Origin of the sequence: Kitasatospora sp. NPDC005751, assembly GCF_040630835.1 — a bacterium.
Classification (GTDB): Bacteria; Actinomycetota; Actinomycetes; order Streptomycetales; family Streptomycetaceae; genus Kitasatospora.
Map to the genome: position 1 here is coordinate 112,305 of NZ_JBEXYC010000008.1, position 55,604 is coordinate 167,908.

Genomic DNA, 55,604 nt, shown 5'->3' on the forward strand with positions numbered 1-55,604 from the left:
GGAGGTGCTCTGGTCGGACGGCCACCGGTCGCGCTACCCGCTGGAGTGGCTGGCGCGGGACGCCGACGGCGACGGGCGCACCGAGGCGGAGAAGCAGCTCTGGGTCGCGGCCGACTTCCGCCGCGGCATCCCGGAGGCGGCGTGGGAGGCCTACCTGGCCGACCCGGCCGAGCAGGCGGCGGTGCTCGGGGCCGTCCGACGCTCCGGGTTCGCGGTGCTGCGCGGGGTACCGGCGGTCGAACGGCAGGTACTCGCGGTGGCCCGCTCCTTCGGCCACGTCCGGGTCACCAACTACGGTGAGCTGTTCGACGTCCGGGTCGAGCCGGACCCGAACAACCTGGCCTTCACCAGCGCCGCGATCGCCCCGCACAGCGACAACCCGTACCGGGACCCGGTGCCCACCCTGCAGCTGCTGCACTGCCTAGAGAACTCCGCGGCCGGCGGCGACTCCGGGCTGGTGGACGGCTTCAAGGCGGCGGCGCTGCTGCGCGAGGAGTCCCCGGCGGACTTCGTGGTGCTGACCCGTACCCCGGTCCCCTTCGTGTTCCGCGACCGCGGCACCGAACTGCGCGCCGACCGCCCGCTGATCGAGGTGGACGCGCGCGGCCGGATCCGCGAGGTGCGGTTCAACAACCGGTCGATCAGCACCCTGCGCGGGTCCGCCGAGGAGCTGGACGCCTTCTACGCGGCCTACCGCCGGTTCGCCGCGATCACCCTGCGGCCCGAGCTCCGGCTGGACTTCCGGCTCGACCGGGGCGACTGCCTGATCTTCGACAACGTCCGTCTGCTGCACGCCCGGACGGCCTTCGAGCAGGACGGATCGCGCCACCTCCAGGGCTGCTACGCGGACCTCGACTCGCTGCACAGCACCCTCGCGGTGCTGCACCGGCGCACCGCCGCGCTGGACACGATCGCCGCGCTGTTCGCGGGCGAGGGCGCCGGCGAGTACCTGGGCGAGGCGGTCACCATGGCCGAGCACATGCTGCAGGCCGGGGCGCTGGCGCAGGCCGCCGGGGCCGCGCCGGAGCTGGTAGCGGCCGCGCTGCTGCACGACATCGGGCACTTCTTCGACGAGCACGGCCATGGAACGCCGCACGGGCGCGACCTGATGAACGGCCAGGACAACCGGCACGGCAACACCGGCGCCGCCTGGCTGGCCCAGTGGTTCGGCCCGGAGGTCACCGAGCCGGTCCGGCTGCACGTGGCCGCCAAGCGGTACCTGTGCACGGCAGAGCCCGGCTACCGCGAGCGGCTCTCCGAGGCCTCGGAGTACACGCTCCAGGTGCAGGGCGGCCCGATGGGCGCGGAGCAGGCCGCCGCCTTCGCCGCCCTGCCCGGCGCGGCCGACGCCGTCGCCGTGCGCCGCTGGGACGAGCAGGCCAAGGACCCGGACGCCGAGACCCCGGGGTTCGAGCACTTCCGCCCGCTGCTGGCCGCCCTCATGCGCTAGGGGGACTGGGGCGTCGGCCGGTCCGACTCCCCACGCCGGCGCCGGAGTTCAGTCACCCTCCCGGGCGTGCCGCGAGAGGGCGGAGGTGGCCAGCGAGTTGTGGATGCTGAAGGCCACCGTGCCGGGCAGGTAGCGGTCCTGGGACCACTCCACCGGCATCCCGGTCGGGTCGGTGGTCCGGCGCCGCTCACGCAGCAGCGGGCTGCCCCGGCGGCAGCCGAGCAGCCGGGCGTCCTCTGCGTTGGCGGCGACTATGTCGATGGTGTGGTCGGCGTCCGTGAACAGGATGCCGTGCTCGCGCAGGACTTCGGTGTGCGAGACCACGTCGGCCGGCAGCTGGGCGACGATCTCGCCGACCCGGGGCGGGTAGACCGTCCGCTCCACCATCACCGCCGCGCCGGAGAGCGTGCGCAGCCGGACGGTGACGTACACCTCGGAGCCGGCCTCCAGGCGCAGCTGCTCGCGCTCGGCGGCGTCGGCCGGCCGGCGCACCAGCGAGTCCAGGATGCCGCCGGGCTCCTCGCCCATCGAGTAGGCCCAGTGCGTGAAGCTCAGCAGTTCGGAGAAGCTCTGCACCCGGGCGGTGCCCAGCACCACCCGCCGGGTGCCGCGCCGGGAGGTGACCAGGCCGTCGGAGCGCAGCACGGCGAGCGCCTGGCGGACGGTGCCGCGGGAGACCCCGTACTGCTCGGCCAGCGTGCCCTCGGCGGGCAGCCGGCCGGCCTCGCCGAACGCGCCGGTGGTGATCGCCTCGCGCAGATCGGCGGCGACCTTGCGGTAGAGCGCACCGGCGGCGCGCTCCTGGCCCGGCGCGGCAGGGGCCACGGGGGCGGCGGGTGCCGCGGGTGCCGCAGGGACCGCGGGGCGGTCGGGCTCCAGTGCCACGTCAGTCAATGTCCCTCCTGGGGCGGTGTCCTGCGCAGCCGTACCGGCCCGGACAGCCCGACTTTATCCCGCTGCGCCTTCGAAGCATCGCATTCGGTCGATCACTGACCGAGGCCCTGATTCGACCGTTCCCGTAGCCGCCCCCGGTTCTGGGCCATCCGTTCACCTTCCCGTCACCGGACTCCGGCGTACTTACCTCCGTCAGGCGAAGTTGGCTAGTCAACTCGGACGGTTCCGAACGACTGATCGCCTGGCCCGCCCTTGTGAAGAAGCACCTCTCAGCGAGACGCACCCCCGCGAAACGCACCCCTCGCAGTACGCCCCTGATCAGGAGACTGACCCGTGACCGTGCACCGTGCCCGCGCCGCCGCCTTCGCGGCCGTACTGACCGCCGCCGCGCTCTCCCTCACCGCCTGCGGCTCCGCCGGTTCGACCGCCCCGAAGTCCGGTGACGCCGCCAAGGCCGGCGCGAAGGACGCCAAGGACGCCACCTCGCTCGCCGACTTCGGCGGTCTGGACGGCCTCGTCGCCGCCGCCAAGAAGGAGGGCAAGCTGCACGTCATCACGCTGCCCAGGGACTGGGCCAACTACGGCAAGATCATGGACTCGTTCAAGGCCAAGTACGGCATCGAGATCGAGGACGAGAACCCGGACGGCTCCAGCCAGGACGAGATCAACGCGATCACCTCCCGCAAGGGCCAGGACCGCGCCCCCGACGTCGTCGACCTCGGCAGCGCGTTCGCGCTCCAGGCGGTCAAGGACGGCCTGCTCGCCCCCTACAAGGTGGCCACCTTCGACAAGGTGCCGGACACCATGAAGGACGCGAACGGCGCCGCCGTCAACGACTACGGCGGCTACGTCTCCATCGGCTGCGACGCCAAGAAGATCCCGAACTGCCCGAAGACCTTCGCGGACCTGCTCAAGCCCGAGTACAAGGGCCAGGTCGCCTTGAACGGCAACCCGACCAAGTCCGGCTCCGCGTTCGGCGGCGTCTACGCGGCCGCGCTCGCCAACGGCGGTTCGCTGGACAACATCCAGCCCGGCATCGACTTCTTCGGCAAGCTGAAGGCCACGGGCAACTTCAACCCCGTCGAGTCCACCCCGGCCACCATCGAGAAGGGCGAGACCCCGATCTCGATCGACTGGTCGTACCTGAACGCCGGCTACACCGACGAGTTCAAGGAGAAGGGCGTCGACTGGAAGGTCTCCGTCCCCTCCGACGGCAGCTACGCCCAGTTCTACAACCAGGCCGTCAACAAGTGGGCCCCGCACCCGGCGGCCGCCCGCCTGTGGCAGGAGTACCTGTTCAGCGCCGAGGGCCAGAACCTCTTCCTCGGCGGCTACGCCACCCCCTCCACCTTCGAGGCCCTGAAGAAGGACGGCACCCTCGACACCGCGGCCGCCGCCAAGCTGCCCGCCGTCGAGAAGCCGTTCACCACCTTCCCGACCCAGGACCAGATCACGGCCGCCAAGAAGGTCGTCACCGAGAACTGGACCAAGGCCATCGCAGGCTGACACCCTGCCGCAGCAACCCGAAACGGGCTGATCCCACTCATGACCACGGCTCCCGCCCCGGTGCCGACCACCCCCGCCGCCACCGTTCACGGTGGCGGCGGGGGGGCGTCCGCCACCGCTCCCGCCCCCACCCCCGCCCGGCCCGCCCGCCGACGCCCGCGCGGCGGCTCCTGGCTCGCCACGGTGCCGCTCTTCCTCTTCTTCCTGATCGGCTTCGGCCTCCCCGCCGTCGCCATCGTGATCGGCGCGTTCACCACCTCCAGCGACGCGGAGGGCGGGGGCGGCCAGTTCACCCTCGACAACATCAGGGACTCCGTCCAGGGCGCGTACTGGACGGCGATGCTCAGCAGCCTCAAGCTGTCCGCGCTGACCGCGCTGCTCGCCACCCTGATCGGCCTGCCGATCGCGCAGGCCGTGGTGACCTCCCGGCAGACCTGGCTGCGCCAGGCGGTGCTGACCGCCTCCGGCGTGCTCGCCAACTTCGGCGGCCTGCCGCTCGCCTTCGCGTTCGTCGCCACCCTCGGCAACGCGGGCGAGGTCACCAAGCTGCTCCACCTGACGGACCACGGCTGGTCGCTCTACTCCTTCACCGGCCTGACCATCGTCTACCTGTACTTCCTCATCCCGCTGATGGTGCTCACCATCACCCCGGCCCTGGACGGCCTCCGGGTCCAGTGGCGCGAGGCGGCCCACAACAACCGGGCCACCACCGTCCAGTACTGGCTGCACGTCGCGCTGCCGATCCTGCTGCCCTCCCTGCTGGGCGGCTTCGTGCTGCTGTTCGGCAGCGCCTTCGCCGCGTACGCCACCGCCGCGGCCATGGTCGGCGCGACCGTGCCGCTGGTCAGCCGCTCGATCGCGGACGCGCTCTCCGGCAACGTGCTGGTCGGCCAGGGCAACCTCGCGCTCGCCCTCAGCCTCAACATGATCGTGGTGGCCGTCCTGGTGATGGCCGTGTACCTCCCCCTCCAGCGCCGGAGTGCCCGATGGCTCAGCTGACCTCCGCCCGCCCCTCCTCGCCGCGCCGCAAGGTGCGCTGGTGGCGCGGCACCGTCCTGCTGCTCGCGGGCGTCTACTTCGTCGTCCCGCTGGCCGCCGCCGGCTACTTCTCGATCGACGACCCGAAGGGCTACTCCTTCGAGGCGTACACCGGACTGCTCAGCGCCCCCGGCTTCCTGGACAGCCTCTGGCTCACCCTGGGCCTGGCCGTGGTCACCGTCCTGGTGCTGCTGCTCCTGCTGGTACCGGCGCTGATCGCGGTGCGGCTCGGCTCGCCGAGGCTGCGCCCGGTGATCGACGTGCTCTGCACCCTGCCGCTGGTCGTCCCGCCGGTCGCGCTGACCGCCGGCCTGATCGGCGTGCTGCGCTGGGGCCCGGACTACCTGATGGACACGCCGTTCTTCCAGACCTTCGTGTTCATCCAGGACCCGGACTTCCCGCTGGTGCTGGTCATCGCCTACGTGCTGATGTCGCTCCCGCTCGCCTACCGGGCGCTGGACGCCGGTCTGCGCGCGGTGGACCTGCGCACCCTGGTCGAGGCCGCCCGCAACTGCGGCGCGAGCTGGCCGCGCGCGGTGTTCACCGTGGTGCTGCCCAACCTGCGCGGCGCGCTGCTGAACGCCTCCTTCCTCACCCTGGCCCTGGTCCTCGGCGAGTTCACCGCCGCCTCGATCCTCGGCTACCAGCCCTTCCCGGTGTGGATCTACTCGGTCGGCAACAGCCAGGCCCACATGTCGGTCGCGGTCTCCATCCTGAGCCTGCTGATCACCTGGCTGCTGCTGCTCCTGCTGGCCACCGTCGGCCGCGAGCGCCGCCACAAGACCACCACTTCCTGAAGCCCCCGGAGCGATCCCCATCATGACCACGGTTACCGCCCCCGTCGCCGGCACCCACCTCGCACCCGGCGGCGCGACCGTCGAATTCCTCGGCCTGCGCCGCTCGTTCGGTGCCACCACCGCGCTGGACGGCCTCGACCTGACCGTCCGGCCCGGCGAGCTCCTCGCCCTGCTCGGCCCGTCCGGCTGCGGCAAGACGACCGCGCTGCGCATCCTGGCCGGCTTCGAGCAGCACGACTCCGGCCAGGTGCTGGTGGACGGCGAGGACATCACCCGCATCCCCGCGCACCGGCGCGACGCGGGCATGGTGTTCCAGTCCTACAGCCTGTTCCCGCACCTGACCGCCGCGGACAACGTGGCCTTCGGCATGCGGATGCGCGGCACCGGCAAGGCCGAACGCCGCAGGCGCGCCCAGGAGCTGCTGGAGCTGGTCGGTCTGCCGCAGCACGCCGACCGCTACCCGCACCAGATGTCCGGCGGCCAGCAGCAGCGCATCGCGCTCGCCCGCGCGCTCGCCCTGCGGCCGCGCGTGCTGCTGCTCGACGAGCCGCTCTCCGCCCTGGACGCCAAGGTCCGCCTCTCGCTGCGCGAGGAGATCCGCCGCCTCCAGCAGGAGCTGGGGATCACCACCCTGTTCGTCACCCACGACCAGGAGGAGGCGCTCTCGATGGCCGACCGGGTCGCGGTGCTGCGCGCGGGCCGGCTGGAGCAGTGCGCCACACCGTCCGAGCTGTACGCCCGCCCGGCCACCGCCTTCGTCGCCGAGTTCGTCGGCACCATGAGCCGCATCCCCTGCACCCGCACCGCCGACGGCGTCGAGGTGCTCGGCCGCCGCCACGCGGTGGACGGGGCCGCGCCGGCGGACGGCTCGCTCGACGTGCTGGTCCGGCCGGAGAACGTGTCGCTGGTCCCGGCCCCGAACGGCCAGGCGCTGGTGGTCTCCGCGTCCTTCCTGGGCGCCGTCACCCGCCTCACCGTCCGGCTCGACGACGGCACCGAGGTCAAGGCCGACCTGCCGACCGACGCCGCCGCCCTCCTGCCGGTCGGCTCGCGCGCCGCGCTGTCGCTGCCGGAGCGCCCGGTCCTGGTCGACCGTCGTACGGTCTGACCTGTCCGCTCGTCCGACGAACCACCGAAGGTACCGCCATGCCTGATACCGCTCAGCCCGATTCCGCACAGCCGGGTTCCGCACAGCCGGGTTCCGCACAGCCCGATTCCGCACAGCCCGACCCGGCGAAGGCCGACCCCACGAAGCCCGGGTCCGCCGCGCCCGCCGCCGTCCTGTTCGACATGGACGGCACCCTCGTCGACACCGAGCACCTCTGGTGGCAGGCCGCCGCCGAACTCGCCGACGAGCTGCGCCATCCGCTCACCGACCAGGACGCGCCCGAGGTGCTCGGCCAGGCCATCGAGCACACCGCGGCCCATCTGCACCGGGTCAGCGGCACCAGCCTCAGCGAGGCCGAACTCGCCGACCGCCTCGGCGAGTCCTTCGCCGGCAAGGTCGCCGCGCAGACCGTCCCGCGGCCGGGGGCGCTCGCCCTGCTCGCCGAGCTCCGGGACGCCCGGGTGCCCACCGCGCTGGTGTCGGCCTCCCCGCGCCGGGTGGTCGACCTCGTGCTGTCCACCATCGGCCGCGACTGGTTCGCCGTGACGCTGGCCGCCGAGGACACCCCGCGCACCAAGCCCGCGCCCGACCCCTACCTCGCCGCCGCCGAGCGGCTGGGCCTCGACCCGGCGGACTGCGTGGCCGTCGAGGACACCCCGACCGGCGTCGCCTCGGCCGCCGCCGCGGGCTGCGCGGTGCTCGCCGTCCCCTCGACCGCCGCGCCCATCCCCCGGGGATCGCGCGTCACCCTGCTGGACAGCCTGGTGAACGCCGACCTCGCGCTGCTGGGGAAGCTCGGCGCCGCACCCGCGGTGTGACCGGCCATGCCCTATCTCCTGCTCGCCCTCGCCATCGTCAGTGAGGTCTGCGCCACCAGCGCCCTCAAGCTCACCGAGGGCTTCACCCGCCTCTGGCCGAGCCTCGGCGTCGCCGTCGGCTACGTGCTCTCCTTCGCCCTGCTCGGCAGGGCCCTGAAGCACATACCGGTCTCGGTCGCCTACGCCGTCTGGTCCGGCGCCGGTACGGCCGCCGTGGCGGGCATCGGCGTGATCGCCTTCGGCGAGTCGCTGGGCCGGCTCCAGTGGCTCGGCCTGGCCCTGATCATCGTCGGCGTGGTGGTGCTCAACCTGAAGGGCACCCACTGAGCCGCCCGCCCGCCCCGCGCGCACGGCGGCGGGGCGGGCGCCGTGGCTCTTCGCCGTAGCCGCGACGCGTGTGCCGGGCGCGCCGGATGCGACTCCCCCGCTCGTCAACGGCCGGCAATCAAGGGCGAGTTGTTCCCCTTCCCGACAGCGTCCACCCCGACACCGTGGACGCCTTCGCCGGCCCGCCCTCCACCGTCGCCCCCGGCGCCACCCGTCCCCGCACCTGGGGCGCCGCCACCACCGACGGCCGGTACGACTTCACCGTCCACGGCCCCGACGGCTTCGTCCGCCGCTTCGTCGGCGCCGTCACCGCACCCACCGGCACCCGCTCCACCCAGCGCTACGCGGCACCCTGCACTGACCCGCCCCGGCGAGCGAAGGCGCCCCCTATCCTGCGGTGATGATCAAGCCGATAGAACTGGTGATCTTCGACTGCGACGGCGTGCTGGTCGACAGCGAGCGCATCGCGGCCCGCGTCCAGGTCGCCCTGGGCGCGGAGCTGGGCTGGCCGCTCACCGAGGCGGAGGTGGTCGAGCGGTTCATCGGGCGCTCCCACGCCTCGATCGGCGAGCAGGTCGCCGCCCGGCTCGGGGAGGCCACCGCGGCGCTCTGGAGCAGTCGTTTCGAGCAGCTCCACCGCGAGCAGGTGGACGTCGGGCTGGCCCCGGTCGACGGGCTCCCCGAGGCGCTGGCCGCCCTCACCCTGCCGACCTGCGTCGCCTCCAGCGGCTCGCACGAGAAGATGCGTCACACCCTGGGCCGCACCGGCCTCTACGAGCACTTCGCGGGCCGGATCTTCAGTGCCACCGAGGTCGCCCGCGGCAAGCCCGCGCCGGACCTCTTCCTGCACGCCGCCCGGCGGTCGGGCGTCGACCCGGCCGCCTGCGCGGTGGTCGAGGACAGCCGCCCCGGTGTCGAGGCCGCCCGCGCCGCCGGCATGCGCGCCTTCGGCTACGCCGGCGGCCTGACCCCCGCCGAGCGGCTCGCGGGCCCCGGCACCGTCGTCTTCCACGACATGCGCGAACTGCCCGGCCTGCTCGCCGCCCACTGAGCCCGGGCCCACCGCGGGATCACCCCGAGGAGAAGCCGGCCGGGCGGGTCGGCGCACCCCGCCCGGCCGTCGCATGCTCAGCCCGCGAGGACGCCCGGCAGGTCGGCGATCGACTTCAGGACGTGCGTCGCGCCGTCGGCCCGCAGCCGGGCCTCGTCGTGGGCCCCGGTCAGCACACCGGCCACCACCGAGGCGCCGGCCCGGGTGCCGGTCAGCATGTCGTAGCCGGTGTCCCCGGCGACGGCCATCTGGCGGACGGAGTCGGTGGAGGTCCGCAGCAGGGCGGTGAGCGCCAGGTCCGGGTACGGGCGGCCGCGGCCGGCCTCGGCCGGGCAGAGGGTGAGGTCGGCGATCGACTCCCAGCCGAGTGCCCGCAGGATCCGGTCCTGGGTGGCCCGGGAGAAGCCGGTGGTGAGGACCACCTTGCGGCCCTGGCCCCGGAGTTCGGCGATGGCCTCGGCCGCGCCCGGCAGCGCGGCGCAGTGCCCCGCGTCGACGAGGTCGTGGTAGGCGGCCTCGAAGGCGGTGTTGGCGGCCTGCGCGTTCTCCTCCGCGCCGAACAGGTGGCGGAAGACGGAGATCTTGGACTCGCCCATGGTGAGCCGGACGTGCTGCAGCATGCGGGCGTGCTCGGGGCTGCCGGCCTCGACGCCGAGCGAACCGGCGGCGGCCCGGAAGGCCTGCTCGACCAGGCCGTCGTCGGCGACGGTGGTGCCGGCCATGTCGAGGACGACCAGGCGGATGTCAGCGGGCATGTTCAGTTTCCTTACAGGTTGGCGAGTTCGGCGGTGGTCTCGGCGATGGCCGGCGAGCAGGTCATGCCGCGGCCACCGGGACCGGTGACCAGCCAGACGGCGTCCCGGACCCGCTCCCGGTGGACCACCCGGGTGGTGTCCACGCACTGCGCGTACACCCCGGCCCAGCGGCGGCGCACCCGGGGCAGCGGCCGGCCGAGCAGCTCCTCGGCCACGCCGACCAGGTGGTCGTACGGGTCCTCGACGACGTCGAAGCCGAACGGGTGGTCGTACTCGTGGGTGTCGCCGATGGTGAGGCCGCCGTCCTTGCGCTGGACCATCAGCAGCTGCATCTTGTGCTCGGCGGCGACCGGCGGCTGCGGCTGCGCGGCCTTCAGCCGCTCCAGCGCGTCACCGGCGAAGGCGGGGTAGTAGCGGAAGCTGTCGCCGTCGGCGACCGAGGTGGTGAGCTCCTCGCCGAGCGGGTCGGTCTGCATCATCTGCAGCCGCACCCTGCGGACGGGCAGCTCGGGCGCCAGCTCGCGCACCAGCCCGCCCAGCCAGGCGCCGGTGCAGAGGATCACCAGGTCACCGGTGTGGACGTCGCCGTGGTCGTCGCGGACGGCGTTCTCACCGATCACCTCGCGGACCTCCCGCCCGGGGAGGAAGGTGTACCGGCCGCCGGCCAGCAGTGCGGCGCGCAGCGCGGGCTGGGCGGTGCGCGGCTCGACGGCGGCGTCCCGGTCGCACCGCAGCGCGCCGAGCAGCTTGCCGCGCAGGGCCGGGTTGGCGGCTCTGGTCTCGGCCGCGTCGAGCAGCCGGTAGCCGCGCGCGGCGGCGTCCGCCCGGGTCAGCGCCTGTTCGGCGACGGCGAGTTCGGCCTCGGTGCGGATCGCGGTGAGCGAGCCGTTGGCCCGGAAGCCGAGCTCGGGCACCCTCGCGCCGATCTCCTCCCACAGTTCGCGGGCCCGCAGCGCGGTGTCCAGTTCCTCACCGCCCGACCGGCCGCTGACCCAGACCAGCCCGAAGTTGCGCACCGAGGCGCCGCGCGCCTCGGACTCGCGCTCCAGGTGGACGACCTCGTGGCCGCGCTCGACGGCCTGCCAGGCGTGCATGCTGCCGAGCACGCCTGCTCCTACGACGATGACTCTCATGCGGCCAGGCTGGTGCCGCGAGGTGGCCGAGGGGAGTCCGAACGGCGGCGCGCAGGTGAACCGACCGAAAAGTTGTACAGCCAACACCGCTCAGGCGGGCCGGGCCGGGCCCGCCCCGGCCGGGCCCGCCGGGGGGAGGCCGGGTCAGCGCACCACGGTCGCCCGCAGGCGGGTGCCCGTCCGAAGGGCCCGCGCCCGGCTCGCCTGCTCTCCCCGCCACCCCGGCCGCACAGGGACCGGGCAGGTCACGGAACCCGGCGCCGCTGGGTCGCCGGTGACGGCCTGCCGCCGGCCGCCGGCGCGACGTCGCCCGCGCCCAGCAGCGGCCGCAGCGCGCCCCGGCGGGCCCGGTCGACCAGCGGTGCGGCCCGGCCGGCGGCCAGCGCGAGCGCGGCCGCCGTCAGGACGCCGACCAGCGCACCGACCAGTACGTCGTGCGGGTAGTGGACGCCGACCCAGACCCGGGAGGCACCCATCAGTGCGGCGGCGGCCACCGCGAACGCGCCCAGCCGCCGGTCCGCGAACCAGAGCGCGGTCGCGGCGGCGAAGGCGATCACGGTGTGGTTGCTCGGGAAGGACCAGTCACCGGCGCCGGGACAGGTCTCCAGCGTGCCGGACACACCCAGCTGGGCGCACGGACGCACCTCCTCGACCACGCTCTTGAACCCGGAGTTGAGGACGAAGGCGACGACCACGATCAGCGGCGAGGCCAGCACCCGCGCCATCACCGCCGGGCCGGCATCGCGCGCCCGCCACCACGCCCGGAGCATGACGACGGCGAACAGCCCCAGCCCCAGCGCGGACCAGATCCGGATCACCTGGTCCAGCCAGGCGGGCGCGGCGTCCGCCCACCCGATCACCCGGCTGTAGAGGCCGCCGTCGATGCCGCTGCCGTCGTAGACGGCCAGCGCACGGGAGGGCGTCACCGGGTGTCACCGCCACGGCGCCGGGCCCTCCGGGCGCGGAACATTTCCAGAACGATCGGGATCACGGAGACAACTACTACCAGACCGATGATGGGGAGGAGGTAACGGTCGATATCAGGCACCGAGGAGCCGAGCGCGTACCCGGCCAGCACCACGCCGACGGTCCAGACCACGCCGCCCACCACCTGCCAGAGGGTGAACGTGCGCACCGGCACCTCCAGCACGCCGCAGAGCGGGTTGAGCACCGTCCGGACCACCGGGATGAAGCGGCCGAGCACGATCGCCTTGCCGTACCCGTACCTGACGAGCAGTTCCTCGGCCCGCTCGGCCCCGCGCCGCAGGCTCTTCCGCTCGGTCCGCCGCAGCAGCGCGCGGCCACCGCGCCGGCCGATCAGGAAACCGACCTGGGCGCCGATCAGCGCACCGGCCAGGGCGGCCGGCAGGACCTGGGAGAGCTCCAGCCGCGGGCCGTCGGCGCCGCCGGGGGCGCAGAGCAGACCGGCGGTGAACAGCAGCGAGTCGCCGGGCAGGAAGAACCCGACGAGCAGCCCGGTCTCGGCGAAGAGCACGACGGCGATCCCGAGCGCCCCGAAGGCGGCGAGCAGCGACGAGGCGTCCAGCGGGTTCACCGCGAGGGCGTGAACGGCCGGAGTGGCGGACGACTGGAACAAGGCCGGCGGACCTCCCGTACGGGAGGGCGGCGCGGCCGCCCTCGATCGTCTACAGTGCCGTAGACGGTCTACATGACTGTAGACGAATCGGGGAGGAACCGCCGCCATGTCCGACGTACCGCCGGCCCGCCGGCCCGCCGGGGAGCTGGAGGCCGAGGTGCTGGCCGCCCTCTGGGCCGCCCGCGAGCCGCTGACGCCGCAGGACGTCCAGGCGGCCCTCGGCCGCGGCCTCGCGCGGACCACCGTCGCCACGATCCTGGCCCGGCTGCACGACAAGGGCACCGTGGAACGCACCCGGGCGGGGCGCGCCTACGCGTACACCCCGACCGTCCAGGACCGGGCCGGGCTCGCCGCCCGCCGGATGCACACCGAGCTGGGGCGGGAGGCGGACCGGTCCACCGTGCTGGCCCGCTTCGTCTCCGATCTCTCCGGCGAGGACGAGCGGCTGCTGCGCGAGCTCCTCGGCGGCGGCGACGGTACCGGCGCCGGGGCCGCCACCGGCGGGGGCGGACCCCCGGACGGGAGCGCGGGCCCGAGGGGCGCCACCGGGCCGGTCACCCCGTGATCCTGACCGTCCGGGTGCCGCTGCCGCTGCCCTTCCTCGCCGTCCGGCCGCCCCGCCGCCCCGCCGACCCGCCGACCAGCATGTGGACATGCGCCCCCCGCGCGCCTCCATGCGCCGAGCGCGCACCGAGGCTGCCCGGGAGACCCGCCGCCCGCACGCCCTCGCGCACCACCTCCGCGCCCCCACCTCCGAGCCCTCCGCGTCCGGGCCCGCGCCCTGCCCCACTCCCCCGGACCGCACCGCCCCGGTGGTCGATTTTCGGCCGCGCGGCACTCATAACTTGTTGGCATGTCCACTCTGATACCGGTGACCGGCCCTAGTTGGCCGACCCCGTCCCCAGGACCGGGCGGCCCCCGTACGCTTTCGTCAGCGCGTCGGCCCCGACGCGCCCTCGATCGGCGGCGAGGAGCAAACCGAGTGCGGCAGACCGGACGGCAGAACCGACGGCCAGAGCCCCGAAGTCCGTCGAGCCCGGCGGAGCTCGCCAGGCTGCACGACCGCGCCCTGGCCGAACCCGTCACCCACGGACCGGCCCGGGAGGCCGGCCCGGGAGGCACCGACCCGCTGCCCGGGCCCCGCCCGGAGATCGGCGACTCCTGGGCCCGGCTGCGCCGCCTCGGCCTGGACCCGGACGCCGGCGCCGCCACCGTCCACCTGGGGCCGGCCGAGGTCGAGCACCGCCGCCGCGCCAGCGGCCTCGACATCCTGCTGCCGGTGCTGCGTGACACCCTGCTCGCCCCGGCCGACCACGTCCCGCTGATCCTCGCCATCGCCGACGCCGAGGGCCACATCCTCTGGCAGGAGGGCGAGCGCAGCCTGCGCCGCAGCGCCGACCGGATCGGGTTCCTCACCGGCGCCCGCTGGATCGAGGAGAGCGTCGGCACCAACGGCATCGCCTCCGCCCTGCGCGCCCAGCGGCCGATGCAGGTCCACTCCGCCGAGCACTACCTGCGCAGCCACCACTCCTGGACCTGCGTCGCCGCCCCCGTGCACGACCCGGGCACCGGCCGGCTGGTCGGCGCCATCAACCTCAGCGGCCCGGCCGGCAACGTCCGCCCGTACCTGCTGCAGCTGACCGCCACCGCCGCCCGGCTCGCCGAGACCGAACTGCGCGCCCGCCGCCTGGAGTCGCTGCACCACCTGCGCACCCTGGCCGCCCCGCTCCTGGCCCGGGTGGACGGCCCGGCCCTGGTGGTCGACGCGGCCGGCTGGATCGCCTGCGCGGCCGGCCTGCCGCCACCGGTCCGGCTGCGGCTGCCCACCGAGGGCTGGAGCCCGGCCGCGGTGCACTGGCTGCCCGGCATCGGCGAGTGCTCCGTCGAGCCGCTCGCCGACGGCTGGCTGGTCCGGCCGCTGGGAGACGAACGGACGGCCGACGGCGCCGCCGCGGTGACCGCCGAACAGGCCGAGGGCGCCCGGCTCCGGCTCGACCTGCGCCGGCCGGACCGCCCCGAGCTGTCGGTGCGCGGCGCCGCCGGCAGCTGGTCGCACGCGCTCAGCCCGCGCCACGCCGAACTGCTGCTGCTGCTCGCCACCGAGCGCTCCGGGCACAGCGCGGCGCAGCTCGCCGACGCGCTCTTCGGCGACCCGGCGCGGACGGTGACGGTCCGCGCCGAACTCTCCCGGCTGCGGCGCTACTTGGGCGGCCTGCTGGCCCACCGGCCGTACCGGTTCGCCGATTCGGTCCTGGTCACCGTGGACGGACCGGACGACCCGTACGACCTGCTGCCGGTGTCCTCCGCGCCGGCCGTGCGCCGGTTGCGGGCGGCTCTGGCCGCGGGCGCCGTCCGGCTGCCGGGCGGTCCCCCGCTGCCGGCCCCGCGCACCCCGGGCGACGACGTCGCCCCGGCGTCCCGGCCTCAGCCGCCGGCCAGCAACGCGGACAACTGGGCGTCGGTCGGGCCGTAGGCCTGCTCGGCCTCCTCGGAGACCAGCGCGTACGTCCGGTCCAGCCACGCCTGAACCCTGGGCTTGGAGACCTCCAACAGGGCACTGCCGTGGGGGGATTCGAGGGCCAGGTGCAACGTCGAGCCGTGGCACGGACAGTAGGCCGGCCACAGCTTGACGTCGCCCTGGCCGCTCAGCGAGCGCAGGCCGTCGCGCAGCAGATCACGCGAGAACACCCAATCGGCCTCGTCCGGCCGCCCCAGATGGAACGTCAGCAGTACCTCGTACGGACGCTCGGCATCGAACCGGAATCGCGTCCGCACCTCGCCGACGACTTCCTCGCCCAGCGAGATCCGCAGTGTCAGCACCTCCTCCACCGCCGCCGGAGCGGCGGTGGAGCCTGCCTCATCGCCGCCCGTGGGGGTGGCGGCGAGAGGGGCACTGGAGGGTGCTGACAACGGGTCGGACGGCATGACGGGCTCTCCGGGACGGCGTGGGATTCCCCCACCTTGCGCCACCGGAGCCCGGACCGGCAAGGGTTGCAAGGAGGTTGCAATAATCCGCGCACCGACGGCCCGGGCCGCGCGGGCCTTGTCAGACGGACCGTCAACTTCCGTTCGGGGAAAGGCCGTCCACGGAGTTGATCGATCCCGCACGAGGGCTGGCCAGGGCCCGGGCGGCCGCTGGTACGCTCGTCCCCCTGCCGGCGCGGGCTCCTGCGCGTCCACCGGCGGACCCGCACGAGCGACCCCGGACGAACCCGGGTGAACCGGCGGCAGTCCGCCCATGACGGCGATTCGGGCCTGTCGGCAGCGCATGGGAGAATGCGGCGACTCAGCGACGGCTTCGGGGAGGGAGGGTCGGGTGGCTCTGCGCGAGGAGATCGGGCCGGACGCGCGGCACGAGCGCGACCTGCCGCGCGAGCGGCACGGCCGGCACGGCCGGCCCAAGCCGTTCGGGGGCCGGCTCCGGCTGCCCACCCTGCGGTTCTCCGGCGCCGCGATGGCGATGTCCACCGTGGTCGGCATCAGCATCGCCACCACCTGGCTGCTCCACGAGCAGCAGGGCGTCGGACGCCGCGCCGGAGTGGCCCAGGTCGGGTCGAGCCCGCCGCCCACCCCCGGCGCCGACCGGGCCGACGCCGCCTCCGCGCCCGACTCCTCGCAGGCGCCGGCCGCGCCGCTGCCGTCCGGGCGGCCCTCCGTCCGCCCCGCCGGCCCCGCCACGTCCGAGTCGCACGCCTCGCACCCGCCCGTCTCCGGCGTCCCGGCACCCCGCTCGCCCGCGCCGGGCTCGGCCGTGCCGCTCGCCGAGGGCCGGACCGGCGGCCGGAGCGCCTCCGACACCCCGTCGTCCCAGGCCCTCGGCCCCTCCCCGCGGCAGGACGGCCCGACCGCCGCCACCGCGCCGCCGCCCACCGACGGGCCGTCCTACCAGCGGCCCGAGCCCGTGGAGTCCGGCCAACCGCTCGCGGCCCGATCGCCCGAGCCGCCCAAGCCGCTCGCCCCCGCGCCCGCGCCCGGCGCGCCCGGCGTCCGGCCGCCCACCGACGGCTGGACCGGCCTGCCGCCCGGCGCGCAGGACCCGACCACCGTCCCCAAGGACCCGACCGGCGGTACCGCCCCGGACCCGGGCGACCCCGACGACACGGTCGACCACGCGCTCACCGGCGCCGCACTGGTCCAGTCGCTCGGCCGCGACGGCACCCGGCACGTCCTCACCCTGACCGTCACCGAGCCGCTCACCGCGCTGCAGGCCGAACTCCGGCTCGCGCCGGACGCGGCGGCCCCGGGCGGTCCGGCACCGGACGCCACCGCCCCCTCCGGCACCGCCTGGACCGACCTGGCCGGCGCCGTGGTCACCACCCACCACGAACGCGGCACCCTGGTCTACCGCTTCACCACCCCGCCCGGCACCGACGTCCCGCCCGGCCGCTACACCTTCGGTGTCCGGCACACCCGCCCGGCCGCGACGCCGGCCACCGAGGCGCCCACCACCGGCGTCCCCGGTGCCGCGCCCGCACCGGCCGCACCGGGGCGCGGGGAGAGCGTGCCCACCGGCCCCGGCAAGGCCGCCCCGGCCGAGAGCTGGAGCGCCTCGGCGTTCGGCATCCACCACCCGCGGGCCGTCGCCGCGCTGGGAGCGTTCGCCGTCGGACCGAGCTGACCGACCGTCCGACAACCCGACAGGTCACCGCCTTGATCGGGCTCGTCTCGACAACCCCGTTCGTTACTGTGGGTACCACTCGGCACGGCGCCCCGACTCGGGTCCCGCACGCCGTGCCCCCGCATCCGAGGAGGAGTTCGTGTCCACGGTCCTGACCCAAGGCGGCAACGCCCCGCTGACCGCCGCGCGGGTGACCGTCGAGGTCACCGCACCCAAGGCGCTGGACGTCTCCGGCCTGCTGCTGACCGAGGCCGGAAAGGTCCGCTCGGACGCCGACTTCGTGTTCTTCAACGCCCCGCACGGCCCCGGTGTCACCCACCGCCCGGCCTCCGGCGCGACCCCGGACGCGATCACCATCGACACCGCCGCCGTCCCGGCCGGCATCACCAAGATCGTCGTCACGGCGAGCCCCGACGAGGCCGGCGCCACCTTCGCCGGCATCGAGCCGACCGCGACGGTCCGGGACGCCGACTCAGGCCAGGTCCTGGTCACCTTCACCGCTCCCCAGCTGGGCCGCGAGACCGCGCTGATCGTGGTCGAGGTCTACCAGCGCGGCGGCGCCTGGAAGGTCCGGGCGGTCGGCCAGGGCTACGCCAACGGCCTGGCCGGCATCGCCACCGACTTCGGCGTCACCGTGGAGGACGAGCCCGCCCCGGCGGCCGCCACCGCCACCCCGGTCGCCCCGCCGGTCACCGCCCCGGCCCCGGCTCCCGCCCCGGCCCCGGTCGCCCCGGTCGCCCCGCCGCTGCCGCAGAGCGCTCCCCCGATGCCGCCGGCCCCGCCCGCGGCGCCCGCCGCCCCGCCGGCCCTCACCAAGATCACCCTGGACAAGGGCCGGGTGAGCCTCACCAAGGGCGGCTCGGTCTCCCTGGAGAAGAACGGCAAGCCCTTCCTCTCCTCCGTCCGGATGGGACTCGGCTGGGAGCCCGCCGGCCGCGGCCGCAACATCGACCTGGACGCCTCCTGCATCGCCTTCGACGCCAAGCGGGAGAAGCTGGACACCGCCTGGTTCATGAAGCTGGGGATCTTCAACGGCGCCGTCGCCCACTCCGGCGACAACCTCACGGGCGCGGGCGGCGGTGACGACGAGTCGATCACCGTCCACCTGGACGGCCTGCCGCCCGAGGTCTGCGGCCTGGTCTTCGTGGTCAACTCCTTCTCCGGCCAGAAGTTCACCGACGTCAAGAACGCCTACTGCCGCCTGGTGGACGCCGGTTCGGACCAGGAGCTGGTCCGCTTCGACCTCACCCAGTCCGAGCCGCACACCGGCGTGGTGATGTGCAAGCTGGTCCGCCAGTACTCCGGCGAGTGGGTGATGACCGCGATCGGCGAGTACGTGGACGCCAAGACCGCCCGCGCCATGGTCAAGCCCGCCGCCTCGATGCTCTGACCCCCCGGGTGCCCGGGCCCACCGCCCGGGCACCCGAAAACCGCTGGCCGGAGGCCGGTCGGCGTGCCATCCTGTCCGGATGTTGATCAGGGAAGCCACCCCCGAGGACTGGCCGTCCATCTGGCCGTTCTTCCACGTCATCGCCGCCGCGGGCGAGACGTTCACCTACCCGCTCGACCTGACCTTCGAGCAGGGCCGTGAGTGGTGGCTCCTCCCCGCCCCGAGCCGCACCGTGGTCGCGGTCGCCGAGGACGGCACCGTCCTCGGCAGCGCCAAGATGAACCGCAACCACCAGGGCAACGGCTCGCACATCGCGAGCGCCAGCTACATGGTCGACCCGGCGCACTCCGGCCGGGGCGTCGGGCGCGCGCTCACCGAGTACACCCTGGAATGGGCGCGTGCGGCGGGCTACCGCGCCATGCAGTTCAACGCCGTGGTGGCGAGCAACGAGCCCGCGGTGGGGCTGTACCGGTCGCTCGGATTCGAGATCCTGGGCACCCTCCCCGAGGGCTTCCGCCACCCCGTCCACGGGTACGTCGGCCTGCACGTCATGCACCGCGCGCTCTGAACTCCGGCCCGCCGCCCGCTACTCCTCGATCGCGCCGCCGACCCGCCGCAGGTGCTGCCGGAAGCTGTACGACGGATCGGCGGCCCGCCGCACCAGGTAGTCGTCGAACGCGGTCTGCCGGCGCAGCGTGTCGCCCGAGCGGATCCGCTCGGCCTGCGCGCGCTCCGTCCGCGCGATCCCGCCCGCCACCTCCAGCACCTCGTCGACCCGGGCGGCCGGCACGAACAGCACGCCGTCGGCGTCCCCGAACACCACGTCCCCGGCGCTCACCAGGTGCGTCCCGAACCGGGCGGTGACCAGCGCCTCCGGCTCCCGCTCGTCGAGCCGCAACGGGCCCAGCGGCAGCGCGCCGTAGCTGAACAGCGGCAGCCCGATCTCCACCAGCTCCGGCGTGTCCCGGTGCAGGCCCCACACCACCACCCCGGCCACCCCGGCGGCCTTCGCCTCCAGCACCGCGAGGTCCCCGACGCATGCCTCGTCGACCCTCCCGCCGTTGTCGACGACCAGCACGTCCCCGGGCTCGGCCGCGCCGAACGCCTCCAGGAACACGTCCACGCTCCCGTAGTGCCGCACCGGCAGCACCCGCCCCGCGACCCGCCGCCCCGCCACCACCGGCCCGACCCCCGCCGGCGCCACCCGCAACCCCACCCCCGCCCGCACACACGCATCCGCCACCAACGGCGTCGACAACTCCGCGAAGGCCTTCAGCACCTCAGCCACCTGCCCAACTCGACGCGACCCGACCACACTTCACCACCCCTGATCCTAGGCCGCCCCGCCGCCCCCGACGACGGACGGCCCGCACCCCCCTTCCACAAGGGGTGCGGGCCGTCCGTACAGCAGGGGCCTCAGCCGCGGGTCGCCATGGCCCGCAGGAAGAAGGTCAGGTTGGCCGGGCGCTCGGCGAGGCGGCGCATGAAGTAGCCGTACCACTCCTCGCCGTATGGCAGGTACACCCGCATGGTGTTGCCCTCGCCGGCCAGGCGCAGCTGCTCCTCGGGGCGGATGCCGAACAGCATCTGGTACTCGAAGGAGTCGCGCTCGCGGCCGTTCCACTGGGCGAGCTGGCCGGCGATCTTGATCATGTTGGGGTCGTGCGAGGCGATCATCGGGTAGCCCTCGCCGGCCATCAGGATCTTCAGCGCGCGGACGTAGGCGAGGTCCACCTCGTGCTTGCCCTGGAAGGCCACCGACTCGGGCTCCTTGTAGGCGCCCTTGCAGAGCCGCACGCGGGAGCCGGGGCCGGAGAACTCGCGGCAGTCGGCCTCGGTGCGGCGCAGGTAGGCCTGGAGCACGACGCCCAGCCAGGGGAAGTCGGCCCGCAGCTCCCGCGCGATGGCGAGGGTGGAGTCCGTGGTGGTGTGGTCCTCCATGTCGAGGGTCACCGTGGTGCCCGCGTCGGCGGCCGCCTCGCAGATCCGGCGGGCGTTCTCCAGCGCGATCTTCTCGCCGTCCACCGGCAGGAACTGGCCGACGGCCGACAGCTTCACCGAGACCTCGGCGCCGGCCGCCAGGCCGGTGTCCTTGAGCGCGGTGAGCAGGTGCTCGTACGCCTCGGCGGTCCCGGCGGCCTGGGCGGCGTCCTTGGTGTCCTCACCGAGGTGGTCCAGGGTGACCTTGCGGCCGGTGGCGACCAGGTCGTCGCAGGCGGTGACGGCGTCGTCGAGGGCCTCGCCGGCGACGAACCGCTCGACTATCGCGTGGGTCGGCGGGAACTTCTCGACGACGGTGCGGACCTGCGGGGAGCGGGAGGCCGCGAGAAGGGCGGAACGGAGCATCGTGACTCCTGGAGCTGGTGCTTCTAAGGGTGGCAGAAGGGGGTGGCGGGGGCGGGCGGCCAGGGGGTGGGGCCGTCCGCCCCCGCGGGGACACCCGGCTGCGGGACCGGGCGTCGGCGGGGCACTCAGCCCATGTGCGGGTAGCGGTAGTCGGTCGGCGGGACGAAGGTCTCCTTGACCGAACGGGTCGAGGTCCAGCGCGCCAGGTTCTGCTTGGCGCCGGCCTTGTCGTTGGTCCCGGACGCCCGGCCGCCGCCGAAGGGCTGCTGGCCGACGACCGCGCCGGTCGGCTTGTCGTTGATGTAGAAGTTGCCGGCCGCGAACCGCAGCTTGTGCATCGCGTCCTGGGCGGCCGCGCGGTCCTGGGAGATGATCGAGCCGGTCAGGCCGTAGGGCGACACCGACTCCATCTGGGCCAGCATCTCCTCGTACTTCTCGTCCTCGTAGACGTGGACGGCGAGGATCGGGCCGAAGTACTCGTCCTTGAAGTACTCGCTCGCCGGGTCCGCGCAGACCAGCACGGTCGGGCGGACGAAGTAGCCCACCGAGTCGTCGTACGTGCCGCCGGCCAGCACCTCGACGGAGTCGTCCGCCCGGGCCCGGTCGATCGCGGCCTTGTTCTTGGCGAAAGCGCGGTCGTCGATGACGGCCGACATGAAGTTCGACAGGTCGTTGACGTCGCCCATGGTGAGGCCCTCGACCTCGTCGCGGAAGGCGTCCTTGAGGCCGGCCCAGAGCGAGGCCGGGACGTAGGCGCGGGAGAGCGCCGAGCACTTCTGGCCCTGGAACTCGAAGGCGCCGCGGGTCATCGCGGTCTTCAGCACGGCCGGGTCGGCGGACGGGTGGGCGACCAGGAAGTCCTTGCCGCCGGTCTCGCCGACGATCCGCGGGTAGGTGCGGTAGCCGGAGATGTTCTCGCCGACCGTGCGCCACAGGTGCTGGAAGGTCGGGGTGGAGCCGGTGAAGTGGATGCCGGCCAGCGCCGGGTGCTTCAGCGCGACGGCGGAGACGTCCAGGCCGTCGCCGGTCACCATGTTGATGACGCCCTTGGGCAGCCCGGCCTCCTCCAGCAGCTGCATCAGCAGGTGCGCGGAGAACTGCTGGGTCGGGGAGGGCTTCCAGAGCACCACGTTGCCCATCAGCGCCGGCGCGGTCGGCAGGTTGCCGGCGATGGCGGTGAAGTTGAACGGGGTGATCGCGTAGACGAAGCCCTCCAGCGGGCGGTGGTCGCTGCGGTTCCAGACCCCGTCCGAGGAGATCGGCTGCTCAGCCAGGATCTGCCGGGCGAAGTGCACGTTGAAGCGCAGGAAGTCGACCAGCTCGCAGGGGGTGTCGATCTCGGCCTGCTGCGCGGTCTTGGACTGGCCGAGCATGGTGGCCGCGGCCAGCGTCTCGCGCCAGGGGCCGGCCAGCAGGTCGGCGGCCCGGAGGAAGATCGCGGCGCGCGAGTCGAAGGAGAGCGCCTGCCAGGCCGGAGCGGCGGCCAGGGCAGCGTCGATGGCGTCCTGCGCGTCGGCCTGGGTGGCGTTGCGCAGCGTTCCGAGCCTCGCCGCGTGGTTGTGCGGCTGGACGACGTGGATCTCGGTGCCGCCGCCGAGGCGGCGCTCACCGTTGATCGTCATGGTCAGCTGGACCGGCTCCTGGCCGCCCAGCTCCTTCAGCTTGGCCTCCAGGCGGGCCCGTTCGGGGCTGCCGGGGGCGTAGCTGTGGACCGGCTCGTTCACCGGCGCGGGGACCTGGGTCACAGCATCCATGAGCGCACGCTCTCCTTCGGTTCATGCGGGGGATGCCGACGCGGGTCGCACGTCGGCCACAGGACGAACGCTATTCCTGCACCGGGCTCCACTTGATTGGCCGGGCGGCTAAAGTCCCCCGTACGGCGTTGTCCGGCCCGACGAAGGGATCACGGCGCGGTCACGGCCACCGCCGGGCGGGCCACCGGACCCGCCGGCCGCCGGCCGGGCCGCTCGCCCACTCCCGAGGCCTGTCCGCCCCGCTAAAATCGGCGGTACGCGATGGTCCGTTCGCACGATGCTCGACGGTCCGTTCGCACCACTCGCACTGATCCGCCCCGGTTCGCACGAGCGTGAAGGAGCCTCCGGTGTCGCAGCCCGCCGGCCTCCCGCTCCGTCAGCTGCTGATGTCCCTCGGCGAACCGCTGGTCGAGCTCCAGGCCGCCCCGCTGGGCCTGGACGTCGCGGTGCGCGACGTCGCGATCCTCGACCCGGAGGACCCTCCCACCGCCGCTCCGGGCGAACTCGTGCTCGCCATCGGCGCCCGGGGCCGGGCCGCCCTCCCCGCGCTGCGCGCGGCCGGCCGGGCGGGCGCCGCCGCGGTCGCGGTGAAGCTGGACGGCCCCGGCCAGGCCGACGCGCTGCGGGAGGCGGCCACCGAGGCGGGGGTGGCGCTGCTCTCGGTCCGCCGGGAGACCCGGTGGGAGCACCTGGACTCGCTCGCCCGGGCGATCATCGCCGGCCCGGACACCGCGGACGCCGCGGGCGCCCCCGAGCACAACGCGGGCGACCTCTTCTCGCTCGCCCAGACCGTCGCCGTGCTCACCCACGGCATCGTCTCGATCGAGGACACCTCCAGCCGGGTGCTGGCCTACTCCCGCTCCTCGGACTCCGACGAGGTGGACGACCTGCGCCGGCTCTCCATCCTCGGCTGGCAGGGCCCCGAGCCCTACCTCTCCAAGCTGCGCGAGTGGGGCATCTTCCAGCACCTGCGCACCTCGGACTCGGCCATCGCGGTGGACCCGCACCCGGAGCTGGGCCTGCGCCGGCGCCTGGCGATCGGCATCCGGACCGGCGCCCAGCCGCTCGGGACGATCTGGGTGCAGGAGGGCGCCCAGCCGCTGGCGCCGCTCGCCGAGCAGGCGTTGGTCGGCGCGGCCCGGGTGGCGGCGGCGCAGCTGGTCCGGCGGCGGCGGGAGCTGTCGGCGGACGTCCGGCTGACCCGCACCCTGCTCACCGGCCTGCTGGAGGGCTCGACCGGGCCGCAGTCGCTCGCCACCCACCTGGGCCTGGGCCTGCGCCGGCCCGCCACCGTGCTGGCGTACAGCGCGCCGACCACCGAGGCGCTGACCCGCGCCGAGGTGACCGGCCTGATCTCGGTGCACACCGCCGCCCGCCACCGCAGCGCGCTGCTCGCCCCGATCGAGTCCCGGGTCTACGTGCTGCTGCCCGAGCTGCCGGCCGGCCTGCCGATGACGACGGTCCGCGACTGGGCGCAGGAGGTGGTGGAGGCGGCCCGGGACCACCTGGGCGTCCCGCTGCGGGCGGCGATCGGCTCCACGGTGGACGGCCTGGCCCAGGTGCCCGACTCCCGGGCGCAGGCGGACCGGATCCTGGACGCCATGGGCCGGGGCGGGGTGGACCTGGAGGTCGCCGCACTGATCGACGTCCAGGCGGAGGTCCTGGTCAGCGAGATGCTGGCCCTGCTGCAGGAGCGCTCGGGCCTGCGCGACCCGCGGCTGACCGCCCTGACCGCGTACGACCGCCGGCACGGCACCCGGCTCGCGGAGTCGGTGCTGGCCTGGCTGGACGCGCTGGGCGAGGTCCGGGTCGCGGCGGACGCCCTGCACATCCACCCCAACACCCTGCGGTACCGGGTGCGCCGGGCCGAGCAGCTCACCGGTGTCGACCTCGCGCAGCCGCAGCAGCGCCTGCTGGCCATGCTCCAGCTGCGCCTGCCGGAGGAGTGACGCCCGCGTCCGGGGGCTCGGGAAAGCCGGACCGCGAAAACACGATCGGGAAAGCACGACCGGGAAAGCCGGGAGGGGCCCGCCGGAGCGGGCCCCTCCCGGCCTCAGCCTGATCAGGCGCCGTAGCCCTGACCGCGCTTGTGCTCGTTCAGGCGGTGCCACGGGCCGGTGATGGCCAGCTGGATGCCCGGGGTCTGGATGTTGGCGAACAGCGTCTTGCCGTCGTCCGAGAAGGTGACGCCGGTGAACTCGCTGAACTCCGGCTTCTCGGCGGAGCCGATGTTGAGCTCGTTGCGGGCGATCGGGTAGGTCAGCCCGTCCTCGGTGGCACCGAACAGGTGCGAGACGCCCTCGCCGTCCTCGGCGATCACGATGCCGCCGTACGGCGAGACGGTGATGTTGTCCGGGCCGTCGAAGTTGTCGTGGTCGCCCCAGACGTCGGTGTTGACGCCGAGCAGCACCTTCAGGGTGATGGTGCGGCGGACGGGGTTGAAGAACCAGACCTGGCCGTCGTGCTGGAGCGGGCTCTCCGAGCGGGCGAAGCTGGAGACGAAGTAGAAGCCGCCGTCACCCCACCACATGCCCTCCAGCTTGCGGGCGCGGGTGACCTCGCCGTCCTTGAACTGCTTGCGGACGGAGACGGTCCTGGCGTCGCGGTCCTGGACCTTGACCCAGTCCACGCCGTAGGTGGTGCCGACCTTGGTGGCGCGCGACAGGTCGTCGATGAACTTGCCCTGCGCGTCGAAGACCTTGAAGGCCTCCAGCGTGCCGGCGTCGTCGGCGAGCTTGCGCAGCTGGTAGCGGCCGTGCTTGAAGCCGGCCGGCGGGGTCCAGCGGAACAGCAGCCCGTTGGGGTTCGAGGCGTCCTCGGTCAGGTAGACGTGGCCGCGCTTCGGGTCCACCACGACGGCCTCGTGCGCGTAACGGCCGAAGGCCTTCACGGGCTTGGGGTCGAGGTTGTACTCGTCGTCGAACGGGTCGACCTCGAAGATGTAGCCGTGGTCCTTGGTGAAGCCGTTCTTGCCGGCCTTGTCCTCGGTCTCCTCGCCGGACAGCCAGGTGCCCCACGGGCTCACGCCACCGGCGCAGTTGGTGGAGGTGCCGGCGATGCCGACCCACTGCTCGACCGTGCCGTTGCGCTTGGCGTGCACGATGGTGCAGCCGCCGGCGGCGCCCGGGTCGTAGACGTGGCCCTCGGTCAACGGCACCGGGTACGCCCAGCCGGAGCGGGCGCCGCTCAGCTCGTGGTTGACGACCAGCAGGTTGCCGCCGCGCTCGTCCTCGAAGGCGGAGGTGCCGTCGTGGTTGCTGGGCGTGAACTCGCCGGTGCGCAGCTTGGTGACGCCCGCGCGGTTCACCACCTTGTAGCTGAAGCCCTTGGGCAGCGCGAGCAGGTTCTCCGGGTCCTTGACCAGCGCGCCGTAGCCGACCGCGGCACGCTCGGCGTCGGCGGTCGCGGCGTCCCGCACCTCGCCGCCGACCGGGGCGGCGATCGCGCCCGGGGCACTGGCCAGCGCCTCGGCGCTACCGGCGATCAGCACGCCGGCCCCGACGAGGGTGGAACGGTTGACGAAGTCCCGACGGGACAGCGACATGTGAGTCACTCCTGAGAGGTGGGGCGCCGACCGGAGCGGAGCCCGGTACGTGGCGTGCGAGGTGTCGAGGTAGCTCGTCGACGCCTGCAGACTCCGCCGGTGTGATGAACGCCCGGTGAAGCGGACACCGCGTCAGGGTGTTCATTTGCCGACCGTATCCGAATCCATGACCCGTTCTTTGCCCCGTGCACCGCAGGTCACGGCCGCGCCGCAGAACAGAACCGCGGAGCAGTGCCACGGAACAGCGCCACCGAACAGCCGCGGAACGGAGCCGGAGAACAGCGCCACCGAACAGCCGCGGAACGGCGCGGCACCCGGCGCGGTGGTCCGTCGGCGGCCCTCACCGCCCCGCGCGGGCCGCCCGCCACTGCTCCCAGGCCGCGAGCCAGAGCTGCTCGCCGATCCGCTCCTCCTCCCAGCCGTCGCCGGCCGCGCCGGCACCGTCCGCCCGGTCCCGCCAGAGCTGCTCCCAGGCACGCTGCGCGGGCAGGCTCGCCACCTCGCTGGCGAAGACCGTGTAGCGGATGACCTCCTCGACCGCGGCCGCCCCCTCCACCGTGCCGACCACCCACTGGGTCTGCCGGGACAGCCGGTTGAGGTGGTTGACCATCGCGGTGACCGCCGCGACCGCCTCCTCCCGGCTCTCCGAGCCGAGCCGCATCTGCTGGCGGACCGCGGCCTCCCAGCGCAGCGCGCCGGTCTCGCCGCGCAGCCCGCGCGGCAGCCGCGGCGTGCGCCCGGCCCGGACCTGCGCCTCGATCGCCGCGGACTCGGCGATGCCGTGCTCGATCACCGCCCGGTGCGCCTCCAGCCCGACCGTCGGCGGGAGTTCGCGCTCCTCGACCGGGACGTACCGGGCCCGGCGGGCGGCGAGGCCGCGCAGCAGCGCCGTCCGGCCGCGCAGATGCCGCTCGACGTCCTCGATCGGGGCCAGTTCGAGGCTGCCCGGCCCCACGCCGCGCCCGCAGACCGTGACGGTCAGCCCGTCCACCCGGAACCGGCCCGCCCAGACCGGGCCGGCACCGGGGGTGGCGCCGAGGCCGGGCAGCGGGGCGTCCGGCCGGTCCCAGGGGTCGCGGAGGTCCTCGTGGACCTCCACCGCGCACGGCTCGCCGTCCACGGTGATCCACTCGCGCAGCGCCCGGACCCGGCCGGGGCAGTCGCCCTCGTCGACGCCGAGCTGCTCGTAGACCCGGTCGCGCTCGTCCTCGACCACGTCCTCCAGCTCGGGCAGCGCGCCCGGCCGGTCGGCCCCGGGACGGTAGGTGCGCACGGTGACGTACGGGCCGTCGGCGGAGGTCCAGTCGCCGGAGCAGACCTCGACCCAGGACAGCCGGCCGTCACAGGTCTCGAACGCGGTCAGCGCGTCACCGCCCGGGTCGGCGCCGCGCACGACGCCGTACACCGGGAAGCCGGCCGCGGCCAGGGTGCGGCGGGAGAACTCCTCCTGGTCGGTGAAGCGGTCCTCCCGTCCGCACGGGTCCATCCACCGCGCGCCGTCCCCCCGGAGACCGTCCTGCCTGCCACCGCTCTCCCGCGTCATCCCGCGCCGCACCCCCGTGTCCTCGCCGCCCGCACACCGCCTGCGGGACACGATACGTGGCCCGACCTGCCGGGTCATCAGCTCCTTTGCCCCGCCGGACGGATCGCCACCCGCGCCGTCGTGTCAGGACGCGCGTTTGTCAGTGCCGCTTCCTACGCTGTCGGGCATGACAGCAACCCAGGACTTTCCCGCCCGCATCAGCATCGTCACCCTCGGGGTGACCGATCTCGACCGCAGCGCCCGGTTCTACGAGGACCTCGGGTGGCGCCGTTCGTCGGTCTCCAGCCCGGAGATCGTCTGGTTCCGCACCGCCGACTCGGTGCTCGGCCTCTTCCCGACCGACGAGCTGGCCGCCGACGCCGGGGTCCCCGCCCTCGGCGAGCCGTCGTTCCGGGGCGTCACCCTCGCGGTGAACCTGGAGTCGACCGAGCGCGTGGACGCCGCCCTGCGGACGGCCGTCGAGGCGGGCGCCACGGTGGTCAAGCCCCCGACCGCGACCAGCTGGGGCGGTTACTCGGGCTACTTCGAGGACCCGGACGGCCACCTGTGGGAGCTGGCCCACAACCCGTTCTTCCCGTTCACCGCGGAGGGCTCACTGGACCTGCCGTGACCGGCCGGGCGCCCCGCCCCGGCCGGTCCGGCCCCGCGCGCTCCCTGGGCCCTCAGCTCTTCGAACGCGCCTTGAAGGCCGCCTTGCGGGCCTCCTTGGCCACCGTCCGGTCGAGGTGCAGCTCGCCGACCGCCTCCAGCACGTCCGCCGTGTAGGGGTGGTCGACCCGCCAGAGCTCGCCGAAGTAGCTCGCCGGGTTGCCGGTCACCGGCAGGTCGGCGATCAGCTCGCGAAGCAGTTCGGCGTCGCCGCCGGTGTCGAGCAGCTGGGCGGCGAAGGTGTCGATCACCGTCCACAGCGCCATCCCCCGCTCCGGCGCGGGCACATCGGTGGCGCCGAGATCCACCAGCCAGGCCCGCGCGGCCCCGCCCAGCTCCGGGTCGTCCAGCACCTCCCGGACGGCGGGCTCGGCGGGCCGGCCGATCATGCCCAGCGCCAGCCGGCTGAGCATCCGGCGCATCGGGGCGTACGCGTCGTTGCCGCGCGACGCCGCGAGCAGCTCGCGGGCCGCGTCCACCGGCTCCCGGCCGGTCACCCAGACCTGCAGCTCCTCCTCGGGCAGCACGTTGGCGGCCTCGCAGATCCCGCGCAGCAGCTCGGCGGCATCCCCCTGGGCCAGCTCGCCGACCAGCGGCGCGTCGTAGCCGTCCTCCAGCAGCCACTGCCGGATGCCGTACTGGCCGAGCGGGGTGAGCCGGACCAGGCCGAAGCGGGCCGACTCCTCCTCGTCCAGCGGCTCGTCGCCGACCCCGCCGCCGAGGGGCTCCTGCCCCTCCTCCTCGTCGAACAGTTCCGGGTCGATCGGGCGGTAGTCCAGCACGCCGAGTTCGGCGAGGTCGTTCAGCATCGGGTCCAGCGCGACCATCACATCGGTGATGTCGCCGAGCAGCTCCTCGCTCGGCTCCTCGCCCTCCGGGACGACCAGCAGCGCGGCCAGCACGCCCAGCGGCACGGTCTCGGTGCCCGGGTCGGCGAAGGCGGTCGTCTCGTAGAGCACCTGGAGCGCCTCGTCGAGCAGCTCGGCGGCCTCCTCCCGGGCCTCCTCGACCCGCGCCAGCCGCTCCTCGTCGTCGTCATCCTCCGACTCCGGCTCCGCCGCGGCCCCGGCGCGCTCGGCCGCCTCCTCGGCGGCCTCCTCCTCCGGCAGCGAGTCGGCCTCCACGGCCAGCTCCCGGACGATCCCGGCGGCGGTCAGCCAGAGCTCCAGGACGGTCTCCGCGTCCCCCCGCTCGGCCGGCTCCAGGTCCGGCCCGGGAATGGCCACGTGCTCACCGGCGGCGGTGGTGCCGATCTCGATGAGGTCCAGGTCGCAGGCCAGCGACCAGGCCCGCATCGTCTCGACCACGGCCTCCTCCGGCGCCTCCCCCTGCTCGGGCGCGAGGCCGAGCAGCCGGGCGGCGGGCGCCCGGTCCGGACCGGTGAGGTCGCCGAACTCGTCCACCTCCCGGTGCGGGGCCGTCCAGCGGGCCAGCTTCAGCGCGTACCCGAACATCGGCACGGCCTTCGCCTGGTCGGCCAGCTCGGACTCGGCCGGCAGCCGCACCGGCGGCACCAGCACGGCGGCGTCGTCCAGGTCTTCGTCGTCCAGCCCGTGCGCGGCGAACGCCCCATAGAGGTCCTGCAGCTCCAGGTCGGCGGGCAGCACAGCGCCGACCGCCCCCTCGTCCGGCGCACCCGCCGACGAAGCCCCAGCGTTCTTACGACGTCGTCCGGCCATTGTCGCGCGTTCTCCCTACAGCCAGCGGCCGGCCGATCCGTTCCGGCCGCAGTGGATCAGCTCCCTGTGCCGGTCCACCACCTCAGCGTATAGGCCGGGCACCCCCGATGCCCGGCCTCCAGGGGCGCGCGCCGCAACCGTGCGCCCACCCCTTATCCTTCGAATCGGCACCGTGCACACCCCGCGCGGGCCACCGGGCAACGAAGCCCCTCCACCCTCCTCGCCCGGCTCCGGGACGGAGGGTCCCATGCTCACCCGCTCCACCAGGAAGTCCCCGCACCGAGGCCACCACCACAGCGCCACCGGACGGGCGCGCCGGCACACCCCGCCGACCTTGGTGGTGCCCGGCCACAGGAGACCCCTGCCATGGCGGACCTCTCCCCTGCCGGCTCCGGCCTGCGCACCGCGCAGTTCGACGGACGCCGACTGTCGGAGGCCCTGCTTCCCCTGGAGCTCGCCCCGCGCGCCCAGCTCCAGCTCGCCGCGATCAGCCGATGGAACGCGCTCCGCGGCGTCCGTGTCGGCCTCGTCGCCGGCGCCCTCCTCCTCATGCTGATCGGTGCCAACCTGGCCACGCCGATCTACCCGCTGCTCCAGCAGCGGCTCTCGCTGACCGCGCTCGACACCACGATCCTCTTCACGGTGTACGTGTTCGCGCTGGTCCCGGTGCTCGCCGCGGTCGGCCACTGGTCCGACCACCTCGGCCGGCGCGCGCTGATCCTGCCCGCCGTGGCCCTGGCCGCCGCCGGGGACGTCGTCTTCGCCACCTCGGGCAGCTTCTGGCAGCTCGCCCTCGGCCGCGCCGTCCAGGGCGTCGCGGTGGGCCTGTCCACCGGCGCCGCCGGAGCCGCCCTCGGCGACCTGCTGCCCGACCACCCCACGCTGGCGGCCAAGCTCACCCTGGCCTGTTCGGCGGGCGGCGTGGCGATCGGCCCGGTGGTCGGCGCCCTGCTGGCCGACGGCTCCGACCCGCTGATGACGCCCTTCCTGCTGCACGCCGTCGCCCTGCTCGCGCTCTGTGTGCCGCTCGCCCTGGTCCACCCCCGGATGCCCGGCCGCAGCCGCCCGCCGGCCTCCCCGCCGCGCATCACCACCCCGGCGCACCTGCGCCCGCAGCGCCTCGCCCTGCCGTCCACCGGCCGCCGGGCGTTCCTGCTGGCCTCGGCCGCCGGATTCATCTCCTACGCGGTCTTCGGCGTCTACCTCAGCCTGGCCCCGGCCTTCTCCGCCAAGCTGCTGCACACCGACTCCCGGCTGACCGGCGCCGTGGTGGCCGCGCTGCTGCTCGGCTCCTCCGCCGTGGCCCAGCTGCTCGTCCCGCCGACCGCCGACCGGCTGGTCATCGCCCTCGGCATGACCGGTCTGGCGACCGGCCTCGGCCTGGTCGTCACCGCCCAGTACACCGGCACACCGGCGCTGCTGTTCATCGGCAGCGTCCTCGGCGGCTCCTGCCAGGGGGTCGCCTTCCGCTCGCTGTTCACCGGCGCGGTGGCCGCGATGAACCCGGAACGCCGGGGCTCCGAGCTCAGCTCCCTCTGGGTCATCGTCTACCTCGGCAGCTCGCTGCCGATCGTCGGCGTCGGCGCCCTCGTCCAGCGCTACGGCCTGCTCCCGGCCACCAGCGGCTTCGTCGGCCTCGCCGCCGTCCTCTGCGTCGCCCTGGCCGTCGCCGTCGCCCGCCGGCCCCGCACCGCCTGACCGACGGGAAGGCCGCTGCCCGGTACGGATCCCGTACCGGGCAGCGGCGTTCTCGAGCCCTACTCCGCCCAGGGCTTCCAGGTCTCCGTGGAGACCTCGAACCCGACCGGCTCCGGGAGCCGAAGCGGCTCACCGAACTTCCACTCGCCGAGCACCCGGTAGCTCCCCTCGCCCCGGCCCGGCCCGGCTCACCGAACAGCCCTTCGCGGTCGCGGCACCAGCGTGGCCGCCCGCTCGCGGATATACCACTGCCGCGCGAATGATTCCCCCGAAGGGGAGACTCGCGCGGCAGTGGGTTGACGCAGGACGTCCGTCAGACGTTGAAGCCGAGGGCGCGGAGCTGCTCGCGGCCGTCGTCGGTGATCTTGTCCGGGCCCCACGGCGGCATCCAGACCCAGTTGATGCGCAGGTCCTGGACGAGGCCGTCGGTGGCGGTCCTCGCCTGGTCCTCGATGACGTCGGTCAGCGGGCAGGCCGCCGAGGTGAGCGTCATGTCGATGGTGGCCACGTCGGACTCGTCGATGTGGATGCCGTAGATCAGGCCCAGGTTGACGACGTCGATGCCCAGCTCGGGGTCGACGACGTCCATCAGGGCCTCGGTCAGGTCCTCGACGGAGACGGTGCCGGCGGTGGTGCCGACGATGACGGTCGGACCCTCCTCAGCGGAAGGGGCGGGCGTCTCGGTGTCACTCATGTGTCTGTCCTCCTCTTCTGCTTCAGTCGTTCAGGTCGTGCACGGCGGGCTGCTCGGCCAGGGCCTTGGCGGTGGCGTCCTTCCAGGCCATCCAGCTGAGCAGCGCGCACTTGACCCGGGCCGGGTACTTGGAGACGCCGGCGAACGCCACCGCGTCCTCCAGCACCTCCTCGTCCCCCTCGCCCTGGCCCTTGCTCTGCATCAGCTCCAGGAAGGCCTCCTGGACGGCCTGCGCCTCGCCGACGGTCTTGCCGACCACCAGGTCGTTCAGCACCGAGGCACTGGCCTGGCTGATGGAACAGCCCTGCGACTCGTACGAGACGTCCACGACCGTGGCCCCGTCGAGCCGCACCCGCAGGGTGATCTCGTCCCCGCAGGTCGGGTTGACGTGGTGCACCTCGGCGTCGCCGTCCCGCAGCCCCTTGCCGTGCGGGTTGCGGTAGTGGTCCAGGATGATGTCCTGGTACATCGAGTCGAGCTTCATGTCGTGGGCCGTCCCGTCAGCCGAAGAAGTTCCGGACGTGGTGCAGGCCGTCGATCAGGGCGTCGACCTCGCCCGGCGTCGAGTACAGGTAGAACGACGCCCGCGTGGTCGCGGGAATTCCGTACCGCAGGCAGACCGGCCGCGCGCAGTGGTGGCCGACGCGCACGGCGATGCCCTGCTCGTCCAGCACCTGGCCCACGTCGTGCGGGTGGATGTCGCCCAGCGTGAAGGAGATCGCGGCGCCCCGGTCCACGGCCGTGCGCGGACCGATGATCCGCAGGTCCGGGACCTCCAGCAGCCGTTCCACCGCGTACGCGGTGATGGCGTGCTCGTGCGCGGCGATCCGGTCCATGCCGATGTTCGACAGGTAGTCGATGGCCGCGCCGAGCCCGACCGCCTGGGCGATCGGCGGGGTGCCGGCCTCGAACTTGTGCGGCGCCGGGGCGTAGGTGGACGAGCCCATGGTGACGGTCTCGATCATCTCGCCGCCGCCGAGGAACGGCGGGAGGTCCTCCAGCAGCTCCTGGCGGCCCCAGAGCACGCCGATGCCGGTCGGGGCGAGCATCTTGTGGCCGGTGAAGGCGACGAAGTCGGCCTCCAGCGCCTGCACGTCCAGCACCATGTGCGGCGCGGCCTGCGAGGCGTCGATGACGACCAGCGCACCGACGTCCTGGGCCTTGCGCACGATGGCCTCGACCGGGTTCACCGTGCCGAGCAGGTTGGAGACCAGGGTGAAGGAGACGACCTTGGTCTTCTCGGTGATCAGCTCGTCGATGTTGGACAGGTCGAGCCGGCCCTCGTCGGTCAGCCCGAACCACTTCAGCTTCGCGCCGGTGCGCTGCGAGAGCAGCTGCCACGGGACGATGTTGGAGTGGTGCTCCATCTCCGTGATGACGATCTCGGAGTCGGCGTCCACCCGGTACGGCTCGTCCGCCCAGGTCAGCATGTTGGCGACCAGGTTGAGCGACTCCGAGGCGTTCTTGGTGAAGACCACCTCGTTGCGGCTCGGCGCGTTGACGAAGGCCGCGACCTTGTCACGGGCGCCCTCGTACAGCGCCGTGGCCTCCTCGGCGAGCACGTGGACGCCGCGGTGCACGTTGGCGTTGTGCCGCTCGTAGTAGGCGTTCAGCGCCTCCAGCACCTGGCGCGGCTTCTGCGAGGTGGCGGCGTTGTCCAGGTAGACCAGGGGCTTGTCGTCGTGCAGCAGGCGCTGCAGGACGGGGAAGTCCTTGCGGATCGCGTCGGTGTCGAGCAGACCCGGCAGGCCCGTGGCGGGGCCACTCGTCTCGGGGGTATGGATCACTCGGAAGCGCCACCCTTCACGTAGGACTCGTAGCCCTCTTCCTCCAGCTTGTCGGCGAGCTCGGCGCCGCCGGACTCGACGATGCGGCCGGCCGAGAAGACGTGGACGTGGTCGGGCTTGATGTAACGCAGGATGCGGGTGTAGTGGGTCACCAGCAGGGTGCCGACCTCGCCGGTCGAGCGGACCCGGTTGATGCCCTCGGAGACGACCCGCAGCGCGTCGACGTCCAGACCGGAGTCGGTCTCGTCGAGGATCGCGATCTTCGGCTTGAGGAGCTCCAGCTGGAGGATCTCGTGGCGCTTCTTCTCACCGCCGGAGAAGCCCTCGTTGACGTTGCGCTCGGCGAAGGCCGGGTCCATCTGGAGGGCCGCCATCGCCGCCTTGACCTCCTTGACCCAGAGCCGCAGCTTCGGGGCCTCGCCGCGGACGGCGGTGGCGGCGGTGCGCAGGAAGTTGGAGACCGAGACGCCGGGGACCTCGACCGGGTACTGCATGGCCAGGAAGACACCGGCCCGGGCCCGCTCGTCGACGGACATCTCCAGGACGTCCTCGCCGTCCAGCAGCACCGAGCCGCTGGTGACGGTGTACTTGGGGTGTCCCGCCAGCGAGTACGCCAGGGTCGACTTGCCGGAGCCGTTCGGACCCATGATCGCGTGGGTCTCGCCCTGCTTCACGGTCAGGTCGACGCCCTTCAGGATCTCCCGGGGGCCGGTCTCCGCCTCGACGGAGACGTGCAGGTCGCGGATTTCAAGGGTTGCCATATGTACTCAGGACTCCTGGTTGACGGAGACGAGCACATCGTCCCCTTCGATCTTTACGGGGTAGACAGCGACCGGCTTGGTGGCGGGCAGTCCGGAGGGCTTGCCGGTGCGCAGGTCGAAGCTGGAGCCGTGCAGCCAGCACTCGATCATGCAGTCCTCGACCTCGCCCTCGGACAGCGAGACGTTCGCGTGCGAGCAGGTGTCGTTGATCGCGAACACCCCCTCGTCGGTGCGGACGACGGAGACGGGCACGCCGTTGAGGTCGACGCGCCGGGGCACGTCCTCCTGGAGCTCGCTCAGCGCGCAGGCACGGAGAAAACTCATCGGCCTCAGACCGCCGCTTCCAGCTCGGCCTCGATCTTCTCCATGAGCTGCTCCTGGATCTCGGCGACGCCGATCTGCTGGACCAGTTCGGCGAAGAAGCCGCGCACCACCAGGCGGCGGGCCTCGTCGGCCGGGATGCCGCGGGCCCGCAGGTAGAACAGCTGCTCGTCGTCGAAGCGGCCGGTCGCGGAGGCGTGGCCGGCCCCGACGATCTCGCCGGTCTCGATCTCCAGGTTGGGGATCGAGTCGACCCGGGCACCGTCGGTGAGCACCAGGTTGCGGTTGAGCTCGTAGGTGTCGGTGCCCTCGGCGGCGGCGCGGATCAGCACGTCGCCGACCCAGACGGCGTGCGCGTCCTGGCCCTGCAGCGCGCCCTTGTAGACGACGTTGGAGCGGCAGTGCGGGGTGTCGTGGTCGATGACCAGACGGTGCTCCAGGTGCTGGCCGGCGTCGGCGAAGTACAGGCCGAACAGCTCGGCCTCGCCGCCGGGAGCGGAGTAGGAGACCCGCGGGTGGATGCGGACCACGTCGCCGCCGAAGGTGACCACGACGGACTTCAGCGAGGCGTCCCGGCCGACCAGGGCGGTCTGCTGGGCGGTGTGCACCGCGTCGCGGTCCCAGTCCTGGACGGAGACGAAGGTCAGCTTGGCGCCGTCGCCGAGCAGCAGCTCGACGTTGGCCGCGCGGGTGCCCGTCCCGGTGTGGTTGATCACCACGACGGCCTCGGCGAACGGCTTGACGTCGATCACCACGTGGGCGAAGCGGGTGCCGCCCTCGCCGTGCACGTCGATCTTCACCGGCTCGGTGAGCACCGTCTCCTTGGGCACGGTGACCACGAGTGCCTGCTCGAAGGCGCTGAACGCCTGGGCGGCGACCCGGTCGACCGGCTTGCCGGCCTTGCCCAGGCGGGCGTCGTCGCGGCCGACGGTCTCGGCGGTGACGCCGTCCGGCAGGCTCAGCTCGACCTTGTCCGCGCCCTTCTCCGCCTCGGCGGCGCTGCCGTCGTGCAGGCCCTTCAGGCGGTGCAGCGGGGTGAACCGCCAGTCCTCCTCGCGGCCGGTCGGCACCGGGAAGTCGCCGACCTCGAAGGAGGGCTTGACGGCGACGCGGGCGTCGATCGGCTGCTGGACGGTCGCGCGGCCGGTGCCGGGGCCGGCGAGCTGCGCGCCCGCCCCGGCGGTGCCGACCTCGATCGAACCGGCGGTGGTGGAACCGGCGGTGGTCCCAGCGACATTCAAAGGCGTGTCAGCCATGGCTGTCGTAGTGCTCTCTTCCTCAAAGTTGGTGGCTGGACTGCGTGCGGCTGTGCGTCAGCCGACGGAGCCCTCCATCTGCAGCTCGATCAGCCGGTTCAGCTCCAGCGCGTACTCCATCGGCAGCTCGCGCGCGATCGGCTCGACGAAGCCGCGGACGATCATGGCCATCGCCTCGAACTCGGTCATGCCCCGGCTCATCAGGTAGAAGAGCTGGTCCTCGCTGACCTTGGAGACGGTCGCCTCGTGGCCCATCGACACGTCGTCCTCGCGGACGTCCACGTACGGGTAGGTGTCCGAGCGGGAGATGGTGTCGACCAGCAGGGCGTCGCAGAGCACGTTGGACTTCGCGCCCTTGGAGCCCTCGCCGATCTCGATCAGACCGCGGTAGGAGGTGCGGCCGCCGCCTCGCGCCACCGACTTGGAGACGATGTTGGAGGAGGTGTTCGGCGCCATGTGGACCATCTTGGCGCCGGCGTCCTGGTGCTGGCCCTCACCGGCGAAGGCGATCGACAGGGTCTCGCCCTTGGCGTGCTCGCCCATCAGGTAGACGGCCGGGTACTTCATGGTGACCTTGGACCCGATGTTGCCGTCGATCCACTCCATGGTCGCGCCCTCGTACGCCACGGCGCGCTTGGTGACCAGGTTGTAGACGTTGTTCGACCAGTTCTGGATCGTCGTGTAGCGGCAGCGGCCGCCCTTCTTGACGATGATCTCCACGACCGCGGAGTGCAGCGAGTCCGAGGAGTAGATCGGCGCGGTGCAGCCCTCGACGTAGTGGACGTAGGCGTCCTCGTCGACGATGATCAGCGTCCGCTCGAACTGGCCCATGTTCTCGGTGTTGATCCGGAAGTAGGCCTGCAGCGGGATGTCGACGTGGACACCCTTCGGCACGTAGATGAAGGAGCCGCCCGACCACACCGCCGTGTTCAGCGCGGCGAACTTGTTGTCGCCGGCCGGGATGACGGTGCCGAAGTACTCCTCGAAGATCTCCGGGTGCTGCTTCAGCGCGGTGTCGGTGTCCAGGAAGATGACACCCTGCTCCTCCAGGTCCTCACGGATCTGGTGGTAGACCACCTCGGACTCGTACTGCGCGGCCACACCGGCCACCAGCCGCTGCTTCTCCGCCTCCGGGATGCCGAGCCGGTCGTACGTCGCCTTGATGTCGGCGGGCAGGTCCTCCCAGGACTCGGCCTGCTTCTCGGTCGAGCGCACGAAGTACTTGATGTTGTCGAAGTCGATGCCGGTGAGGTCCGAGCCCCAGGTGGGCATGGGCTTCTTGCCGAACAGCTTGAGGCCCTTGAGCCGCAGGTTCAGCATCCACTCGGACTCGCTCTTCTTCGCCGAGATGTCGCGGACGACGTCCTCGCTGAGCCCGCGCTTGGCGACGGAGCCGGCGGCATCCGGGTCGGCCCAGCCGTACTCGTAGGTGCCCAGGCCTTCGAGCTCCGGGTGCGAAACGGTGTCAGTCATGCGAGCTTCCTAACGCGCGGACGCTGAATCTTCGGTGGACGTACCGGCAGTCGGCACTGCACCGGAACCCGGACCCGCGCTGCGCAGGGAGGGCGACGATGCGGCACCGGGTGCCGGCACATAGGTGGTGCAGACCCCGTCGCCGTGGGCGATGGTGGCCAGCCGTTGCACATGGGTGCCCAGCAGTTGGGAGAAGACCTCGGTCTCCGCCTCGCAGAGCTGCGGGAACTGCTCGGCGATGTGCGCGACCGGGCAGTGGTGCTGGCAGAGCTGGGCGCCCGCCGGGGCTTTCGCCGCGGCCGACGGAACCCGCCGCACCGTGGCAGCGTACCCGTCGGCGCTGAGCGCCCGGGCGAGTGCCTCGGTCCGCTCACCGGCCTCGGCCTGGCGCAGGGCGTCCAGGTACTTCTCACCCTGCTTGCCGAACCGGGCGCGGGCAAAGGCGGCGACCGCCTCCTCGCCCGCCGCGCCGCCGCCCACCGCGTCGGAGATCCAGCGCAGCGCGTCGGCCGCGAGCTGGTCGTACGCCTGGTAGAAGGCGTCCCGACCGGACTCGGTGAGGGCGAAGACCTTGGCCGGGCGACCCCGGCCGCGGCTGCCGTAGACCCGCTGTTCACGGGCGTCGACCAGTCCTGCGGCGGCTAGGCCGTCCAGGTGACGGCGGACGGCGGCGGTCGTCAGACCGAGCCGGTTCGCCAGGTCGGCGGCGGAGGACGGACCGTGGTCGAGGATCGACCGGGCCACCCGGTCCCGGGTCGCGCGGTGACCGTCGAGCAGCACCTCGGTCGCGTTCGCGGGCACGGCGCAGCCGGGGGCCGACTCGGCCTCCTGCTGCGGGGAGTGCTCGCGCATGTTTTTCACAACACGATTGTTGCGTAATTACTTCCGCCGGGACAAGCCGTGATGCAGGCCTCACTCGTGTCATCTGTCACGCAGGTAAGCCTTACCTGACCTGCGAAAACGATCACCTGGCGCCGGTTCCGGCGGTCGTTCCGGCCCTCCTCGCCCCCCGGCGGCCCTCCGGACGGCCCGCCGACCAGGCCGTCGACCGCTCCACCCACCACCCCTTCGGCCGCCCGTCCGGTGCCGCGTCCGGCCCCGGCGCGGCCTCCCGCCCCGGGCCGCCGTGTTCGCGCCTCATACACTCGCCGGTATGCATTCCGAACCCGCGGTCCGGGTCACCGGGCTGGTCAAGCGCTACGGCACCAAGACGGCGGTGGACGGTCTCGACCTGACCCTCGCGCGCGGCGCCGTCACCGCCGTGCTCGGTCCCAACGGCGCCGGCAAGACCACCACCATCGAGATCTGCGAGGGCTACCGCCGCCCCGACGCCGGCACCGTCCGCGTCCTCGGCCTCGACCCGGTCGCCCAGGGCGCCGAGCTCCGCCCGCGGATCGGCGTGATGCTGCAGTCCGGCGGCGTGTACGCGGGAGCGCGCGCCGTCGAAATGCTCCGGCACACCGCCAAACTGCACGCCCACCCGCTGGACGTGGACGCCCTGGTCGAACGCCTCGGCCTCGGCTCCTGCGGCCGGACCACCTACCGCCGGCTCTCCGGCGGCCAGCAGCAGCGGCTCGCCCTGGCGATGGCCGTGGTCGGCCGGCCCGAGCTGGTCTTCCTGGACGAGCCGACCGCCGGCCTCGACCCGCAGGCCCGCCGCGCCACCTGGGAGCTGGTCCGCGACCTGCGCCGGGACGGCGTCACCGTGGTCGTCACCACCCACCACATGGACGAGGCCGAGCAGCTCGCCGACCGGGTCGCCGTCGTCGACCGCGGCCGGGTGATCGCCGAGGGCACCCCGGACGAGCTCTGCCGCGGCGGCGCCGAGTCCTCGCTGCGCTTCGACGGCCCGCCCGGGCTCGACCTCGCCCCGCTGCTCAAGGAGCTGCCCGACGGCGCCACCGCCACCGAGGCCTGCCCCGGCAGCTACCGCATCGAGGCGCCCGTCGATCCGCAGCTGCTGGCCACCGTCACCGGTTGGTGCGCGGCCTCCGGCATCCTCCCCGAGCGGCTCGCCGTACAGCGCCGCAGCCTCGAAGACGTCTTCCTCGACCTGACCGGACGGGACCTCCGCTCGTGACGACCACCGACTACTCGCCCGCGCCCGGCGCCGCCCCGGTCGGCCGGATGCTGCTCGCGCAGACCGCCTTCGAGACGAAGATGCTGCTGCGCAACGGCGAACAGCTGCTGCTGACCGTCATCATCCCGACGGTGCTGCTCGTGCTCTTCTCCGCCGTCGACATCGTCGCCGTCGAGGGCCCCGGCAAGCGCGTCGACTTCCTGGCACCCGGCCTGCTGGCGCTGGCCGTGATGTCCACCGCGTTCACCGGGCAGGCCATCGCCACCGGCTTCGAACGCCGCTACGGCGTGCTGAAGCGGCTCGGCGCCAGCCCGCTGCCGCGCTGGGCGCTGCTCACCGCCAAGACCGGCTGCGTGCTGGTCACCGAGGCGCTCCAGGTCGCCCTGCTGAGCGTGATCGCGCTCGCCCTCGGCTGGTCCCCGCACGGCGACCCGTTCAGCGTCGTCGCCCTGCTCGTCCTCGGCACCGCGGCCTTCTCCGGCCTCGGGCTGCTGATGGCCGGCACCCTCAGGGCGGAGGCCACGCTGGCCGCCGCCAACCTGGTCTTCGTCCTGCTGCTGCTGGCCGGCGGCGTGATCGTGCCGCTGAGCAGGTTCCCGGCCGCCGTCCAGTCGGCGCTGGAGCTGCTCCCGATCGCCGCGCTGTCGGACGGCCTCCGCTCGGTCCTCCAGACCGGCGCCGGTGTGCCCTGGGCCGACCTCGGCATCCTGGGCGCCTGGGCGGTCGTGGCCCTGGCCGCCGCCGCCCGCTTCTTCCGCTGGGAGTGACCCTCGGGGCGCGCCCCGAGGGTCAGGGCCCGCCCGGCTCGTCCGGGTCCTTGGACCGGCGGTAGCGGGCGATCTGGCGCCGGGTGGTGTGCCACCGCGACCGCGCCTGCTCGATCACGGTGTGCCACTCGCGGCGGATCTCGTCGTCGGGCGGACGCTCACCCCGGGCGATACCGACGAGCTCGTCACGCACCTCCCGGCCGAGCGCGGCCGAGCCGACGGTGACGAGCATGGCGCCGAAGAGTCCCGAGAGCGTCGCGAAGACGGCGCCCACGGCGCCGTACCGGGCGGCCGAGGAACTGAACAGGTGCGGTAGGTAGACCGTCGCACCCACCGAGTAGACCGCCGCCAGGACGCCCCCGACGACACCGAACGGGAGCAGGGCCCGCCAGGCGACCCGCCGCGCGGTGAGGATCCAGCCGCCCCAGACGAGGAAGGCCGCGGTCACCGGTGCCTCGGCCGCGGCCGCCCCCAGCTGCAGGCGCCCCCGGCCGAGGAAGCCGTAGACCAGACCGGTGGCCATCAGGTAGCCGGTGAGACCGGCCACCCACCACAGGTCGTTCAGCGTGTTGCGCACACTGAGCGGTCTGAGCTCCCAGGTCTGCTCGAACAGGCGCTGGACCGCCCGGGCGAAGCTCAGCACCGAGATCACGAGGAACACCGCTCCGAAGACACCGATGGTCGCGGCCGTGCCGGACGAGGGCGCGAACACCTGCCGGATGGCATCGGCGCCCTCCCCGGTGAGCTGGTAGCGGCCGATGATCCGCTCCGCCGTGTCCGCGTGCCCCGTCCGCGCCAGGACGCCGCCGGTGAGGATCGAGAGCGGGACGGTCGCCGCCAGCGCTCCGGCGGCCAGGGCCATCGAGCGGTCGAAGCCCACGAGCTTCTGGAAACGGCTGACGCAGCGCAGGGCGAAGGCCGGGCGAAGCCAGAACGTCAGCGTTCTGATGACGCGTTCGCGGCTGGTCCGGGCCGTCGCGCCCTCCTCGGATCTCCTCGGTCCCGTGCTGGCTGCGAGCGTAGCCCGCCCGGCCGTCGGCGGGAGCCCGCGACGCGGCCTCAGCGGCGGGTCCCGCCCTACGGGGCGAAGCCGGTCCCGCGTTCGGCGAAGATGCCCATCGCCTCCCCCAGGAACTCCACCATCCTGGGGTGGTAGGAATTGTGGAAGTCCCTCATGTCGTCGTTCTCCGCGTAGAAGAGCGCCATGCCGACGTAGGCCTTCCTGGTGGGGACGTAGAACCGGCAGGCGATGTCGAAGTGCCTGCCGACGAACTCCTGGATCTGCGGGTCCCCGGGCAGGGAGCCCTCCAGAACGGCCGCGATCTCCTTGTACAGCGCGTCCCAGTCCTGGTGGACCCGGTCCCGGTCCACGTGCTCCCAGTGGTCGGTCTCGGCAAGGCTCTTCGCCTGCTCCCCGGCCAGCGCCCGGCGACACTCGTCCTCGTACTGATTCCCCATGGCACCGATTCCCGTGATTCCTGTGCCCCGTCGGCGAATTCCCCGGGGCCCGACCGACCTGCCGACGTTGATCAACTGCTCGGTCCCGGCCGAACAGTGGCACACCCCCGCAGGGGCGGCAATCCGTTTTGTTCGGCCCGGCGCCGAGCGCCCGGCCCGGTTCGGCACCGCCCCCGCCCGCACCGGGTGATGCCGTCCGATACGTTCGACCGCATCCCGTGGCAGGACGGGCCCGGATCTACGCGCGAGGGAAGTCATGGCCGCCATCCACCGCACCACCATGAAGCCCACCAAACTGGAGCTGCTCACCGGCTGGCTGCCGAAGCAGAGCTGGTACGTGGGCACCGCAGGCACCCCGGAACTGACGACGGCCGGCGGGTTCCGGCTGGACGATCCGGCGGGCGAGGTCGGGATCGAGTTCATGGTCGTGGTGGACACCTCCGCGCCGGAACCGGTCGCGTACCTGGTGCCGCTGGCCTACCGGGGGACGGCGCTGGCGGATGCCCCCGCCGAGGCGCTGATCGGCACCTCCGAGCACGGGGTGCTCGGCACCCGGTGGATCTACGACGGCGCCCACGACCCGGTGGTGACGGCGCAGTCGCGCGCGCTCCTGCGCGGCGGGGCCGTCCCGCAGCACCAGAGCCTGAGCGACACCCCCGACCCCGGCGTCACCGTGCACGGCGCACCGGCCGCCGAGGCGTTCGACGTCCGGCTCAACCGCGTCCTGCGGCCCACGGAGGCCGCGGATGCCGCGAAGGGCCCTGCCGCGCGCCTGGTCGCCGGGTGGACCTGGCCGGACGGCACACCCGCCCGGGGCGTCTTCGCGACCGTCACCCCGGGCTAGCAGGCCACGCGGGACCCCGGCACAGAGCACGGTGGCCCCCGCTCGTCGTGCGAGCGGGGGCCACCGTGCGATCGGCCGCGGGCGTCAGCTCTCGCTGCCGCCGCTGCGGCGCTTGCGGGCCAGCAGGACGAGCGCGCCGCCGAGCAGGACGACGCCGCCACCGGCCGCGGCGATGATCGGGGTGGCGTCGCTGCTACCGGTCTGGGCGAGCACCGGCCCCGGGGTGGCGGTGCTCGGCGCCGGGGTGGGCGTCCGGGTCGGGGTGGGCGTCGCCGTGGGGGTCTTGGTGGGGGTCGGCGTCGGGCTCGACGTCGGGGTCCTGGTGGGCGTGGGGGTCAGGGTGGGCGTCGGCGTCGGGGTTGCCGTGGGCGTGGGGGTGGGGGTGGGGGTCGGGGTCTTGGTGGGCGTGGGGGTCGGGGTGGGCGTCGGGGTCTGGCAGACCTCGATCGTCTTGGTCTCCGTCTTGTTCCAGTCGGCGTTCTTCGGGTCCTCGGTGGTGGTGACCACGAAGGTCGCGCTGACCGGCTTGGCGTGGTCCTTCACCGGGAACGTCCCGTGGAACTCCTTGCCGAACGGCTTCTGGTCGAGCACCTTCTCGCCGTCGACGGTCAGGCTGACGACGTTCTTCACACCGCTCGCGTCGCTGTAGTTGGTCAGATCGATCACGATCTTGTCGCAGGTCACCTGCCACTTGGGCGCGTGCGCCGAGGCGCTGGTCGCCAGTGCCAAGGGCAGCAGGACGGCGGCTGCCGCCGTCCCCGCCAGTGCCGCGTTCCTGATGCCGATCTGCCGCCGCTGTCGCGCCATTTCGTTGTCCCCTCCGAACGGTCTTGCGCAGCAGGCTTGTTGAAAGGCTCGCGGTGGCCCGCCACGACTGTCCGGGGGACTCTACCGGCACACCCTCACCTCCCCACACCCCGCCGTACGACCGGATTTCGACTGTCCGTCCGGCCTCGGTTGTGCAAGGAGCAGCCCATCACGGCGGCGACCTCGTACGACACCCGTTCGGCGAACTTGAACGTATTCCGTCACAGTGGCGCAAACGCACTGCCCCCGGCGGTCGAATCCGACCACCGGGGGCAGCACTACGGTCGCCCGGCGGGCCGTCAGGCCTTCCTGGCCGCCCGGCGACGGGCGGCCACCACGATCGCGCCACCGGCGGCGATCACGACGGCGCCGGCGATCGTCAGCGGGACGACCGGGCCGGAGCCGGTGTGGGCGAGGCCGCCTCCGGTGGTCGCCTCCGCCGACGGGGCGGCCGAGGCGCTCGGCACCACCGCCACCGACGGGGAGGCGGAGGCCGCCGGGCTGCCCGTGGCGCCCGGGCCCGGTGTGCCGGTCGTCGGAGCGGACGGGCTGCCGGAGCCGCCCGGGGTCACCGAGGCGCCGGGCGTCGCCGGCGTGCTCGGGGTCACCGACGCGCTCGGCGTGGAGGACGGCGACGGCGAACCGCTCGGCACCACCGGCGGCACGGTCGGCACGGTGGTCGGCGGCACCTCGGTGTTCAGGCAGCCGGTGAACGGGTAGTGGTGCGTCTCCGCGCCGCCCTTGCCGGTCAGCGACTTGGCGATCACCGAGCCGTTGACCGGTCCGCCGCTGCCGAGGTCGAAGGCGGCGTTCGGCGCCAGCACGGTGCCGGCCCAGGCGGCCTGGCTGTTCTTGACCACCTTGGTGGCGGTCGGGAAGTTCCAGAGCAGCTTGGCCCGGACCGCCCCGCCCGACGCGCTCTGCAGCTTGTCGTCCAGGACGTAGGCCTTCTTGCCCTCGTCCCACAGGTGGAAGCCCGTGGTCCGGGCGGCGGCCATGTCGTAGCTGTCGCCGGTCACGGTGACGACGGTGACCGATCCGACCGGCACCTTCACGAAGACGTCGGTGGCGCCCTGGAGCGTCGCCGCGCTGACGGTGAAGCTGTTGAGCGTGGCGTCGGCGCTGCTCAGGTAGAGCTGCGCGCCCTTCGCCTCGACCTTGGCGCCGGCGGTCTGCGCCCCGGCCGCGAGGGCGGTGGCGGCCGAGCGGAGCTTGGCGAACTCGGCCTTGAAGTCGATCGGGGAGGCGCCCTGACTGATCTTGCCCTGATGGGCGTCCACCACGGCGCCGGGGGCCTTCGAGCCGTAGACGCCGTTGCCCTTCATCACCTGGGTGTTGTGCCCGGTGATCTTGCCGGCGACGACCAGCGCGTTGCCGCCGGGAAGCGCCGCGACCTGGTCCGCGGTCAGTTCCTGGCCGATCGAGAAGCCGCCGGTGAAGTCCGCGTTGCCGCCGACCGCCACCGCGCCCTCGGCGTCCGGCGTGTGGGTGTCGTCGCCCTCGATGAACTCCCCGTAGAGATTGGCGACGCCGAGGCTCTGGCACTGCCGGCCGGGCTCGGCCGCGTGCGCGGCCGGGGCGATCAGACCGGCCAGGGCGAGGGATCCGCCGAGTGCGAGCGCTGCGGCGGGTGTGGGTATGCGCATGTGCAGGATCTCCGCTTACGTGCGGGGGTGGGAGCGGTCCCGGAAAAAGGTATGGACCAAGCCGCACTCTTTCGGCCACCGAGTGATTGGTCAAGACCAATGTCCGCCTTGCCCGAACAGTCCCGTTCGGGCCGAACGGCCCGCCCCGGGACCCACCGGACGGCCCCCGGGGCGACGGACCGGACGGCACCCGCCCGGCGCGACCCCGCCCCGCCCCAAGATCGGCTGTAAGGCCGCCTACGATTGACCCCGTGCCTACCCCCTTCTCCCTGCTCGCCGACCGCTGGCAGCCGTCCGCCGCCATGGTCCGGCGCGCCGCGTTCGCCGCGCTGGTGATGAGCGTGGTGATCGTCGTGACCGGCGGAGCCGTCCGGCTCACCGCCTCCGGCCTCGGCTGCACCACCTGGCCCCGCTGCACCGGCGAGAGCATCACGCCGACACCCGAAATGGGCCTCCACGGCATCATCGAGTTCACCAACCGGATGCTGACCTACGTGCTGAGCGCCGCGGTCGGCTGGGCGATCCTCGCCGCCCGCTGCCACCGGCCCTGGCGGCGCGGTCTGAGCAGGCTCGGCTGGGCCCAGTTCTGGCTGGTGATGAGCAACGCCGTGATCGGCGGCATCACCGTGCTGACCGGCCTCAACCCCTACACGGTCGCCGTCCACCTGATCTCCGCGATGGCCCTGGTCTGGGTCGCGCTGCTGATGTGGGAGCGCTCGCGCGAGGGCGACGGCCCGCCGCGGCCGGCCGTGGCCGGTCCGATCGTCCGGCTCTCCTACGTCCTGGTCACCGTGATCGGCCTGCTGGTGGCGGCCGGGACGCTGGTGACCGGTGCCGGGCACCACCCCGGGACGCCCAAGGACAACAAGCTGGTGCCGCGGATCCCCCTCGACTACGACCGCCTCGCCCAGGTGCACGCCGACCTGGCGTTCGTCTCGGTCGGCCTGGCGGTCGCGGTGCTCTTCGTGTTCGCCGCCGTAAAGGCCCCGCCGGCCGCCCGCGCGCGGGCCCGCGAGCTGCTCGCGGTGCTGCTGCTGCAGGGCGTGCTCGGCTTCGTCCAGTACTTCACGGACGTCCCGGAGCTGCTGGTCGGCATCCACATGCTGGGCGCCACGCTCACCTGGATCGCCGTCCTGCGCATCCCGCTGGCGCTGCGCGTGCGCGAGGGCGCCGCGCCCACCGCGCCGCTGCCCGCGCAGGCGCCGCGGACCGCCGCGGTCTGAGCGTGCGAGAGGGGCCCCGGGGAAACCCGGGGCCCCTCTCGCGTGCTCGGCGCGGCCTCAGCCGCCGATCTGGATACCGGCCATCCGCTTCCACTCGTACGGGCCGGTCCTGACCTTCAGGCCCAGCTCGCCCTCGAAGCTGTCGTGCAGGGTGACCCCGGCCAGCTCGGCGGCCCGGCGGCCGACGGCGTAGTTCGGGGCGACCTGGTCGCCCCAGGCGCCGTCCGCGCCGACCACGACGATCCGGGTGGCGACGGTGCCCACGTACTCGACGACGCCGTCGGCGCTGCCGCCGTGCTGCTTGGCGAAAGCGGTCAGGTGCTTGGCGATGCGCTTGGCGCGGCGCTCGACGCGGGCGTCCGGCGCGGCGGGGGTGGCGGTCTCTGCGCTGCTCATGCCCGCATGCTACCGATCGGTAGCGGAGCTGGCGACGGGACCGGGCTGTGCACCGGACCACATACTGGAGCGGTGACCTTCCAAGGCTGGCCGGCCGAGGCCCTAGAGTTCTACGAGCACCTGGAGACCGACAACTCCAGGACCTTCTGGCAGTCCCACAAGGACCGGTACGAGCACGCCGTGCGGGAGCCGATGGAGCGACTGCTCGCCGAGCTGGAGCCCGGGTTCGGGCCGGGCAAGATCTTCCGCCCCAACCGGGACGTCCGGTTCAGCGCCGACAAGTCCCCGTACAAGACGCACATCGGCGCCCACCTCGAGAGCGGTGGCTACATCCAGCTCTCCGCCGACGGCCTGGCCTGCGGCAACGGGCTGTACCGGCTCGCCCCGGACCAGCTGGCGCGCTACCGGGCCGCCGTCGCCGAGGAGGTCGGCGGCGCCGAGCTGGAGCGGGTGATCGCCCGGGTCCGCGCGGCCGGGCCGGAGGTGGTCGGCCGGGACAGCCTCAGGTCCGCGCCGCGCGGCTACCCCCGGGACCACCCGCGGATCGAGCTGCTCCGCCACAAGGGGCTGGTCGCCTGGCAGGAGTGGCCGCCGGCGGCGTGGCTCGGCACCCGGGCCGCCCACGACCGGATCACCGGCTTCCTGCGGGCCTCCCAGCCCCTGCGGGACTGGCTGGACGACCGGGTGGGACCCTCCGAACTGCCCCCGCGCTGAGACGCGGAAGGGGCCCCGGTCCGAAGACCGGGGCCCCTTCCGCGTCGGCGGCTACTTCACGAACGGATCCACCGCGATCACCACGAACAGCAGCGTCAGATAGGTGATCGACCAGTGGAAGAGGCGCATCTCCTTGAGCTTCGCACCGACCACCCCGGCCTTGGCCCGGGCGTACAGTCCGTGCGCCTCCTTCAGCCAGGCCGCGCCCAGCACGACCGCCGAGACGGGGTACAGCCAGCTGGTCTCCGCCAGCGGCCAGAGCGCCAGCGAGACGGCGACCATCACCCAGGAGTAGAGGACGATCTGCTTGGCGACCGCCAGGTTGCCCTTGACCACCGGGAGCATCGGCACGCCGGCCCGCTCGTAGTCCTCGCGCACCTTCATCGACAGCGGCCAGTAGTGCGGCGGCGTCCAGAAGAAGATGACCAGGAAGAGCACCAGCGCCGACCAGGACACCGAGCCGGTGACCGCCGCCCAGCCGACGAAGACCGGCATGCAGCCGGCGATCCCGCCCCAGACGATGTTCTGCGCGGTGCGCCGCTTCAGCCCCAGCGTGTAGACGAACACGTAGAACAGCAGGGCCGACAGCGCCAGCAGCGAGGAGAGCGCGTTGACCAGGAAGCCGAGCCAGAGCGTGGAACCGACCGCCAGCGCGATGCCGAAGACCAGCGCCTCGCGCGGTGACACCATCCCGGTGACGAGCGGCCGCCGCTCGGTGCGCGACATCACCGCGTCGATGTCGCGGTCGATGTACATGTTGAGGGCGTTGGCGCCACCGGCCGACAGGTAGCCGCCGATGACCACCTCGAGGACCAGCAGCGGATCCGGGACACCGCGCTGCGCCAGGAACATCACCGGGACGGTGGTGATCAGCAGCAGTTCGATGATCCGAGGCTTGGTCAGTGCGACGAATGCGCCGACACGGGCCCCGAACGGCCGGTGCGCAGGCGTCGCCCCGGTGACCCCGGCGGGACGGGATTCGACGGCGGTCACTAACACCCCAACTGAAGATGAATCTCCGCAGGCGTCCACCGGAACGATGTTCCCGAATCGTCCGCTCTGCGCGTACCACGCCACCTTAGACGCTCCATATCTCCCCACCGGCTCCGGGGTCCCCCGGGCGGGGCGGAACGCACACCCCTGGGTGAACCCCTGGGCGAACACACGAAGCCGACCTGCTGCGATACCTGTCCCCCGTCCCGGCCCCCGAACGGGCAGAGGCCGTGAAACCGGGAGAGGCTGGGACAAAAGAACCCTTCGAACCCTCGTGGGAATCGCCATACGGAAATGCCCGTTGTCTCAGCACGGAGGGTGATCCCCGACCCGGACGGTAGGCTCGCACCGAGAAGCGGGATCTACCCTCCGTGACCGGCACCACCCAGCGTCCGGCCCCATCGACGTGGCCGACCCGGTCCCCTTCACGGGGTCACTCTTCACAACGGAAGGAGCCCTGAGACAGGGTGAGCACGACGCCGACGAATGCATTCGAGTGGTCCGAGCTGGACGAGCGGACGGTCGACACCGCCCGCGTCCTGGCCATGGACGCGGTCCAGAAGGTCGGCAACGGACACCCCGGGACGGCCATGTCGCTGGCCCCGGCGGCGTACCTGATCTTCCAGCGCTTCCTGCGCCACGACCCGACCGACCCGGCCTGGGTGGGCCGCGACCGTTTCGTCCTCTCTCCCGGGCACACCAGCCTGACCCTCTACACGCAGCTCTACTTCTCGGGCTACGGCCTGGAGCTGGACGACCTCAAGGCGTTCCGGGTCGCGGGCAGCCGCACCCCGGGCCACCCCGAGCACGGTCACACCGCGGGTGTCGAGACCACCACCGGCCCGCTCGGCCAGGGCATCGGCAACGCCGTGGGCATGGCGATGGCCGCCCGCTTCGAGCGCGGTCTGTTCGACCCGGACGCCCCCGCCGGCGAGTCGCCGTTCGACCACACCATCTGGGCCATCGTCTCCGACGGCGACCTGGAGGAGGGCATCTCCGCCGAGGCCTCCTCGCTGGCCGGCCACCAGAAGCTGGGCAACCTGGTCGCGCTCTACGACGACAACCACATCTCGATCGAGGGCGACACCGAGACCGCCTTCTCCGAGGACGTGCTCAAGCGCTACGAGGCGTACGGCTGGCACGTGCAGCGGGTCGCCCCGAAGTCCAACGGCGACATCGACGTGGCCCTCGTGGCCGAGGCGCTGGCCGCGGCCAAGGCCGAGACCTCCCGCCCGTCGATCATCGCGATGCGCACCATCATCGCCTGGCCGGCCCCGGACGCGCAGAACACCGCCAAGGCGCACGGTTCCGCGCTCGGCGCCGCCGAGATCGCCGCCACCAAGAAGGTCCTGGGCTTCGACCCGGAGAAGACCTTCGAGGTCAGCGACAAGGTCATCGAGCACGCCCGCCAGGTGATCAAGCGCGGCAAGGCCGCCCGCGACGAGTGGCAGCGCTCCCTCGACGCCTGGCGCGCCGCCCACCCGCACCGCGCCGCCGAGTTCGACCGCATCCAGGCCGGCGAGCTCCCCGACGGCTGGAAGAAGGCCGTCCCGGTCTTCGCGGCCGGCAAGGACGTCGCCACCCGCAAGGCCTCCGGCGAGACCCTCAAGGCGCTCGGCGCGGTGATCCCGGAACTGTGGGGCGGCTCGGCCGACCTCGCGGAGTCCAACCTCACCACCATCGACGAGGACAGCTCCTTCCTCCCCGAGGGCAACCCGCTGAAGTCGGCCAGCCCCTACGGCCGGACGATCCACTTCGGCATCCGCGAGCACGCCATGGGCTCGACCATGAACGGCATCGCGCTGCACGGCGGGACCCGGGTCTTCGGCGGCACCTTCCTGGTCTTCGCCGACTACATGCGCCCGGCCGTCCGCCTGGCCGCGCTGATGAAGCTGCCGGTCACCTACGTCTGGACGCACGACTCGATCGGCCTCGGCGAGGACGGCCCGACCCACCAGCCCGTCGAGCACCTCGCCTCGCTGCGCGCCATCCCGGGCCTGTCGATGGTCCGCCCGGCCGACGCCAACGAGACGGCCGTCGCCTGGCGCACCATCGTCGAGCGGCACAGCAGCCACCCGGGCCCGGTCGGCCTGGCGCTCACCCGCCAGAACGTCCCGACCTTCGACCGCGAGGTCTTCGGCTCCGCCGAGGGCACCGCGAAGGGCGGCTACGTCCTGGCCGAGGCGTCGACCGGCGACCCGCAGCTGATCCTGCTCGCCACCGGCTCCGAGGTCCAGCTGGCCGTCAGGGCCCGCGAGGTCCTGGAGGCCGAGGGCGTCGCGACCCGCGTGGTCTCGCTGCCGTCCTTCGAGTGGTTCCAGGAGCAGGACCAGGCCTACCGCGACAGCGTGCTGCCGCCGTCGGTCCGGGCCCGCGTCTCGGTCGAGGCCGGCATCGCCCAGGGCTGGCGCGAGCTGGTCGGCGACCACGGCCGGATCGTCTCGCTGGAGCACTTCGGCGCCTCCGCCGACTACCAGGTGCTCTTCGAGGAGTTCGGTCTGACCGCCGAGCGGGTCGTCGCGGAGGCGCACAACGCCCTGCGCTCGCTCGAAGCCGTCAACCGCTAGTACCGCCTGGGCCGCGTGCCCGCCCGCACAGCGGGTACGCGGCCCGTCTGACGACCCCACAGACAGATGAAGACAGAAGAAGGACTGAGCACCATGACTGACGCACTGAAGCGCCTCAGCGACGAAGGCGTGGCGATCTGGCTGGACGACCTCAGCCGGAAGCGACTGAACACCGGCAACCTCGCCGAGCTGGTACAGAACAAGCACGTGGTGGGCGTCACCACCAACCCCACCATCTTCCAGAAGGCCATCGGCGGCGGGGACTCCTCCTACGACGGCCAGCTGCGCGACCTCGCCGTCCGCAAGGTCACCACCGACGAAGCCGTCCGCATGATCACCACCTCGGACGTCCGGGACGCCGCCGACGTGCTGCGCCCGGTCTACGACGCCTCCAACGGCCGCGACGGCCGGGTCTCCATCGAGGTCGACCCGCGGCTGGCCCACGAGACGGCCGCGACCGTCGCCGAGGCCAAGCAGCTCTGGTGGCTGGTCGACCGCCCGAACGTCTTCATCAAGATCCCCGCCACCAAGGCCGGCCTGCCCGCGATCGCCGAGGTCATCGGCAAGGGCATCAGCGTCAACGTCACGCTGATCTTCTCGCTGGAGCGCTACCGCGCGGTGATCGACGCCTTCCTGACCGGTCTGGAGGCCGCCAAGGCCAAGGGCCTGGACCTCTCGCAGATCGAGTCGGTCGCCTCCTTCTTCGTCTCCCGCGTGGACACCGAGATCGACAAGCGCCTCGACGAGGTCGGCGGCGACGCCAAGCAGCTGCGCTCCAAGGCCGCCCTGGCCAACGCCCGCCTGGCCTACCAGGCGTACGAGGAGGTCTTCGGCAGCGTCGACGGCAAGACCGCCGGCAGCGACCGCTGGAAGGCCCTGGAGGCCGCCGGCGCCAAGCCGCAGCGCCCGCTCTGGGCCTCCACCGGCGTCAAGGACCCGGCCCTGCCGGACACCCTCTACGTCACCGAGCTGGTCGCCCCCGGCACCGTCAACACGATGCCCGAGGCCACCCTGGAGGCCACCGGCGACCACGGCGTGATCACCGGCGGCACCATCGTCGCCAACTACGCCGACGCCACCGAGGTGATGGCCGCCATCGCCGCCGCCGGCGTGGACTACGACGACGTGGTCCAGGTCCTGGAGGACGAGGGCGTCCAGAAGTTCGAGCAGTCCTGGAACGAGCTGCTCGACACCGTCACCGCCTCGCTCGCCTCGTTCGCCGACGAGAAGTGACCCCTGCTCACAGCCAGCGCACGAAAGCGGAGCACATCCAGTGAGCACTGATTTCCCTGAGTTGACGTCGGACTCGGACCCGAGCGACGCTCCCGCCGCTCCCGTCAACCCGCTTCGTGACCCCACCGACCGGCGGCTCCCGCGCATCGCGGGGCCGTCCGGCCTGGTCATCTTCGGGGTCACCGGCGACCTGTCCCGCAAGAAGCTCATGCCGGCCATCTACGACCTGGCCAACCGCGGCCTGCTGCCGCCGGGCTTCTCGCTCGTCGGCTTCGCCCGCCGCGAGTGGAAGGACGAGGACTTCGCCAAGGAGGTCCACGACGCGGTCAAGGAGCACGCCCGGACCCCGTTCCGCGAGGAGGTCTGGCAGCAGCTCGCCAAGGGCATGCGCTTCGTCCACGGCACCTTCGACGACGACGACGCCTTCGACAAGCTCCGGGCGACCATCGAGGAGCTCGACAAGGCCCAGGGCACCGGCGGCAACTTCGCGTTCTACCTCTCGGTACCGCCGAAGTTCTTCCCGACCGTCGTCCAGCAGCTGAAGAAGCACGGCCTGGCCGACCCGCCCCAGGGCTCCTGGCGGCGCGCCGTCATCGAGAAGCCCTTCGGCCACGACCTGGAGAGCGCCCAGGAGCTGAACCGGATCGTCCACGAGGTCTTCCCCCGTGACGAGGTCTTCCGGATCGACCACTACCTGGGCAAGGAGACCGTCCAGAACATCCTGGCGCTGCGCTTCGCGAACCAGATGTTCGAGCCGATCTGGAACCGGTCGTACGTCGACCACGTGCAGATCACCATGGCCGAGGACATCGGCATCGGCGGCCGGGCCGGCTACTACGACGGCATCGGCTCGGCCCGCGACGTCATCCAGAACCACCTGCTCCAGCTGATGGCGCTCACCGCCATCGAGGAGCCGGCCTCGTTCCACCCCAAGGCGCTGGTGGCCGAGAAGCTCAAGGTGCTCAGCGCCGTCAAGCTCCCGGCCGACCTGGGCAAGCACACCGTGCGCGGCCAGTACGCGGCCGGCTGGCAGGGCGGCGAGGAGGTGCTCGGCTACCTCGACGAGGACGGCATCAACCCGGACTCCAAGACCGACACCTACGCGGCCATCAAGCTGGAGATCAACAACCGGCGCTGGGCCGGGGTGCCGTTCTACCTGCGCACCGGCAAGCGGCTCGGCCGCCGGGTCACCGAGATCGCGGTGGTCTTCCAGCGCGCCCCGTACCTGCCGTTCGACTCCTACGCGACCGAGGAGCTGGGGCAGAACGCCCTGGTCATCCGGGTCCAGCCGGACGAGGGCGTGACGGTGCGGTTCGGCTCCAAGGTGCCGGGGACCTCCTTCGAGGTCCGGGACGTCACGATGGACTTCGCCTACGGCGAGTCCTTCACCGAGTCCAGCCCGGAGGCCTACGAGCGGCTCATCCTCGACGTGCTGCTCGGCGACGCCAACCTGTTCCCGCGCCACCAGGAGGTCGAACTCTCCTGGCAGATCCTCGACCCGATCGAGAAGTACTGGGACGACCACGGCAAGCCCGCCCAGTACCCGGCAGGGACCTGGGGTCCGGTCGAGGCCGACGAGATGCTCGCACGAGACGGCAGGAGCTGGCGCCGGCCATGAAGATCGACCTCACGGACACCACGTCCAGCAAGATCAACGCAGCCCTGATGGAGGCGCGCCGGGCCAGCGGCTCCACCGCCGCCGGCATGGTGCTCACCCTGGTGATCGTGACCGACGAGGGCAGCGCCTACGACGCCCTCAAGGCCGCCAACGACGCCTCCCGCGAGCACCCCTCGCGCACCCTGGCGGTCATCAAGCGCGCCGGGCGCTCGCCCCGGGCGCGCGCGGAGACCCGCCTGGACGCCGAGATCCTGGTCGGCACCGCCGCCGGCTCCGGCGAGACGGTCGTCCTGCGCATGCACGGCGAACTCGCCGCCCATGCCCAGTCGGTCGTCCTGCCGCTGCTCCTGCCGGACGCCCCGGTGGTGGTCTGGTGGCCCGAGAATGCGCCGCTGCACCCGGCACAGGACCCGCTGGGCTCGATCGCCCAGCGCAGGATCACCGACGCCGTCACCGCCGAGTCGCCGGTGGGTCAGCTCGCCCAGCGGGCCCAGAGCTACACCCCGGGCGACACCGACCTGGCCTGGACCAGGATCACCGGCTGGCGCTCGATGCTGGCCGCCGCACTGGACCAGCGACCCTCCGAGGTCACCTCCGCGGTGGTCGAGGGCGAGTCGTACAACCCCAGCGTCGAGCTGCTCGGCCTCTGGCTGCACAACCGGCTGCACGTGCCGGTCGAGCGGGTCGTCACCGGCGGCCCGGGCATCACCGCGGTGCACCTGCGCACCAAGGACGGGGACATCACCCTGGACCGCCCGGACGGCCTGATGGGCACCCTGTCGATGCCCGGCTCGCCGGACCGCCAGGTGGCGCTCAAGCGTCGCGAGACGTCCGAGCTGATCGCGGAGGAGCTGCGCCGGCTCGACCCGGACGACATCTACGCGACGGCCGTCCGCACGCCGGTCGAGCGGCTGAGCCAGCCGGACACCGCCGAGACCGAGGCGGCCGAGGAGGCCACCCGGGCGGTGGTCTCCGAGGCCGCGGTGGCCAACCCGACCCGGGTGACCGCCAAGGTCCAGGACGCGTCGGAGCCGGCCGGGGAGGCCGCCCCGGCGAAGAAGGCCCCGGCCAAGCGCACCGGCAAGAAGGCGTCCTCGTGACGGCGGCGACCCCGCAGCTGGTCGTCCACCGGGACAAGGAACTGATGGCCCAGGCGGCCGCGGCCCGGCTGATCACCCGGATCGTGGACGCCCAGGCCGCCCGCGGCACCGCCTCGGTGGTGCTCACGGGCGGGCGCAACGGCAACGCGCTGCTCGCCGCCATCGCCGCCTC

General features: G+C 73.0%; 53 protein-coding genes (2 of these 53 cut by a window edge). 27 read left to right on the plus strand and 26 right to left on the minus strand.

Annotation, left to right across the window (positions count from 1 at the left end; genetic code table 11):
• Positions 1–1,450, plus strand: partial view of a TauD/TfdA family dioxygenase gene (locus ABZ497_RS11320; protein ID WP_359804400.1) — the 3' portion only. Its footprint begins 155 nt before the window's first position; 1,450 of the gene's 1,605 nt are visible here — the last part of the coding sequence; its start codon lies off the left edge, out of view; its stop codon occupies positions 1,448–1,450.
• A gap of 48 nt (positions 1,451–1,498) precedes the next feature.
• On the opposite strand, the gene ABZ497_RS11325 is transcribed toward ABZ497_RS11320, so the two are convergent.
• Positions 1,499–2,335 carry a GntR family transcriptional regulator gene (locus ABZ497_RS11325; RefSeq protein WP_329492294.1) on the minus strand — a complete coding sequence of 279 codons (837 nt, stop codon included), beginning with the start codon at positions 2,333–2,335 and terminating at the stop codon, positions 1,499–1,501.
• 342 nt (positions 2,336–2,677) lie between these two features.
• Here ABZ497_RS11325 and ABZ497_RS11330 point away from each other — a divergent pair, with 342 nt between their 5' ends.
• The 8 genes from ABZ497_RS11330 to ABZ497_RS11365 all read left to right on the plus strand — a co-directional run bounded on the left by ABZ497_RS11330 (position 2,678) and on the right by ABZ497_RS11365 (position 8,989).
• Entirely contained in the window at positions 2,678–3,850 is a 1,173-nt protein-coding gene (locus ABZ497_RS11330) for an ABC transporter substrate-binding protein (RefSeq protein ID WP_329490059.1), read from the plus strand.
• A 39-nt stretch (positions 3,851–3,889) separates the two neighbouring features.
• Complete coding sequence (locus tag ABZ497_RS11335; protein ID WP_359804401.1) at positions 3,890–4,849, plus strand: ABC transporter permease subunit; 960 nt, start codon at positions 3,890–3,892, stop codon at positions 4,847–4,849.
• Entirely contained in the window at positions 4,837–5,685 is an 849-nt protein-coding gene (locus tag ABZ497_RS11340; protein WP_359804402.1) for an ABC transporter permease subunit, read from the plus strand. The genes ABZ497_RS11335 and ABZ497_RS11340 overlap by 13 nt, the downstream gene beginning before the upstream one ends.
• 22 nt (positions 5,686–5,707) lie before the next feature.
• Positions 5,708–6,793: an ABC transporter ATP-binding protein gene (locus tag ABZ497_RS11345; RefSeq protein WP_359804403.1), complete on the plus strand. Its 1,086-nt coding sequence runs from the start codon at positions 5,708–5,710 to the stop codon at positions 6,791–6,793.
• A gap of 38 nt (positions 6,794–6,831) precedes the next feature.
• Entirely contained in the window at positions 6,832–7,611 is a 780-nt protein-coding gene (locus ABZ497_RS11350) for an HAD family phosphatase (RefSeq protein WP_359804404.1), read from the plus strand.
• A gap of 6 nt (positions 7,612–7,617) precedes the next feature.
• A complete protein-coding gene (locus ABZ497_RS11355) occupies positions 7,618–7,938 on the plus strand; it encodes a multidrug efflux SMR transporter (RefSeq protein ID WP_329490053.1) in 321 nt (106 codons plus the stop codon).
• Positions 7,939–8,024: 86 nt separating this feature from the next.
• A complete protein-coding gene (locus tag ABZ497_RS11360) occupies positions 8,025–8,339 on the plus strand; it encodes a phospholipase domain-containing protein (RefSeq protein WP_359804405.1) in 315 nt (104 codons plus the stop codon).
• On the plus strand, positions 8,339–8,989 hold the full coding sequence (locus tag ABZ497_RS11365) for an HAD family hydrolase (RefSeq protein WP_359804406.1): 651 nt from the start codon (positions 8,339–8,341) through the stop codon (positions 8,987–8,989). Before ABZ497_RS11360 ends, ABZ497_RS11365 begins: the two co-directional genes overlap by 1 nt.
• A gap of 77 nt (positions 8,990–9,066) precedes the next feature.
• Here the strand turns inward: ABZ497_RS11365 and ABZ497_RS11370 are convergent, their stop codons facing one another.
• The 4 genes from ABZ497_RS11370 to ABZ497_RS11385 form a co-directional block, all read right to left on the minus strand.
• Positions 9,067–9,744, minus strand: coding sequence for a phosphonatase-like hydrolase (locus tag ABZ497_RS11370; protein WP_359804407.1), 678 nt, complete (start codon positions 9,742–9,744; stop codon positions 9,067–9,069).
• An 11-nt stretch (positions 9,745–9,755) separates the two neighbouring features.
• Positions 9,756–10,877 carry a TIGR03364 family FAD-dependent oxidoreductase gene (locus tag ABZ497_RS11375; RefSeq protein WP_329490049.1) on the minus strand — a complete coding sequence of 374 codons (1,122 nt, stop codon included), beginning with the start codon at positions 10,875–10,877 and terminating at the stop codon, positions 9,756–9,758.
• A gap of 245 nt (positions 10,878–11,122) precedes the next feature.
• A complete protein-coding gene (locus tag ABZ497_RS11380) occupies positions 11,123–11,803 on the minus strand; it encodes a phosphatase PAP2 family protein (protein WP_359804408.1) in 681 nt (226 codons plus the stop codon).
• Positions 11,800–12,474: a VTT domain-containing protein gene (locus ABZ497_RS11385; RefSeq protein WP_359804409.1), complete on the minus strand. Its 675-nt coding sequence runs from the start codon at positions 12,472–12,474 to the stop codon at positions 11,800–11,802. The genes ABZ497_RS11380 and ABZ497_RS11385 overlap by 4 nt, the downstream gene beginning before the upstream one ends.
• A 106-nt stretch (positions 12,475–12,580) precedes the next feature.
• On the opposite strand from ABZ497_RS11385, the gene ABZ497_RS11390 reads away from it, so the two are divergent.
• Both ABZ497_RS11390 and ABZ497_RS11395 read left to right on the plus strand, forming a co-directional pair.
• The gene (locus ABZ497_RS11390; protein WP_359804410.1) at positions 12,581–13,039 is read left to right on the plus strand and encodes a BlaI/MecI/CopY family transcriptional regulator; all 459 of its coding nucleotides are present in this window, start codon (positions 12,581–12,583) and stop codon (positions 13,037–13,039) included.
• Positions 13,040–13,456: 417 nt separating this feature from the next.
• Positions 13,457–14,947, plus strand: a complete 1,491-nt coding sequence (locus ABZ497_RS11395) for a GAF domain-containing protein (RefSeq protein ID WP_359804411.1) — start codon at positions 13,457–13,459, stop codon at positions 14,945–14,947.
• On the opposite strand, the gene ABZ497_RS11400 is transcribed toward ABZ497_RS11395, so the two are convergent.
• Positions 14,899–15,399 carry an SsgA family sporulation/cell division regulator gene (locus tag ABZ497_RS11400; protein ID WP_329490044.1) on the minus strand — a complete coding sequence of 167 codons (501 nt, stop codon included), beginning with the start codon at positions 15,397–15,399 and terminating at the stop codon, positions 14,899–14,901. The genes ABZ497_RS11395 and ABZ497_RS11400 overlap by 49 nt on opposite strands.
• A 391-nt stretch (positions 15,400–15,790) precedes the next feature.
• Here ABZ497_RS11400 and ABZ497_RS11405 point away from each other — a divergent pair, with 391 nt between their 5' ends.
• The 3 genes from ABZ497_RS11405 to ABZ497_RS11415 all read left to right on the plus strand — a co-directional run bounded on the left by ABZ497_RS11405 (position 15,791) and on the right by ABZ497_RS11415 (position 19,050).
• Positions 15,791–17,092 (plus strand): hypothetical protein, encoded by a 1,302-nt coding sequence (locus ABZ497_RS11405; RefSeq protein ID WP_359804412.1) that lies wholly within the window; start codon positions 15,791–15,793, stop codon positions 17,090–17,092.
• Positions 17,093–17,243: 151 nt separating this feature from the next.
• Positions 17,244–18,482 (plus strand): TerD family protein, encoded by a 1,239-nt coding sequence (locus tag ABZ497_RS11410; protein ID WP_359804451.1) that lies wholly within the window; start codon positions 17,244–17,246, stop codon positions 18,480–18,482.
• 79 nt (positions 18,483–18,561) lie between these two features.
• Positions 18,562–19,050 carry a GNAT family N-acetyltransferase gene (locus tag ABZ497_RS11415; protein ID WP_359804413.1) on the plus strand — a complete coding sequence of 163 codons (489 nt, stop codon included), beginning with the start codon at positions 18,562–18,564 and terminating at the stop codon, positions 19,048–19,050.
• Positions 19,051–19,068: 18 nt separating this feature from the next.
• On the opposite strand, the gene ABZ497_RS11420 is transcribed toward ABZ497_RS11415, so the two are convergent.
• From ABZ497_RS11420 to pruA, 3 genes are all read right to left on the minus strand, one after another.
• Positions 19,069–19,761 (minus strand): RraA family protein, encoded by a 693-nt coding sequence (locus ABZ497_RS11420; RefSeq protein WP_359804452.1) that lies wholly within the window; start codon positions 19,759–19,761, stop codon positions 19,069–19,071.
• Between the two features lie 137 nt (positions 19,762–19,898).
• Positions 19,899–20,828 carry a proline dehydrogenase family protein gene (locus ABZ497_RS11425; protein ID WP_359804414.1) on the minus strand — a complete coding sequence of 310 codons (930 nt, stop codon included), beginning with the start codon at positions 20,826–20,828 and terminating at the stop codon, positions 19,899–19,901.
• A 125-nt stretch (positions 20,829–20,953) separates the two neighbouring features.
• The gene (gene pruA, locus ABZ497_RS11430; RefSeq protein WP_359804415.1) at positions 20,954–22,582 is read right to left on the minus strand and encodes an L-glutamate gamma-semialdehyde dehydrogenase; all 1,629 of its coding nucleotides are present in this window, start codon (positions 22,580–22,582) and stop codon (positions 20,954–20,956) included.
• A 347-nt stretch (positions 22,583–22,929) separates the two neighbouring features.
• Between pruA and ABZ497_RS11435 the strand changes: the two genes are divergently transcribed.
• The gene (locus ABZ497_RS11435) at positions 22,930–24,531 is read left to right on the plus strand and encodes a helix-turn-helix domain-containing protein (protein WP_359804416.1); all 1,602 of its coding nucleotides are present in this window, start codon (positions 22,930–22,932) and stop codon (positions 24,529–24,531) included.
• Positions 24,532–24,644: 113 nt separating this feature from the next.
• Here ABZ497_RS11435 and ABZ497_RS11440 read toward each other — a convergent pair whose 3' ends face one another.
• Together ABZ497_RS11440 and ABZ497_RS11445 are read right to left on the minus strand one after the other, a co-directional pair.
• Positions 24,645–26,126: an alkaline phosphatase PhoX gene (locus tag ABZ497_RS11440; protein ID WP_329490038.1), complete on the minus strand. Its 1,482-nt coding sequence runs from the start codon at positions 26,124–26,126 to the stop codon at positions 24,645–24,647.
• Between the two features lie 340 nt (positions 26,127–26,466).
• Entirely contained in the window at positions 26,467–27,612 is a 1,146-nt protein-coding gene (locus ABZ497_RS11445; RefSeq protein ID WP_359804417.1) for a hypothetical protein, read from the minus strand.
• A 223-nt stretch (positions 27,613–27,835) separates the two neighbouring features.
• Between ABZ497_RS11445 and ABZ497_RS11450 the strand changes: the two genes are divergently transcribed.
• Positions 27,836–28,279 carry a VOC family protein gene (locus ABZ497_RS11450; protein ID WP_329490036.1) on the plus strand — a complete coding sequence of 148 codons (444 nt, stop codon included), beginning with the start codon at positions 27,836–27,838 and terminating at the stop codon, positions 28,277–28,279.
• A gap of 52 nt (positions 28,280–28,331) precedes the next feature.
• On the opposite strand, the gene ABZ497_RS11455 is transcribed toward ABZ497_RS11450, so the two are convergent.
• Positions 28,332–29,996 (minus strand): hypothetical protein, encoded by a 1,665-nt coding sequence (locus tag ABZ497_RS11455; protein ID WP_359804418.1) that lies wholly within the window; start codon positions 29,994–29,996, stop codon positions 28,332–28,334.
• Between the two features lie 366 nt (positions 29,997–30,362).
• On the opposite strand from ABZ497_RS11455, the gene ABZ497_RS11460 reads away from it, so the two are divergent.
• Positions 30,363–31,694: an MFS transporter gene (locus tag ABZ497_RS11460; RefSeq protein ID WP_359804419.1), complete on the plus strand. Its 1,332-nt coding sequence runs from the start codon at positions 30,363–30,365 to the stop codon at positions 31,692–31,694.
• A 313-nt stretch (positions 31,695–32,007) separates the two neighbouring features.
• Here the strand turns inward: ABZ497_RS11460 and ABZ497_RS11465 are convergent, their stop codons facing one another.
• The 8 genes from ABZ497_RS11465 to ABZ497_RS11500 are packed head-to-tail and all read right to left on the minus strand — an operon-like array spanning position 32,008 to position 38,838.
• On the minus strand, positions 32,008–32,388 hold the full coding sequence (locus ABZ497_RS11465; protein WP_359804420.1) for a metal-sulfur cluster assembly factor: 381 nt from the start codon (positions 32,386–32,388) through the stop codon (positions 32,008–32,010).
• 22 nt (positions 32,389–32,410) lie between these two features.
• On the minus strand, positions 32,411–32,872 hold the full coding sequence (gene sufU, locus ABZ497_RS11470; RefSeq protein WP_329490031.1) for a Fe-S cluster assembly sulfur transfer protein SufU: 462 nt from the start codon (positions 32,870–32,872) through the stop codon (positions 32,411–32,413).
• A 16-nt stretch (positions 32,873–32,888) separates the two neighbouring features.
• Positions 32,889–34,136 (minus strand): cysteine desulfurase, encoded by a 1,248-nt coding sequence (locus ABZ497_RS11475; RefSeq protein WP_329492289.1) that lies wholly within the window; start codon positions 34,134–34,136, stop codon positions 32,889–32,891.
• A gap of 35 nt (positions 34,137–34,171) precedes the next feature.
• Positions 34,172–34,936: a Fe-S cluster assembly ATPase SufC gene (sufC, locus tag ABZ497_RS11480; RefSeq protein WP_359804421.1), complete on the minus strand. Its 765-nt coding sequence runs from the start codon at positions 34,934–34,936 to the stop codon at positions 34,172–34,174.
• Between the two features lie 6 nt (positions 34,937–34,942).
• A complete protein-coding gene (locus ABZ497_RS11485; protein ID WP_352288157.1) occupies positions 34,943–35,260 on the minus strand; it encodes a bifunctional 3-phenylpropionate/cinnamic acid dioxygenase ferredoxin subunit in 318 nt (105 codons plus the stop codon).
• A 5-nt stretch (positions 35,261–35,265) separates the two neighbouring features.
• Complete coding sequence (gene sufD / locus ABZ497_RS11490) at positions 35,266–36,513, minus strand: Fe-S cluster assembly protein SufD (protein WP_329490028.1); 1,248 nt, start codon at positions 36,511–36,513, stop codon at positions 35,266–35,268.
• Positions 36,514–36,570: 57 nt separating this feature from the next.
• Positions 36,571–37,986, minus strand: coding sequence for a Fe-S cluster assembly protein SufB (sufB, locus tag ABZ497_RS11495; protein ID WP_329490027.1), 1,416 nt, complete (start codon positions 37,984–37,986; stop codon positions 36,571–36,573).
• A 9-nt stretch (positions 37,987–37,995) separates the two neighbouring features.
• A complete protein-coding gene (locus ABZ497_RS11500) occupies positions 37,996–38,838 on the minus strand; it encodes an HTH domain-containing protein (RefSeq protein ID WP_329490026.1) in 843 nt (280 codons plus the stop codon).
• A 301-nt stretch (positions 38,839–39,139) separates the two neighbouring features.
• Here ABZ497_RS11500 and ABZ497_RS11505 point away from each other — a divergent pair, with 301 nt between their 5' ends.
• Both ABZ497_RS11505 and ABZ497_RS11510 read left to right on the plus strand, forming a co-directional pair.
• The gene (locus tag ABZ497_RS11505) at positions 39,140–40,066 is read left to right on the plus strand and encodes an ABC transporter ATP-binding protein (protein ID WP_359804422.1); all 927 of its coding nucleotides are present in this window, start codon (positions 39,140–39,142) and stop codon (positions 40,064–40,066) included.
• Positions 40,067–40,113: 47 nt separating this feature from the next.
• Positions 40,114–40,833, plus strand: a complete 720-nt coding sequence (locus tag ABZ497_RS11510) for an ABC transporter permease (RefSeq protein WP_359804453.1) — start codon at positions 40,114–40,116, stop codon at positions 40,831–40,833.
• A 22-nt stretch (positions 40,834–40,855) separates the two neighbouring features.
• Here ABZ497_RS11510 and ABZ497_RS11515 read toward each other — a convergent pair whose 3' ends face one another.
• Positions 40,856–41,713: a YhjD/YihY/BrkB family envelope integrity protein gene (locus ABZ497_RS11515; protein WP_329490024.1), complete on the minus strand. Its 858-nt coding sequence runs from the start codon at positions 41,711–41,713 to the stop codon at positions 40,856–40,858.
• Between the two features lie 197 nt (positions 41,714–41,910).
• Positions 41,911–42,291: a TipAS antibiotic-recognition domain-containing protein gene (locus ABZ497_RS11520; RefSeq protein ID WP_359804423.1), complete on the minus strand. Its 381-nt coding sequence runs from the start codon at positions 42,289–42,291 to the stop codon at positions 41,911–41,913.
• Between the two features lie 256 nt (positions 42,292–42,547).
• On the opposite strand from ABZ497_RS11520, the gene ABZ497_RS11525 reads away from it, so the two are divergent.
• Positions 42,548–43,135: a 1,4-alpha-glucan branching protein gene (locus ABZ497_RS11525; protein ID WP_359804424.1), complete on the plus strand. Its 588-nt coding sequence runs from the start codon at positions 42,548–42,550 to the stop codon at positions 43,133–43,135.
• Positions 43,136–43,219: 84 nt separating this feature from the next.
• Here the strand turns inward: ABZ497_RS11525 and ABZ497_RS11530 are convergent, their stop codons facing one another.
• A complete protein-coding gene (locus ABZ497_RS11530) occupies positions 43,220–43,942 on the minus strand; it encodes an LAETG motif-containing sortase-dependent surface protein (protein ID WP_359804425.1) in 723 nt (240 codons plus the stop codon).
• A 299-nt stretch (positions 43,943–44,241) separates the two neighbouring features.
• On the minus strand, positions 44,242–45,588 hold the full coding sequence (locus tag ABZ497_RS11535; protein WP_359804426.1) for a choice-of-anchor A family protein: 1,347 nt from the start codon (positions 45,586–45,588) through the stop codon (positions 44,242–44,244).
• 302 nt (positions 45,589–45,890) lie between these two features.
• Here ABZ497_RS11535 and ABZ497_RS11540 point away from each other — a divergent pair, with 302 nt between their 5' ends.
• Positions 45,891–46,811, plus strand: a complete 921-nt coding sequence (locus ABZ497_RS11540; RefSeq protein ID WP_329492287.1) for a COX15/CtaA family protein — start codon at positions 45,891–45,893, stop codon at positions 46,809–46,811.
• Between the two features lie 57 nt (positions 46,812–46,868).
• On the opposite strand, the gene ABZ497_RS11545 is transcribed toward ABZ497_RS11540, so the two are convergent.
• Entirely contained in the window at positions 46,869–47,207 is a 339-nt protein-coding gene (locus ABZ497_RS11545; protein ID WP_359804427.1) for a hypothetical protein, read from the minus strand.
• Positions 47,208–47,279: 72 nt separating this feature from the next.
• Here ABZ497_RS11545 and ABZ497_RS11550 point away from each other — a divergent pair, with 72 nt between their 5' ends.
• Entirely contained in the window at positions 47,280–47,921 is a 642-nt protein-coding gene (locus ABZ497_RS11550) for a DUF2461 domain-containing protein (RefSeq protein WP_329490018.1), read from the plus strand.
• 51 nt (positions 47,922–47,972) lie between these two features.
• Here ABZ497_RS11550 and ABZ497_RS11555 read toward each other — a convergent pair whose 3' ends face one another.
• Positions 47,973–48,914 (minus strand): heme o synthase, encoded by a 942-nt coding sequence (locus tag ABZ497_RS11555; RefSeq protein WP_359804428.1) that lies wholly within the window; start codon positions 48,912–48,914, stop codon positions 47,973–47,975.
• Between the two features lie 467 nt (positions 48,915–49,381).
• On the opposite strand from ABZ497_RS11555, the gene tkt reads away from it, so the two are divergent.
• The 5 genes from tkt to pgl all read left to right on the plus strand — a co-directional run.
• The gene (gene tkt, locus ABZ497_RS11560; RefSeq protein WP_329490016.1) at positions 49,382–51,481 is read left to right on the plus strand and encodes a transketolase; all 2,100 of its coding nucleotides are present in this window, start codon (positions 49,382–49,384) and stop codon (positions 51,479–51,481) included.
• A 93-nt stretch (positions 51,482–51,574) separates the two neighbouring features.
• Entirely contained in the window at positions 51,575–52,714 is a 1,140-nt protein-coding gene (gene tal, locus ABZ497_RS11565) for a transaldolase (protein ID WP_329490015.1), read from the plus strand.
• Between the two features lie 61 nt (positions 52,715–52,775).
• The gene (gene zwf / locus ABZ497_RS11570; RefSeq protein WP_329492285.1) at positions 52,776–54,332 is read left to right on the plus strand and encodes a glucose-6-phosphate dehydrogenase; all 1,557 of its coding nucleotides are present in this window, start codon (positions 52,776–52,778) and stop codon (positions 54,330–54,332) included.
• Positions 54,329–55,432 carry a glucose-6-phosphate dehydrogenase assembly protein OpcA gene (opcA, locus tag ABZ497_RS11575; RefSeq protein WP_359804429.1) on the plus strand — a complete coding sequence of 368 codons (1,104 nt, stop codon included), beginning with the start codon at positions 54,329–54,331 and terminating at the stop codon, positions 55,430–55,432. Before zwf ends, opcA begins: the two co-directional genes overlap by 4 nt.
• Positions 55,429–55,604, plus strand: partial view of a 6-phosphogluconolactonase gene (gene pgl / locus ABZ497_RS11580; RefSeq protein ID WP_329490013.1) — the beginning only. It continues 613 nt past the right edge of the window; the window shows 176 of its 789 coding nt (coding positions 1–176); it begins with the start codon at positions 55,429–55,431; its stop codon lies off the right edge, out of view. The genes opcA and pgl overlap by 4 nt, the downstream gene beginning before the upstream one ends.

What these genes read in the sequence shown, in the direction of transcription:
- ABZ497_RS11335 (WP_359804401.1), top strand. Translation starts at nt 3,890, where the DNA reads ATGACCACGGCTCCCGCCCCGGTGCCGACCACCCCCGCCGCCACCGTT.
- ABZ497_RS11340 (WP_359804402.1), top strand. Translation starts at nt 4,837, where the DNA reads ATGGCTCAGCTGACCTCCGCCCGCCCCTCCTCGCCGCGCCGCAAGGTG.
- ABZ497_RS11345 (WP_359804403.1), top strand. Translation starts at nt 5,708, where the DNA reads ATGACCACGGTTACCGCCCCCGTCGCCGGCACCCACCTCGCACCCGGC.
- ABZ497_RS11350 (WP_359804404.1), top strand. Translation starts at nt 6,832, where the DNA reads ATGCCTGATACCGCTCAGCCCGATTCCGCACAGCCGGGTTCCGCACAG.
- ABZ497_RS11355 (WP_329490053.1), top strand. Translation starts at nt 7,618, where the DNA reads ATGCCCTATCTCCTGCTCGCCCTCGCCATCGTCAGTGAGGTCTGCGCC.
- ABZ497_RS11360 (WP_359804405.1), top strand. Translation starts at nt 8,025, where the DNA reads ATGCGACTCCCCCGCTCGTCAACGGCCGGCAATCAAGGGCGAGTTGTT.
- ABZ497_RS11365 (WP_359804406.1), top strand. Translation starts at nt 8,339, where the DNA reads ATGATCAAGCCGATAGAACTGGTGATCTTCGACTGCGACGGCGTGCTG.
- ABZ497_RS11370 (WP_359804407.1), bottom strand. Translation starts at nt 9,744, where the DNA reads ATGCCCGCTGACATCCGCCTGGTCGTCCTCGACATGGCCGGCACCACC.
- ABZ497_RS11375 (WP_329490049.1), bottom strand. Translation starts at nt 10,877, where the DNA reads ATGAGAGTCATCGTCGTAGGAGCAGGCGTGCTCGGCAGCATGCACGCC.
- ABZ497_RS11390 (WP_359804410.1), top strand. Translation starts at nt 12,581, where the DNA reads ATGTCCGACGTACCGCCGGCCCGCCGGCCCGCCGGGGAGCTGGAGGCC.
- ABZ497_RS11400 (WP_329490044.1), bottom strand. Translation starts at nt 15,399, where the DNA reads ATGCCGTCCGACCCGTTGTCAGCACCCTCCAGTGCCCCTCTCGCCGCC.
- ABZ497_RS11415 (WP_359804413.1), top strand. Translation starts at nt 18,562, where the DNA reads ATGTTGATCAGGGAAGCCACCCCCGAGGACTGGCCGTCCATCTGGCCG.
- ABZ497_RS11425 (WP_359804414.1), bottom strand. Translation starts at nt 20,828, where the DNA reads ATGCTCCGTTCCGCCCTTCTCGCGGCCTCCCGCTCCCCGCAGGTCCGC.
- pruA (WP_359804415.1), bottom strand. Translation starts at nt 22,582, where the DNA reads ATGGATGCTGTGACCCAGGTCCCCGCGCCGGTGAACGAGCCGGTCCAC.
- ABZ497_RS11440 (WP_329490038.1), bottom strand. Translation starts at nt 26,126, where the DNA reads ATGTCGCTGTCCCGTCGGGACTTCGTCAACCGTTCCACCCTCGTCGGG.
- ABZ497_RS11445 (WP_359804417.1), bottom strand. Translation starts at nt 27,612, where the DNA reads ATGGACCCGTGCGGACGGGAGGACCGCTTCACCGACCAGGAGGAGTTC.
- ABZ497_RS11450 (WP_329490036.1), top strand. Translation starts at nt 27,836, where the DNA reads ATGACAGCAACCCAGGACTTTCCCGCCCGCATCAGCATCGTCACCCTC.
- ABZ497_RS11455 (WP_359804418.1), bottom strand. Translation starts at nt 29,996, where the DNA reads ATGGCCGGACGACGTCGTAAGAACGCTGGGGCTTCGTCGGCGGGTGCG.
- ABZ497_RS11460 (WP_359804419.1), top strand. Translation starts at nt 30,363, where the DNA reads ATGGCGGACCTCTCCCCTGCCGGCTCCGGCCTGCGCACCGCGCAGTTC.
- ABZ497_RS11465 (WP_359804420.1), bottom strand. Translation starts at nt 32,388, where the DNA reads ATGAGTGACACCGAGACGCCCGCCCCTTCCGCTGAGGAGGGTCCGACC.
- sufU (WP_329490031.1), bottom strand. Translation starts at nt 32,872, where the DNA reads ATGAAGCTCGACTCGATGTACCAGGACATCATCCTGGACCACTACCGC.
- sufC (WP_359804421.1), bottom strand. Translation starts at nt 34,936, where the DNA reads ATGGCAACCCTTGAAATCCGCGACCTGCACGTCTCCGTCGAGGCGGAG.
- ABZ497_RS11485 (WP_352288157.1), bottom strand. Translation starts at nt 35,260, where the DNA reads ATGAGTTTTCTCCGTGCCTGCGCGCTGAGCGAGCTCCAGGAGGACGTG.
- sufD (WP_329490028.1), bottom strand. Translation starts at nt 36,513, where the DNA reads ATGGCTGACACGCCTTTGAATGTCGCTGGGACCACCGCCGGTTCCACC.
- sufB (WP_329490027.1), bottom strand. Translation starts at nt 37,986, where the DNA reads ATGACTGACACCGTTTCGCACCCGGAGCTCGAAGGCCTGGGCACCTAC.
- ABZ497_RS11500 (WP_329490026.1), bottom strand. Translation starts at nt 38,838, where the DNA reads ATGCGCGAGCACTCCCCGCAGCAGGAGGCCGAGTCGGCCCCCGGCTGC.
- ABZ497_RS11505 (WP_359804422.1), top strand. Translation starts at nt 39,140, where the DNA reads ATGCATTCCGAACCCGCGGTCCGGGTCACCGGGCTGGTCAAGCGCTAC.
- ABZ497_RS11510 (WP_359804453.1), top strand. Translation starts at nt 40,114, where the DNA reads ATGCTGCTCGCGCAGACCGCCTTCGAGACGAAGATGCTGCTGCGCAAC.
- ABZ497_RS11520 (WP_359804423.1), bottom strand. Translation starts at nt 42,291, where the DNA reads ATGGGGAATCAGTACGAGGACGAGTGTCGCCGGGCGCTGGCCGGGGAG.
- ABZ497_RS11525 (WP_359804424.1), top strand. Translation starts at nt 42,548, where the DNA reads ATGGCCGCCATCCACCGCACCACCATGAAGCCCACCAAACTGGAGCTG.
- ABZ497_RS11530 (WP_359804425.1), bottom strand. Translation starts at nt 43,942, where the DNA reads ATGGCGCGACAGCGGCGGCAGATCGGCATCAGGAACGCGGCACTGGCG.
- ABZ497_RS11535 (WP_359804426.1), bottom strand. Translation starts at nt 45,588, where the DNA reads ATGCGCATACCCACACCCGCCGCAGCGCTCGCACTCGGCGGATCCCTC.
- ABZ497_RS11540 (WP_329492287.1), top strand. Translation starts at nt 45,891, where the DNA reads ATGGTCCGGCGCGCCGCGTTCGCCGCGCTGGTGATGAGCGTGGTGATC.
- ABZ497_RS11545 (WP_359804427.1), bottom strand. Translation starts at nt 47,207, where the DNA reads ATGAGCAGCGCAGAGACCGCCACCCCCGCCGCGCCGGACGCCCGCGTC.
- tal (WP_329490015.1), top strand. Translation starts at nt 51,575, where the DNA reads ATGACTGACGCACTGAAGCGCCTCAGCGACGAAGGCGTGGCGATCTGG.
- opcA (WP_359804429.1), top strand. Translation starts at nt 54,329, where the DNA reads ATGAAGATCGACCTCACGGACACCACGTCCAGCAAGATCAACGCAGCC.